Annotated in this window: 56 protein-coding genes and 1 riboswitch (1 of these 57 only partly in view); of the genes, 20 read left to right on the forward strand and 36 right to left on the reverse strand. The window is 72.4% G+C overall.

The genetic code is table 11. The annotated features are described in order from the left end of the window. Positions 1–1,043: Stk1 family PASTA domain-containing Ser/Thr kinase (locus B7P34_RS14475; RefSeq protein ID WP_146166820.1), on the forward strand; the 1,043-nt coding region annotated here is incomplete at its 5' end. Beyond that, positions 1,040–1,936 carry a deoxyribonuclease IV gene (locus tag B7P34_RS14480; protein WP_106676548.1) on the forward strand — a complete coding sequence of 299 codons (897 nt, stop codon included), beginning with the start codon at positions 1,040–1,042 and terminating at the stop codon, positions 1,934–1,936. The genes B7P34_RS14475 and B7P34_RS14480, both read left to right, overlap by 4 nt. 15 nt (positions 1,937–1,951) lie before the next feature. Here B7P34_RS14480 and B7P34_RS14485 read toward each other — a convergent pair whose 3' ends face one another. After that, on the reverse strand, positions 1,952–2,584 hold the full coding sequence (locus tag B7P34_RS14485; protein WP_106676550.1) for a sulfite oxidase-like oxidoreductase: 633 nt from the start codon (positions 2,582–2,584) through the stop codon (positions 1,952–1,954). Positions 2,585–2,739: 155 nt separating this feature from the next. On the opposite strand from B7P34_RS14485, the gene bfr reads away from it, so the two are divergent. After that, positions 2,740–3,228, forward strand: coding sequence for a bacterioferritin (gene bfr, locus B7P34_RS14490; protein ID WP_030364678.1), 489 nt, complete (start codon positions 2,740–2,742; stop codon positions 3,226–3,228). Positions 3,229–3,243: 15 nt separating this feature from the next. On the opposite strand, the gene B7P34_RS14495 is transcribed toward bfr, so the two are convergent. Together B7P34_RS14495 and B7P34_RS14500 are read right to left on the reverse strand one after the other, a co-directional pair. Next, positions 3,244–3,498, reverse strand: a complete 255-nt coding sequence (locus tag B7P34_RS14495) for a (2Fe-2S)-binding protein (protein ID WP_106676551.1) — start codon at positions 3,496–3,498, stop codon at positions 3,244–3,246. Between the two features lie 122 nt (positions 3,499–3,620). Then, positions 3,621–4,970, reverse strand: coding sequence for a class II 3-deoxy-7-phosphoheptulonate synthase (locus B7P34_RS14500; RefSeq protein WP_030364676.1), 1,350 nt, complete (start codon positions 4,968–4,970; stop codon positions 3,621–3,623). Positions 4,971–5,182: 212 nt separating this feature from the next. Between B7P34_RS14500 and B7P34_RS39715 the strand changes: the two genes are divergently transcribed. Then, positions 5,183–5,239: a trp operon leader peptide gene (locus tag B7P34_RS39715; RefSeq protein ID WP_223267853.1), complete on the forward strand. Its 57-nt coding sequence runs from the start codon at positions 5,183–5,185 to the stop codon at positions 5,237–5,239. 91 nt (positions 5,240–5,330) lie between these two features. Then, positions 5,331–7,298, forward strand: a complete 1,968-nt coding sequence (locus B7P34_RS39395) for an anthranilate synthase family protein (RefSeq protein ID WP_106676554.1) — start codon at positions 5,331–5,333, stop codon at positions 7,296–7,298. A 51-nt stretch (positions 7,299–7,349) separates the two neighbouring features. Here the strand turns inward: B7P34_RS39395 and B7P34_RS14515 are convergent, their stop codons facing one another. From B7P34_RS14515 to B7P34_RS14530, 4 genes are read right to left on the reverse strand one after another with little or no spacing between them, the layout of a single operon-like run. Then, positions 7,350–8,381 (reverse strand): 6-phosphofructokinase, encoded by a 1,032-nt coding sequence (locus B7P34_RS14515; protein ID WP_106676556.1) that lies wholly within the window; start codon positions 8,379–8,381, stop codon positions 7,350–7,352. Positions 8,382–8,428: 47 nt separating this feature from the next. After that, positions 8,429–9,121: a response regulator gene (locus tag B7P34_RS14520; RefSeq protein WP_106676557.1), complete on the reverse strand. Its 693-nt coding sequence runs from the start codon at positions 9,119–9,121 to the stop codon at positions 8,429–8,431. After that, a complete protein-coding gene (macS, locus tag B7P34_RS14525) occupies positions 9,118–10,344 on the reverse strand; it encodes a MacS family sensor histidine kinase (RefSeq protein ID WP_223267848.1) in 1,227 nt (408 codons plus the stop codon). Before macS ends, B7P34_RS14520 begins: the two co-directional genes overlap by 4 nt. A gap of 48 nt (positions 10,345–10,392) precedes the next feature. After that, positions 10,393–11,169: a lysophospholipid acyltransferase family protein gene (locus B7P34_RS14530; protein WP_106676560.1), complete on the reverse strand. Its 777-nt coding sequence runs from the start codon at positions 11,167–11,169 to the stop codon at positions 10,393–10,395. Positions 11,170–11,295: 126 nt separating this feature from the next. On the opposite strand from B7P34_RS14530, the gene B7P34_RS14535 reads away from it, so the two are divergent. Beyond that, positions 11,296–12,075, forward strand: a complete 780-nt coding sequence (locus B7P34_RS14535) for an alpha/beta hydrolase (RefSeq protein WP_106676562.1) — start codon at positions 11,296–11,298, stop codon at positions 12,073–12,075. Then, positions 12,068–12,631 carry a hypothetical protein gene (locus B7P34_RS14540; protein ID WP_106676563.1) on the forward strand — a complete coding sequence of 188 codons (564 nt, stop codon included), beginning with the start codon at positions 12,068–12,070 and terminating at the stop codon, positions 12,629–12,631. Before B7P34_RS14535 ends, B7P34_RS14540 begins: the two co-directional genes overlap by 8 nt. Before the next feature lie 117 nt (positions 12,632–12,748). On the opposite strand, the gene B7P34_RS14545 is transcribed toward B7P34_RS14540, so the two are convergent. From B7P34_RS14545 to B7P34_RS14570, 6 genes are all read right to left on the reverse strand, one after another. Then, positions 12,749–13,525 (reverse strand): endonuclease/exonuclease/phosphatase family protein, encoded by a 777-nt coding sequence (locus B7P34_RS14545; RefSeq protein WP_106676565.1) that lies wholly within the window; start codon positions 13,523–13,525, stop codon positions 12,749–12,751. A 175-nt stretch (positions 13,526–13,700) separates the two neighbouring features. Beyond that, positions 13,701–14,642, reverse strand: coding sequence for an ROK family glucokinase (locus B7P34_RS14550; RefSeq protein WP_106676566.1), 942 nt, complete (start codon positions 14,640–14,642; stop codon positions 13,701–13,703). Positions 14,643–14,699: 57 nt separating this feature from the next. Continuing rightward, complete coding sequence (locus tag B7P34_RS14555; RefSeq protein WP_106676568.1) at positions 14,700–15,161, reverse strand: DUF5304 domain-containing protein; 462 nt, start codon at positions 15,159–15,161, stop codon at positions 14,700–14,702. A gap of 79 nt (positions 15,162–15,240) precedes the next feature. Further along, the gene (locus B7P34_RS14560; RefSeq protein ID WP_106676570.1) at positions 15,241–16,575 is read right to left on the reverse strand and encodes an ArsA family ATPase; all 1,335 of its coding nucleotides are present in this window, start codon (positions 16,573–16,575) and stop codon (positions 15,241–15,243) included. Between the two features lie 55 nt (positions 16,576–16,630). After that, a complete protein-coding gene (locus tag B7P34_RS14565; RefSeq protein WP_106676572.1) occupies positions 16,631–17,080 on the reverse strand; it encodes an SRPBCC family protein in 450 nt (149 codons plus the stop codon). 67 nt (positions 17,081–17,147) lie between these two features. Further along, the gene (locus B7P34_RS14570; protein ID WP_189382779.1) at positions 17,148–17,909 is read right to left on the reverse strand and encodes a metallophosphoesterase family protein; all 762 of its coding nucleotides are present in this window, start codon (positions 17,907–17,909) and stop codon (positions 17,148–17,150) included. Positions 17,910–18,200: 291 nt separating this feature from the next. Between B7P34_RS14570 and B7P34_RS14575 the strand changes: the two genes are divergently transcribed. Next, positions 18,201–19,997, forward strand: coding sequence for an AMP-dependent synthetase/ligase (locus tag B7P34_RS14575; RefSeq protein WP_106676576.1), 1,797 nt, complete (start codon positions 18,201–18,203; stop codon positions 19,995–19,997). Between the two features lie 77 nt (positions 19,998–20,074). Here B7P34_RS14575 and B7P34_RS14580 read toward each other — a convergent pair whose 3' ends face one another. Then, a complete protein-coding gene (locus tag B7P34_RS14580; protein ID WP_106676578.1) occupies positions 20,075–21,217 on the reverse strand; it encodes a glycosyltransferase family 4 protein in 1,143 nt (380 codons plus the stop codon). A gap of 147 nt (positions 21,218–21,364) precedes the next feature. On the opposite strand from B7P34_RS14580, the gene B7P34_RS14585 reads away from it, so the two are divergent. Next, the gene (locus B7P34_RS14585; RefSeq protein WP_106676580.1) at positions 21,365–22,603 is read left to right on the forward strand and encodes a glycosyltransferase 87 family protein; all 1,239 of its coding nucleotides are present in this window, start codon (positions 21,365–21,367) and stop codon (positions 22,601–22,603) included. A 258-nt stretch (positions 22,604–22,861) separates the two neighbouring features. Here B7P34_RS14585 and B7P34_RS14590 read toward each other — a convergent pair whose 3' ends face one another. The 5 genes from B7P34_RS14590 to B7P34_RS14610 form a co-directional block, all read right to left on the reverse strand. Then, positions 22,862–24,085: a hypothetical protein gene (locus tag B7P34_RS14590; protein WP_223267849.1), complete on the reverse strand. Its 1,224-nt coding sequence runs from the start codon at positions 24,083–24,085 to the stop codon at positions 22,862–22,864. Positions 24,086–24,219: 134 nt separating this feature from the next. Beyond that, a complete protein-coding gene (locus tag B7P34_RS14595; RefSeq protein WP_106676641.1) occupies positions 24,220–25,290 on the reverse strand; it encodes an NlpC/P60 family protein in 1,071 nt (356 codons plus the stop codon). A 244-nt stretch (positions 25,291–25,534) separates the two neighbouring features. Next, on the reverse strand, positions 25,535–26,596 hold the full coding sequence (locus B7P34_RS14600) for a C40 family peptidase (RefSeq protein WP_106676584.1): 1,062 nt from the start codon (positions 26,594–26,596) through the stop codon (positions 25,535–25,537). 217 nt (positions 26,597–26,813) lie between these two features. After that, positions 26,814–28,196 carry an NYN domain-containing protein gene (locus B7P34_RS14605; RefSeq protein ID WP_106676586.1) on the reverse strand — a complete coding sequence of 461 codons (1,383 nt, stop codon included), beginning with the start codon at positions 28,194–28,196 and terminating at the stop codon, positions 26,814–26,816. Positions 28,197–28,208: 12 nt separating this feature from the next. Then, positions 28,209–28,448 (reverse strand): hypothetical protein, encoded by a 240-nt coding sequence (locus B7P34_RS14610; RefSeq protein ID WP_106676643.1) that lies wholly within the window; start codon positions 28,446–28,448, stop codon positions 28,209–28,211. Positions 28,449–28,600: 152 nt separating this feature from the next. On the opposite strand from B7P34_RS14610, the gene B7P34_RS14615 reads away from it, so the two are divergent. Together B7P34_RS14615 and B7P34_RS14620 are read left to right on the forward strand one after the other, a co-directional pair. Beyond that, positions 28,601–29,317, forward strand: coding sequence for a rhomboid family intramembrane serine protease (locus B7P34_RS14615; RefSeq protein ID WP_106676588.1), 717 nt, complete (start codon positions 28,601–28,603; stop codon positions 29,315–29,317). Further along, complete coding sequence (locus B7P34_RS14620; RefSeq protein ID WP_106676590.1) at positions 29,314–29,595, forward strand: Lrp/AsnC family transcriptional regulator; 282 nt, start codon at positions 29,314–29,316, stop codon at positions 29,593–29,595. The genes B7P34_RS14615 and B7P34_RS14620 overlap by 4 nt, the downstream gene beginning before the upstream one ends. Positions 29,596–29,710: 115 nt before the next feature. On the opposite strand, the gene B7P34_RS14625 is transcribed toward B7P34_RS14620, so the two are convergent. From B7P34_RS14625 to ctaE, 6 genes are all read right to left on the reverse strand, one after another. Next, a complete protein-coding gene (locus B7P34_RS14625; RefSeq protein WP_223267851.1) occupies positions 29,711–30,976 on the reverse strand; it encodes an aminotransferase class V-fold PLP-dependent enzyme in 1,266 nt (421 codons plus the stop codon). A 245-nt stretch (positions 30,977–31,221) separates the two neighbouring features. After that, positions 31,222–31,338, reverse strand: a riboswitch (SAM riboswitch). 61 nt (positions 31,339–31,399) lie between these two features. After that, on the reverse strand, positions 31,400–32,464 hold the full coding sequence (gene trpD, locus B7P34_RS14630) for an anthranilate phosphoribosyltransferase (RefSeq protein WP_106676594.1): 1,065 nt from the start codon (positions 32,462–32,464) through the stop codon (positions 31,400–31,402). 164 nt (positions 32,465–32,628) lie between these two features. Continuing rightward, the gene (gene qcrB / locus B7P34_RS14635) at positions 32,629–34,278 is read right to left on the reverse strand and encodes a cytochrome bc1 complex cytochrome b subunit (RefSeq protein WP_106676596.1); all 1,650 of its coding nucleotides are present in this window, start codon (positions 34,276–34,278) and stop codon (positions 32,629–32,631) included. Beyond that, positions 34,275–35,330: a cytochrome bc1 complex Rieske iron-sulfur subunit gene (qcrA, locus tag B7P34_RS14640; RefSeq protein ID WP_106676598.1), complete on the reverse strand. Its 1,056-nt coding sequence runs from the start codon at positions 35,328–35,330 to the stop codon at positions 34,275–34,277. The genes qcrB and qcrA overlap by 4 nt, the downstream gene beginning before the upstream one ends. Then, on the reverse strand, positions 35,327–36,136 hold the full coding sequence (gene qcrC / locus B7P34_RS14645) for a cytochrome bc1 complex diheme cytochrome c subunit (RefSeq protein WP_106676600.1): 810 nt from the start codon (positions 36,134–36,136) through the stop codon (positions 35,327–35,329). Before qcrC ends, qcrA begins: the two co-directional genes overlap by 4 nt. Before the next feature lie 67 nt (positions 36,137–36,203). Continuing rightward, positions 36,204–36,824, reverse strand: a complete 621-nt coding sequence (gene ctaE / locus B7P34_RS14650; RefSeq protein ID WP_030364647.1) for an aa3-type cytochrome oxidase subunit III — start codon at positions 36,822–36,824, stop codon at positions 36,204–36,206. A gap of 237 nt (positions 36,825–37,061) precedes the next feature. Between ctaE and B7P34_RS14655 the strand changes: the two genes are divergently transcribed. Further along, complete coding sequence (locus tag B7P34_RS14655) at positions 37,062–37,463, forward strand: response regulator transcription factor (protein WP_106676602.1); 402 nt, start codon at positions 37,062–37,064, stop codon at positions 37,461–37,463. Between the two features lie 31 nt (positions 37,464–37,494). Here B7P34_RS14655 and B7P34_RS14660 read toward each other — a convergent pair whose 3' ends face one another. The 4 genes from B7P34_RS14660 to ctaC form a co-directional block, all read right to left on the reverse strand. Beyond that, positions 37,495–38,742, reverse strand: coding sequence for a L,D-transpeptidase (locus tag B7P34_RS14660; RefSeq protein WP_106676604.1), 1,248 nt, complete (start codon positions 38,740–38,742; stop codon positions 37,495–37,497). 147 nt (positions 38,743–38,889) lie between these two features. Continuing rightward, positions 38,890–39,288, reverse strand: a complete 399-nt coding sequence (locus B7P34_RS14665) for a cytochrome c oxidase subunit 4 (protein WP_030364644.1) — start codon at positions 39,286–39,288, stop codon at positions 38,890–38,892. Beyond that, complete coding sequence (gene ctaD, locus B7P34_RS14670) at positions 39,285–41,012, reverse strand: aa3-type cytochrome oxidase subunit I (protein WP_106676606.1); 1,728 nt, start codon at positions 41,010–41,012, stop codon at positions 39,285–39,287. The genes B7P34_RS14665 and ctaD overlap by 4 nt, the downstream gene beginning before the upstream one ends. Then, on the reverse strand, positions 41,009–41,980 hold the full coding sequence (gene ctaC / locus B7P34_RS14675) for an aa3-type cytochrome oxidase subunit II (protein WP_106676608.1): 972 nt from the start codon (positions 41,978–41,980) through the stop codon (positions 41,009–41,011). Before ctaC ends, ctaD begins: the two co-directional genes overlap by 4 nt. Before the next feature lie 279 nt (positions 41,981–42,259). On the opposite strand from ctaC, the gene B7P34_RS14680 reads away from it, so the two are divergent. After that, positions 42,260–43,648 carry a cysteine desulfurase/sulfurtransferase TusA family protein gene (locus B7P34_RS14680; protein WP_106676610.1) on the forward strand — a complete coding sequence of 463 codons (1,389 nt, stop codon included), beginning with the start codon at positions 42,260–42,262 and terminating at the stop codon, positions 43,646–43,648. Positions 43,649–43,714: 66 nt separating this feature from the next. Here the strand turns inward: B7P34_RS14680 and B7P34_RS14685 are convergent, their stop codons facing one another. Further along, complete coding sequence (locus B7P34_RS14685; RefSeq protein WP_106676612.1) at positions 43,715–44,689, reverse strand: carbohydrate kinase family protein; 975 nt, start codon at positions 44,687–44,689, stop codon at positions 43,715–43,717. 163 nt (positions 44,690–44,852) lie between these two features. On the opposite strand from B7P34_RS14685, the gene B7P34_RS14690 reads away from it, so the two are divergent. Together B7P34_RS14690 and B7P34_RS14695 are read left to right on the forward strand one after the other, a co-directional pair. Continuing rightward, entirely contained in the window at positions 44,853–45,068 is a 216-nt protein-coding gene (locus tag B7P34_RS14690) for a hypothetical protein (RefSeq protein WP_106676614.1), read from the forward strand. Between the two features lie 123 nt (positions 45,069–45,191). Then, positions 45,192–46,718, forward strand: a complete 1,527-nt coding sequence (locus tag B7P34_RS14695) for a hypothetical protein (protein ID WP_106676616.1) — start codon at positions 45,192–45,194, stop codon at positions 46,716–46,718. A gap of 78 nt (positions 46,719–46,796) precedes the next feature. On the opposite strand, the gene erpA is transcribed toward B7P34_RS14695, so the two are convergent. Further along, on the reverse strand, positions 46,797–47,153 hold the full coding sequence (erpA, locus tag B7P34_RS14700) for an iron-sulfur cluster insertion protein ErpA (RefSeq protein ID WP_004946545.1): 357 nt from the start codon (positions 47,151–47,153) through the stop codon (positions 46,797–46,799). 247 nt (positions 47,154–47,400) lie between these two features. Here erpA and nadA point away from each other — a divergent pair, with 247 nt between their 5' ends. Further along, positions 47,401–48,588, forward strand: a complete 1,188-nt coding sequence (gene nadA, locus B7P34_RS14705) for a quinolinate synthase NadA (protein WP_106676618.1) — start codon at positions 47,401–47,403, stop codon at positions 48,586–48,588. 64 nt (positions 48,589–48,652) lie between these two features. Here the strand turns inward: nadA and B7P34_RS14710 are convergent, their stop codons facing one another. Then, a complete protein-coding gene (locus B7P34_RS14710; RefSeq protein ID WP_106676620.1) occupies positions 48,653–49,363 on the reverse strand; it encodes a response regulator in 711 nt (236 codons plus the stop codon). Positions 49,364–49,385: 22 nt separating this feature from the next. Then, positions 49,386–50,603, reverse strand: coding sequence for a bifunctional adenosylcobinamide kinase/adenosylcobinamide-phosphate guanylyltransferase (locus B7P34_RS14715; protein ID WP_189382781.1), 1,218 nt, complete (start codon positions 50,601–50,603; stop codon positions 49,386–49,388). 127 nt (positions 50,604–50,730) lie between these two features. Here B7P34_RS14715 and B7P34_RS14720 point away from each other — a divergent pair, with 127 nt between their 5' ends. After that, positions 50,731–50,940, forward strand: coding sequence for a hypothetical protein (locus B7P34_RS14720; RefSeq protein ID WP_106676622.1), 210 nt, complete (start codon positions 50,731–50,733; stop codon positions 50,938–50,940). Positions 50,941–50,988: 48 nt separating this feature from the next. On the opposite strand, the gene B7P34_RS14725 is transcribed toward B7P34_RS14720, so the two are convergent. The 3 genes from B7P34_RS14725 to B7P34_RS14735 all read right to left on the reverse strand — a co-directional run bounded on the left by B7P34_RS14725 (position 50,989) and on the right by B7P34_RS14735 (position 53,809). Beyond that, positions 50,989–52,059 (reverse strand): S1C family serine protease, encoded by a 1,071-nt coding sequence (locus B7P34_RS14725; RefSeq protein WP_106676623.1) that lies wholly within the window; start codon positions 52,057–52,059, stop codon positions 50,989–50,991. A gap of 335 nt (positions 52,060–52,394) precedes the next feature. Continuing rightward, positions 52,395–53,099 carry a class I SAM-dependent methyltransferase gene (locus tag B7P34_RS14730; RefSeq protein WP_106676625.1) on the reverse strand — a complete coding sequence of 235 codons (705 nt, stop codon included), beginning with the start codon at positions 53,097–53,099 and terminating at the stop codon, positions 52,395–52,397. Positions 53,100–53,185: 86 nt separating this feature from the next. Continuing rightward, positions 53,186–53,809, reverse strand: a complete 624-nt coding sequence (locus B7P34_RS14735; protein ID WP_106676647.1) for a DUF3043 domain-containing protein — start codon at positions 53,807–53,809, stop codon at positions 53,186–53,188. 278 nt (positions 53,810–54,087) lie between these two features. Between B7P34_RS14735 and B7P34_RS14740 the strand changes: the two genes are divergently transcribed. The 3 genes from B7P34_RS14740 to B7P34_RS14750 form a co-directional block, all read left to right on the forward strand. Continuing rightward, a complete protein-coding gene (locus B7P34_RS14740) occupies positions 54,088–54,891 on the forward strand; it encodes a PspA/IM30 family protein (protein ID WP_106676627.1) in 804 nt (267 codons plus the stop codon). Between the two features lie 65 nt (positions 54,892–54,956). Continuing rightward, a complete protein-coding gene (gene pspAA / locus B7P34_RS14745) occupies positions 54,957–55,235 on the forward strand; it encodes a PspA-associated protein PspAA (protein WP_106676629.1) in 279 nt (92 codons plus the stop codon). Between the two features lie 98 nt (positions 55,236–55,333). Continuing rightward, positions 55,334–55,656: the 5' end (the start) of a sensor histidine kinase gene (locus tag B7P34_RS14750; protein WP_106676631.1), read on the forward strand. 889 nt of this gene lie beyond the right edge of the window; the window shows 323 of its 1,212 coding nt (coding positions 1–323); it begins with the start codon at positions 55,334–55,336; the stop codon falls past the right edge of the window.

Genomic DNA, 55,656 nt, shown 5'->3' on the forward strand with positions numbered 1-55,656 from the left:
AGGACCGGACGAGCGTGCTGCCCCGGCCCGCCGTGCAGCCGCTGCCCGCGGAGGACGGCGAGCAGCAGCTGAACCGGACGACGCGCCTTCCGCAGCCGCCCGCGCCCCCGGTGCCGCCGGCTCCCCCGGCGGGCCCGGGCGGCCGGTTCCGGCAGGTGCCGCGGCGCGGGGTCATCGCCGTGGTGGCGGCCCTGCTGGCCGTGCTGATCGGCACCGGCGTCTGGTACATCAACGCGGGCCAGTTCACGACCGTCCCCGCCGTCCTGGACATGACCCGGGAGAAGGCGGAGAAGACGCTGGACGACGCGGGGCTCGGGGTGCGCGCGAAGGAGGACTTCAGCGACACCGTCGAGCGCGGCCACGTCATCGCCGCCGACCCGGCGCCCGGCAAGCGCATCCGCAACACCGGCAAGGTGACGATCACCCTGTCGCGCGGGCCCGCGCGGGCCGAGGTGCCCAACGTCGTCGGCATGCCCTTCGACGAGGCGAAGAAGAAGATCGAGGGCGCGGGCCTGACCGTGGGCGAGGTCGGCAAGCAGTTCAGCACGGAGACCCCGCTGGGCTCCGTGCTGGCCACCGACCCGAAGCCGGGCGAGCAGCGCCGGCCGGAGGCGCCGGTGGCGCTGACCGTCAGCAAGGGCGCCCCGCTGGACGTGCCGGACGTACGGGGCATGACCGTCGACGCCGCGACGGCCGCCCTGCGCGACAAGGGCTTCGACGCCAAGGTGTCGGACGCCCAGGTGTTCTCCGACCGCGCCAAGGGCTCCGTGGCCGAGCAGTCCCCCGGCACGGGCGACAAGGCCGCCAAGGGCGACACCGTGACCCTCACCGTCTCCAAGGGCAAGGAGATGGTGCCGGTCCCGGACGTCACCGGCAAGAGCGAGGCCGACGCCAAGCGGCTGCTGACCGGCGCGGGCTTCCAGGTGAAGGTCGACAAGCCGTTCTTCTTCCCGCAGGACTCCGTGGAGAGCCAGTCGGTCAAGGGCGGCGAGCAGGCCGCCAAGGGCGACACGATCACCATCAAGCTCAAGGGCGGTCTGTGACGGTGGCGGCGGAGGAACCGACCCCCGGGCGGCTGCGCAACCCCGTGGGCGGCCACGTGCCGGTGGCGGGCGGGCTGGCCAAGGTGGGCCTCGCCTACGCGCGCGAGATGGGCGCGGAGACCCTGCAGGTCTTCGTCGCCAACCCGCGCGGCTGGGCGACCCCGGCGGGCAACCCGCGCCAGGACGAGGAGTTCCGCGCCGCGTGCGCGGAGGAGTCCCTGCCGGTGTGGGTGCACGCCCCCTACCTGATCAACTTCGGCTCGCACACCGGCGCGACGGTCGAGCTGTCCGCGGAGTCGATGCGGCACTCGCTGCGCCGCGGGCGGGCCATCGGCGCGCGGGGCGTGGTCGTGCACACGGGCTCGGCGACGGGCGGGCGGCCGCGCCGCGCGGCCCTGGAGCAGGTCCACGAGCGGCTGCTGCCGCTGCTGGACGAGCTGACCCACGACGACGACCCGTGGCTGCTGCTGGAGCCCACGGCCGGCCAGGGCGCCTCGCTGTGCTCGCTGGTTGCGGACCTCGGCCCGTACTTCGAGGCGCTGGAGCACCACCCGAAGCTCGGGGTGTGCCTGGACACCTGTCACGTCTTCGCGGCGGGCCACGACCTCGCCGAGCCGGGCGGCATGAAGCGCACGCTCGACGAGCTGGTCTCCGTGACCGGCGAGGGGCGGCTGAAACTGATCCACGCCAACGACTCGAAGGCCGCCGTGGGCGCGCACCTGGACCGGCACGAGAACATCGGGGCCGGCCACATCGGCGCCGACCCGTTCGGGGAGCTCTTCCGCCACCCGGCGACGGCCGGCGTGCCGCTGACGATCGAGACGCCGGGCGGCCCCGCGGGCCACGCCGCGGACGTGGCCCGGCTGAAGGAACTGCGCGACGGCGTGCTCTAGCGGGCCGCGGGGGGCCTACAGCTCGGGGCCCTCGCCGGGCTGTTCCTGGTAGGAGTAGCGCTGTTCGCGCCAGGGGTCACCGATGTTGTGGTAGCCCCGCTCCTCCCAGAAGCCGCGCCGGTCGGCGGTCATGTACTCCACGCCGCGCACCCATTTGGGCCCCTTCCACGCGTACAGGTGCGGCACGACGAGGCGGACGGGGAAGCCGTGCTCGGCGGTGAGCTGCTCGCCGTCCTTGTGCGTGGCGAACATCGTCTGCCCGGCGGCGAAGTCGGCCAGCCGCAGGTTCGAGCTGAAGCCGTACTCGGCCCACACCATCACATGGGTGACCCCCGGTGCGGGCGGCGCGAGTTCGAGCACCGTGCGGGCCGAGACGCCGCCCCATTCGGCGCCGAGCACGCTGTACTTCGTGACGCAGTGCAGGTCGGCCACCACCGTCGTGTACGGCAGGGCGGTGAACTCGTCGTGCGTCCAGCAGTGCTTGTCGCCGTCGGCGGTCGAGCCGAAGACGCGGAACTCCCAGCGGTCCGGCTTGAACCTCGGCACCGGGCCGTAGTGCGTCACCGGCCAGCCGCGCTGAAGTCGCTGCCCCGGCGGCAGCTGGGGGAGCTCCCCTTTGCGGCTTTCGGTGTTTTTCGAGGGCCCCATGCCCCCATGGTGTCAGACCTTTCGCGCCACCGTTGACCAGGGGTTCCCCTATACGGACAACTCCCACTAAGTGTGCACTTACTGGACGGTCCCGAAGGGCGGTGCGAGGATGCGCGCAACCTGCCAGTCACCCCTGCTTGGAAGGAGCCTCTGCGATGCAGGGCGACCCCGAGGTCATCGAGTTCCTGAATGAACAGCTGACTGCCGAGCTGACCGCCATCAACCAGTACTTCCTGCACGCGAAGCTGCAGGAGCACCATGGGTGGACGAAGATCGCGTCTCATACGCGCGCCGAGTCGTTCGACGAGATGCGGCACGCGGAGACCCTCACCGACAGGATCATCTTCCTGGAGGGCCTGCCCAACTACCAGCGGCTGTTCCACGTCCGGATCGGCCAGACGATCACCGAGATGTTCCAGGCCGACCGGCAGGTGGAGGTCGAGGCCATCGACCGCCTGCGGCGCGGGGTGGAGGTCATGCGGGCCAAGGGCGACATCACCTCGGCCAACATCTTCGAGTCGATCCTCGCGGACGAGGAGGACCACATCGACTACCTGGACACCCAGCTGGAGCTGATCGAGAAGCTCGGCGAGGCGCTGTACATCGCGCAGTTCATCGAGCAGGAGAACGGCGGGGCGGACTGAGCCCCGCGAAAGCCGCTAGGCCGCCTGCGGCTGCGGCAGAGCGGCTATCCCGGCGCTGAGCACGCCGGGCTCCCCCTGGTCGGCCGGCTCGCGGCGCGGGCACGCGCCGCGGCCGAGCAGTGCCTGGATGCGGCGCACGCAGCCGCCGCAGTCGGTGCCCGCCTTGCAGGCGGAGGCTATCTGCCGGGGCGTGCACGCGCCCTTGCCCGCGTGCTCACGCACCTGCTGCTCCGTGATGCCGAAGCACGAGCAGACGTACACGCGGTTCACCGCCCAGCCGGATTGATCAATAAGGTAACCCTAACCTTACCCGGCCCGGTGGCCGGAAAACAACGCAGTGGGGCGCGGATCACTCGATCCGCGCCCCACCGGCCGTTCCGTGTCACCGACTCCTACTGGTCGCGGTACATCTCCGCGACGAGGAAGGCCAGGTCCAGCGACTGGCTGCGGTTGAGGCGGGGGTCGCACGCCGTCTCGTACCGCTGGTGCAGGTCGTCGACGAAGATCTCGTCGCCGCCGCCCACGCACTCGGTGACGTCGTCACCGGTGAGCTCGACGTGGATGCCGCCCGGGTGGGTGCCGAGGCTCTTGTGGACCTCGAAGAAGCCCTTGACCTCGTCCAGCACGTCGTCGAAGCGGCGGGTCTTGTGGCCCGAGGCCGCCTCGAAGGTGTTGCCGTGCATCGGGTCGCAGATCCACGCCACCTGGGCGCCGGAGGCGGTGACCTTCTCCACCAGCTCGGGGAGGTGGTCACGGATCTTGCCCGCGCCCATGCGGGTGATGAACGTGAGCCGGCCCGGCTCGCGCTCCGGGTCGAGCCGCTCGATCAGGGTGAGGGCGTCCTCGGCCGTCGTGGTCGGGCCGAGCTTCACCCCGATGGGGTTGCGGATCCGGGAGGCGAACTCGATGTGCGCGCCGTCCAGCTGGCGGGTGCGCTCACCGATCCAGACCATGTGGCCGGAGACGTCGTACAGGTTCCCGGTGCGGGAGTCCGTACGGGTCAGGGCCGACTCGTAGTCGAGGATCAGGGCCTCGTGCGAGGAGTAGAACTCGACCGTCTTGAACTCCTCCGGGTCCGTCCCGCAGGCGTTCATGAAGTTCAGCGCGCGGTCGATCTCGCGTGCCAGGGCCTCGTAGCGCTGCCCGGACGGGGAGGACTTCACGAAGTCCTGGTTCCAGGCGTGCACCTGCCGCAGGTCGGCGTAGCCACCGGTGGTGAAGGCACGCACCAGGTTCAGCGTGGCCGAGGAGGCGTGGTACATCCGCTTCAGCCGCTGCGGGTCCGGCGTGCGGGCCTCGGCGGTGAAGGCGAAGCCGTTGACGGAGTCGCCGCGGTAGGTCGGCAGGGTCACGCCGTCGCGGGTCTCGGTCGGCTTCGAGCGCGGCTTGCTGTACTGACCGGCGATCCGGCCGACCTTGACGACGGGCACCTGGCCGGCGTAGGTCAGCACGGCGCCCATCTGGAGCAGCGTCTTGAGCTTGTTGCGGATCTGGTCGGCGCCGACGGCGTCGAAGGCCTCGGCGCAGTCGCCGCCCTGGAGCAGGAACGCCTCTCCACGGGCGACCGCTCCCAGGCGCTGGCGCAGCTGGTCGCACTCGCCCGCGAAGACGAGCGGCGGATAGGACTCGAGCTCGGCGATCACATCGCGCAGAGCCTCTTGGTCCGGCCATTCGGGCTGCTGCGCCGCGGGAAGGGAGCGCCAGGTGTTGCCACCGGCGTGGATTTCAGCGTTCACGGTCACGCTCCAACCCTACGGGGTCGCGGCAGCTGTCCGGCCGCCGGACCGCACTTTGAGACACGCGCCGAGACGGGCCGGGACGGGCCCGGACGGGCGGGGCGGCACACCGCGGGGTGCCGGGCGCCCACCGCGCGCCCCCGGAAGCTCCTGTTCCGGCAGGCCGGTGGAGTCCCTTACCCGTCGGTAGCGGGGGTGGTTCGGGTAGGGTGCCCAGCATGTTCGCGCAGCAGACCCGTACCTGGTGGTGGACCGCTCAACCGGCGGCCCACTGATCGCGCGTACACGAAACGCATCGCGAAGGCCGCCCGAGGGGCGGCCTTCCGCGTTTCCCGGGCCGTTCCTCCCTCACCGGAAGGAACCCCCATGACCAGCGTCACCGCACCGGCCGCCGGCACCGCCGCCCTGCTCACCCGGCTGACCGGCCCCGGCTGCCCGCCCTTCGCCCTCCTCCACCGCCGCACGCCCGGCCTCCCCCGCGGCGCCGGCGACACGGGGGAGGCCGGCGGCACCGTCGAGCTGCTCCTCGGCCCCGTCGAGGAGCACGACCGCCTCGCCGACATCCCCCTGCCCGCCGGCCCGCCCGGCGAGGGCCGCCCCGTCCACGACGCCCTCGCGCTCGTGCCCTTCCGGCAGATCCGCGAGCGCGGCTTCGACGTCCGCGACGACGGCACGCCCCTGGTCGTCCTGCGCCCGGAAGAGAGCCACGAGCTGCCGCTCGACGAGGTGGCCGCCGCGCTGCCGGCCCACGCCGTACGGGTCGAGGGCGGCGCGTTCGACGTGAGCGACGACGCCTACGCGGACATCGTCCGGCGCGTCATCGACGACGAGATCGGCACCGGCGAAGGCGCCAACTTCGTCATCCGGCGCACCTTCGAGGGCGAGATCCACGGCTTCGCGCCCGCCGACGCCCTGGCCCTGTTCCGGCGGCTGCTGGCCGGCGAGCGCGGCGCGTACTGGACGTACGTCGTGCACACCGGCGAGCGCACCCTCGTCGGCGCCAGCCCCGAGGTGCACGTGCGCATGTCCGGCGGGACCGTCGTCATGAACCCCATCAGCGGCACCTACCGCTACCCCGCCTCCGGCCCCGCCAAGGACGGCCTGCTGGCCTTCCTCCACGACCGCAAGGAGGTCGAGGAGCTGTCCATGGTCGTGGACGAGGAGCTGAAGATGATGTGCACCGTCGGCGACATGGGCGGCGTCGTCGTCGGACCGCGGCTCAAGGAGATGGCCCACCTCGCCCACACCGAGTACGAGCTGCGCGGGCGCTCCTCCCTCGACGTGCGCGACGTGCTGCGCGAGACCATGTTCGCCGCCACCGTCACCGGCTCGCCCGTGCAGAACGCCTGCCGCGTCATCGAGCGCCACGAGCCCGGCGGGCGCGGCTACTACTCGGGCGCCCTCGCCCTCATCGGCCGCGACGCCGGCGGCGCCCGCACCCTGGACTCGCCCATCCTCATCCGCACCGCCGACATCGACCGCCGCGGCCGGCTCCGCGTCGGGGTCGGCGCCACGCTCGTGCGCCGCTCCGACCCGTACGCCGAGGTCGCCGAGACCCACGCCAAGGCGGCCGGCGTCCTCGCCGCCCTCGGCGTCTCCGCCCCGCGGGCGCCCCGGCCCGCGGGACCGCCCGCCCGGCTCGCCGACGACCCGCAGGTGCGCGCCGCGCTCGACGCCCGCCGCGCGGACCTCGCCCCGTTCTGGCTGCGCATGCGGTCCGCGGAGAGCGCCTCCGCCGCACGGCTCACCGGGCACGCCCTGGTGATCGACGGCGAGGACACGTTCACGGCCATGCTGGCCCACCTGCTGCGCACGTCCGGCCTGCGGGTGACCGTGCGGCGCTACGACGAGCCCGGCCTCCGCGAGGCCGCCCTGACGCACGAGGGGCCCGTCGTCCTGGGCCCCGGCCCCGGCAACCCCGCGGACGCGGCCGACCCCAAGATGCGGCTGCTCCGCGGCCTGGCGGCGGAGCTCCTGCGCGGCCACCGGTACGGCCTGCTGGGGGTGTGCCTGGGGCACGAGCTGCTCGCGGCCGAGCTGGGGCTTGCGATCGTCCGCAAGGACGTGCCGTTCCAGGGCGCGCAGGAGCGGATCGACTTCTTCGGGAGGCCCGAGACGGTGGGCTTCTACAACACGTTCACGGCACGGTGCACCGCTGCCGCGGAGGCGGAGCTGGCGATGCACCGGGTGGAGCTGAGCCGGGACGCCGGCTCCGGCGACGTCCACGCGCTCCGCGGCCCGGGGTTCGCGGGGGTGCAATTCCACCCGGAGTCCGTCCTGACGTTGGACGGGTCCGCCATCGTGGCGGAACTGCTCGCGAGCGTTCTGGTCTGACGCCCCCGGGTGGTGCCTGGAAGCGTCATGACGCTTCCAGGCACCCTGTTCTCAGCCGAAGAAGACCTTCACCTCCTCGTACCGTTCGACCGGCACCGTCTTCAAACGGGCCGTCGCCTCGGCCAGAGGCACCCGCACGATGTCCGTCCCCCGCAGGGCCACCATCCGCCCGAACTCCCTCCCCCGCACCGCGTCGATCGCGTGCAGCCCGAACCGCGTCGCGAGCCAGCGGTCGAACGCGCTGGGCGTGCCGCCCCGCTGCACGTGGCCCAGGACCGTGGTGCGGGCCTCCTTGCCCGTGCGCCGTTCGATCTCCTTCGCGAGCCACTCCCCCACGCCGGACAGCCGTACGTGCCCGAAGGCGTCGTGCGACGTGCCGTCCTTGAGGACGAGATCGCCGTCCTTGGGCACGGCGCCCTCGGCGACGACGACGATCGGGGCGTAGCTCGCGCGGAAGCGGGAGGTGACCCAGCCGCAGACCTCGTCGAGGTCGAACCGCTGCTCGGGGATGAGGATGACGTTGGCGCCGCCGGCGAGGCCGGAGTGCAGGGCGATCCAGCCGGCGTGCCGGCCCATGACCTCGACGACGAGGACGCGCATGTGGGACTCGGCGGTGGTGTGCAGCCGGTCGATGGCCTCGGTGGCGATGCCGACCGCCGTGTCGAAGCCGAAGGTGTAGTCGGTGGCGGAGAGGTCGTTGTCGATGGTCTTGGGGACGCCGACGCACGGGATGCCGTGCTCGCTCCAGAGCAGGGCGGCGACGCCGAGGGTGTCCTCGCCGCCGATGGCGATGAGGGCGTCGACCTCGTCCTCGGCGAGGTTCTCGCGGATCCGCCGGACGCCGCCGGGCTCCTTGAAGGGGTTGGTGCGCGAGGAGCCGAGCACGGTGCCGCCGCGCGGGAGGATGCCGCGCACGGCGGGGATGTCGAGCCGGGAGACGGCGCCGTGGAGGAGGCCGCGCCAGCCGTCCCGGTAGCCGATGAATTCGTAGGAATGGTCCTGGACGCCCTTGCGGACGACGGCGCGGATGACCGCGTTGAGGCCGGGGCAGTCACCGCCGCCGGTCAGCACTCCGATCCGCATGACACTCTCCTTCAGCCGGAGGACGCCGCCGCGGCCGGAGTGCGCGGTCAGGCGTCGTCGAGACCTCGCTCTATCGCGTAGCGCACGAGCTCCACGCGGTTGTGCAACTGGAGCTTGCCCAAGGTGTTCTGCACATGGTTCTGCACCGTGCGGTGGGAAATAACCAGCCGCTCGGCGATCTGCTTGTACGACAGCCCCTTGGCGACGAGGCGCAGCACCTCGGTCTCGCGGTCGGTGAGCCGGGGGGCCTTGGGCTCGTCGGGGGCGGCCGGGGCGGGGTCGGCGGCCAGCCGCCGGTACTCGCCGAGGACGAGGCCGGCGAGGCCGGGGGTGAAGACGGGGTCGCCGGCGGCGGTGCGGCGGACGGCGTCGACGAGCTCCTCCGTGCTGGCCGACTTCAGCAGATAGCCGGTGGCGCCGGACTTCACGGCCTCCAGGACGTCGGCGTGCTCGCCGCTGGCGGAGAGGACGAGGACGCGCAGGGCGGGGTTCTCGCCGACCAGTTCCTTGCAGACGGCCACGCCGGGCAGGCCGGGCAGGTTGAGGTCGAGGACGAGGACGTCGGGGCGGGCGGCCTTGGCGCGGCGGACGGCCTCGGGGCCGTCGCCGGCGGTCGCCACGACGTCGTGGCCGGCGGCGGCCAGGTCGCGGGCCACGGCGTCGCGCCACATGGGGTGGTCGTCGACGACCATGACCCTGACCGGGTGCTGTGCTGCGGTTTCGGCTGTGGTCTCGCTCATCGCTGTTCTCTTCCGTTCCCCCGTGGGACCTTCAGTTCGACTTCGGTGCCCTGGCCCGGGACGGACACCAGCTCGGCGCTGCCGCCCAGGTCGCGCAGGCGCCCGCGGATCGACAGGGCGACGCCCATGCGGCCCTCGCGCTCGGCGTCCGCGAGGCGGCCCTCGGGGATGCCGGGGCCGTCGTCGCGCACGCTGACGATCACCGCGTCGGGCTCGTCCTCCAGCAGGATCCAGGCCCGCGCCCCGTCGCCCGCGTGTTTGCGCACGTTGTCCAGGGCGGCGCCGACGGCGGCGGCGAGCTCGGCGGCGGCGGCAGCCTCCAGCAGGACGGGGGTGCCCGGCCCGGCGAAGGAGACGTCGGCGCCCGCGTGCGGCGCGAGCAGGGCCCCCACGTCGATGGGGCCGGCGGGGATGCGCGGGGCGTCCTGCGCGGAGCCGGCCGGCTCCGCGTCCCCGTCCTGCTCCCCGGCCGAGCGCTGCGGAGGCAGCAGGCCCCCGGCGACCAGGGTGCGCAGCGCGATCTCCTGCTCGCCGGCCATCCGGCCGAGCTCGGCCGCCTCGCCGCCCAGCGCGGCGCCGCGCCGCTGCACCATGGCCAGCACCTGCAGGACGCCGTCGTGGATGTCGCGGGCGAGCCGCTCGCGCTCGCGGGTGGCGGCCTCGATCCGCAGCGCGCGGGCGAGGGTGCGCTCACTGGCGCGGGCGACCTCGACGATGTAGCCGATGGCGATGCTGGAGACCCACACCAGGAGCACGTTGTGGACGGTGTCCCGGGCGGGGCTGCCGCGCTCGGCGAGGTTGGCGACGGCCACCAGGGTGGAGCCGACGGCCGCCCAGCGCCAGCCGCCCTTGATGGCCAGGCCCAGTACGGCGCCGCCGGTCCAGATGGACGGCAGGGTGGCCGCACCGCCGTCGATCCGCGCCGGGGTGTCGACGGCGGCGGTGACCAGGATTCCGGCGAGTGCGACGGCCAGGTCGGCCGTGAGGAACCGCTTGGTGCAGCGCTCGGGCGCCGAGGTCCGGTTCCACGTGAGCGCCATCCACCCGGTGAGTACGCCCATGTAGACGGCGCCGGCGAGCGGATGTGCGTACTCGTGGTAGTTGACGGCGAAGATGGTCAGGGCGTAGCAGAGCGTCAGCACGCGGTAGCCGGTGAGCGCGCGCCACAGCGGCAGCTCCACCGACATCCGTACGACGCGCGGCTTCCTGCTGCGCGGTGTCATCGACCAACCTCCGAGCCGGGCGCCCCGCGCACCGGCTGCCGCTTCCCCTTACTCGCCGCCCTGATCGGCCTTGTCGGCCTTGTCCGCCTTGTCGAGTCCGGCGGCCTTGGCCGCCTTCTCCTCCTCGGCCTTCCGCTTCGCCTCTTCCGCGATCTGCCGCTTGGCGGCGGTCGCGTAGATGTCCACGTACTCCTGGCCCGACAGCTCCATGATCTTGTACATGACCTCGTCGGTCACCGAGCGCAGGATGAAGCGGTCGCCGTCCATGCCGTGGTAGCGGCTGAAGTCCAGCGGCTCGCCGATCCGGATGCCCGGGCGCACCATCTTGGGCAGCACCTTGCCCGGGGGCTGCACCTTCTCGGTGTCGATCATGGCGACGGGGATCACCGGCGCCCCGGACAGCAGGGCCACCCGGGCGAGACCGCCCGGCTTGCCCCGGTAGAGGCGGCCGTCGGGGGAACGCGTGCCCTCCGGGTAGATGCCGAAGAGCTCACCGCGCTCCAGCACCTCCAGCGCGCTCTTGACCGCGGCCTCGCCCGCGCCGCGGGCACCCGAACGGTCCACGGGCAGCTGGCCGACGCCCTTGAAGAACGCCGCCGTCAGCTTCCCCTTGACTCCGGGGGAGGTGAAGTACTCCTGCTTCGCGATGAACGTGACCTTGCGGTCCAGCACCGCCGGGAGGAAGAAGGAGTCCGAGAACGACAGGTGGTTGCTCGCGAGGATCGCGGGCCCGTCGGCCGGGATGTTCTCCAGGCCCTCCACCCACGGCCGGAAGGCAAGCTTCAGCGACCCGCCGATGGACACCTTCATAGCGCCGTAGAACAACCGAGAACCTCCTGTGTGTGACGAGGAGACCTTAACCTGCCTACCCGCCGTGCGGCGCTCCGCGTACGCTGAGGGCCGGACCCCCCGTGTCCTCCCTTACCCCCGCATCACCGATCGGAGATCCCGGTGCCGCTCCTCCCCGGAGCCGAGCCGTTCCGCCACGAAGGCGGAGAGGTAGGCGTCCTCGTGTGTCACGGCTTCACCGGTTCCCCGCAGTCCGTGCGGCCCTGGGCGGACCATCTGGCGGAGCGCGGCCTGAGCGTCTCGCTGCCGCTGCTGCCCGGCCACGGCACCCGCTGGCAGGACATGCAGCTCACCGGCTGGCAGGACTGGTACGCGGAGGTCGACCACGCGCTGCGGGAGCTGCGGGAGCGCTGCTCGCAAGTGTTCGTGTGCGGCCTGTCGATGGGCGGGGCCCTGGCCCTGCGGCTCGCGGCCCGCCACGGGGACGCCGTCAGCGGCGTCGTGCTCGTCAACCCGGGCAACAAGGTCCACGGCGTCGCCGCGAAGGCGCTGCCCGTCGTGCGCCACTTCGTGCGCTCCACCAAGGGCATCGCCAGCGACATCGCCAAGCCCGGCTCCGAGGAGACCGGCTACGACCGGGTGCCGCTGCACGCCGCCCACTCGCTGCGCCGCTTCTTCCAGCTCGTCGACGCCGAACTTCCGCAGGTCACCCAGCCGTTGCTGCTCATGCACAGCCCCGAGGACCACATCGTGCCGCCCGCCGACTCGGCCCGCATCCTGGCCCGGGTCTCCTCGCGGGACGTCACCGAGCGGCTGCTGGAGAACAGCTACCACGTGGCCACGCTCGACCACGACGCGGAGCGGATCTTCGCGGACACCTACGCGTTCATCGGCCGGCTCTCCGGCGTCGGCTCCGAGGAGGGGACGGCCGCCCGTGGCTGAGCGTGACGCGGGCCGCGACGAGAGCCGCGACCCGCTCGACGAGGACGCGGCCTGGGCGGAGCTCGTCGCCGCGTACGGGGAGCAGCCCGATCCGGAGAAGGGGCGCTGGCCCGCCACGGGCGGCGACGCCGAGGCCGGTGCCGCTGCCGCTGAGGGCGAGGCGGAGAAGGACGCCCCCGCCGGGCCGGCACCCTCGCGGGAGGAACCGCCCGGCAGCTTCATCGTCTACGCGCCCGGCGTCGGTCCCCGCGACTGGAGCACGCCGGAGACCCCCGAGGACGACGCGGCCGAGGGAGACGGGGCCGACGAGGGCCACTTCGTCCCGCCCGAGCCGCCGCCCCTGCCCACCGGAGACGTCACGGCCCGCTTCGCCTGGATCGCCGTGCTGGGCGGCCCGCTGCTGCTCCTGGTCATGGTCCTGCTGCAGCAGCCGCTCACGTGGTGGCTGACCACCATCGGCATCGGCGGCTTCCTGGGCGGCTTCGCGACGCTCGTCCTGCGGATGAAGGACGGCGACGAGGAGGACGACGACCCGGGGCGCGGAGCGGTGGTGTGAGCGCTCAGGAAAATCCGAGCGCCCAAGAAAATCAGAGCCGTCCCGGGAAAAGTGCCGTCCCGGGAAAAATAGAGCCGTCCGGCGATTGAGGACCGGGGTCCGGGGCGGAGCCCCGTGCTACGAGGCGGGCACCCGCAAGGCGGCCAGCACCGGCAGGTGATCCGTGGCGGCCCGGAGATCACCTTCGGTGATGCCGGGCAGCCCCATGGGAACCCCGCACCCCAGCACCTCCACCCCCTCCGTCGCGAAGACCGCGTCGATCCGCTGCAGCGGATCGCCCAGCCGGGTGGTGTGCTCCCGCCCCCACGGCTTCGTCGCCCAGCCGTCCTGCAGGGCGCCCGCGAGCAGGCCGAACGTGCGGCCGTCGGGCCGGTCGTTGAGGTCGCCCGCGGCGACGGCGTGCGGCACGTCCAGGGCGGCGAGCCGGTCGAGGAGCAGCCGGCCCTGCTCGTGGCGCTCCCAGTCCTTGATGCTCAGATGGCAGCTGAGGACCCCGAGCCGGGCCTCGCCGAAGCGGAGCACGGCGGTCGCGAAACCGCGCTGGTGGAGGCCGGGGGTACGGGGCAGCAGGACGTCCTCGGTGCGCTCCACGTGCGCGCGGAGCGAGGAGAGGATCATGGGGCCGGAGGCGGTGGCGCCGCCCGAGACGTACACGAGCCCGGAGGTCCGGGCGAGGCGGGCGGCGGCCTTGCGCCAGCGGAAGAACCGCGGCGCCTCCTGAACGCAGACGACGTCGGGCCGGCAGGCCCGGATCACCCGGGCGAGGGCCGCGACGTCGTCGCGCATGGAGCGGATGTTGTAACTGAGCACGCGGATGACGACGGAGCCGTCGGGCTCCGTCCGGGACTCCGGAAGATCCGGCAGCGCCGCGCCCGTTCCGGTTTCTGAACCCATTCCGCTCCGTCACCTCTCTCCGCCGCGACGGCGGGACGCGAGACGGCGGTGTCCGGCGGTGCCGCACCGGCCTGGGGCCGGCTCGGCACCGCCGGACTCCACCATCGTGGTCGATGTCCGCTGCGGCGGAGAAGATCGCCTGACGGCGGACGGAAACGGGGCCCCCGAAGCGGGGTTACCCCTGACGGGCCAGGTCGGCCGCGCCGACGAGCCCCGCCTTGCCGCCCAGCTGCGCGGCGAGCACCTGCGCGTGGGGGCGCCACTGGCCGCCGATCAGCCAGCGCTTGAAGGACTTGCGGATGGGGTCGAGCACGAGGTCGCCCTCGTCCGAGACGCCGCCGCCGACGATGAACGCGGAGGGGTCGAAGAGCGAGGCCAGGTCGGCCAGGCCCGCGCCCGCCCAGCGGGCCAGCTCGCGGAAGGAGTCGATGGCGACCGGGTCGCCCTGCCGGGCGGCGGCGCTGATGTGCTTGCCCTCGATGCCCTCGACCGTGCCGTCGCCGAGGCCCAGCAGGATCGCGGCGTTCTCGGGGGTCGCGTTGGCGCGCTGCTTGGCGTAGCGGACGAGCGCGCGCCCGGAGGCGTACTGCTCCCAGCAGCCCTGGCTGCCGCAGCCGCAGAGCAGGCCGTCCGGCACGACCCGGATGTGGCCGAACTCGGCGGCCACGCCGAAGCGCCCGCGCCGCAGCTTGTTGCCGATGATGATGCCGCCGCCGAGGCCGGTGCCCAGGGTGATGCAGATGACGTCGTCGTGACCCTGGCCGGCGCCGAAGCGGTACTCGCCCCAGGCGGCGGCGTTGGCGTCGTTCTCGACGACGACGGGGAGGCCGACGCGCTGCTCGACCTTGTCCTTGAGCGCCTCGTGGCGCCAGTTGATGTTCGGGGCGAAGAGGACGGTGGCCCGCTTGTCGTCCACGTATCCGGCGGCGCCGATGCCGACGGCCTCGACCTGGAAGCCCTCGCTGACCGTGCGCACCGCGTCCGCGATGGCGTCGATGACCCCCTCCGGGGTCGGCGGGGTCGGCACCTTGCACGTCGCGAGGATGCTGCCCGCTTCGTCGACCACACCGGCCGCGATCTTCGTGCCGCCGATGTCGACGCCGATGGTGAGTCCCATGTGTCCCTCAGTTTTTCGCTCGAACCCCGCCGGGCCCCACCGTACCGGAGCCGGGGATCAGTCGAGGTCGATGCGTTCGCTCCCGCCCTTGCCCCCGTCGTCGTCGCGGGGGCCGGTGGGCCGTCCGGGGCCGGGGGCGGGCTCGTCGCGGGTCCAGCGGGCCTCCTGGCCCTGGACGGCGGCGCGGTAGGCGGCCAGCAGTTCGGAGCCGGCGGAGGCGAGGTGGTCGAAGACGTCGGGGTTGCGCTCGATGACGGGCTCCACGACGGCCTTGGCCTGGGCGATGACCTGCTGAACGACGCCCTGTGCGGTGCCGCCGCCGGGCAGCTGGATGCCGGAGACCTTGTCGGCGACGGCGTCGACGAGCTTGCGCAGCTCCTCGGCGGCGGTGCCGGGCTGCGGGCCCTGCTGGGCACGGCGGCGGGCGCGCTCCGCCGCGAGGTCCTCGGCGCAGGCCTGCTCCCAGGCGTCGGGGTCGGGCGCCGCCTCGGGTGCGGGGCGCTCGGTGTGATCGCTCATGGCGGCGGCTCCTGGCTCCTGCAACAGGGGTTTTCTTCGACGTTACCCGAAGGGTGGGGTGCCGTTCAGGCAGCGCCGTTCAGGAGGGTCTCGGCCACAGGTCGGGGTCGGGGGTGAAGCGCACGCACAGCGCGCCGTCCCGCAGGCCGGCGCCCGAGACGGTGCAGCGGCGCAGCGCGGAGGGCAGGGGCAGGACGCGGCGGAACGGGCCGACGCCGACGATGAGTTCGTCGCCGCGCCGCAGGAGGTCGATCTCGTCGCGGGCGGCGCCGGGCAGGGGGAGGCGCCACAGCAGCACGCCGTCAGTGGCGAGGCGGTCCTCGACGGTGCGGTCGCCGGCGGCGCTGCCGGTGCCCTGCCAGCCGTCGAGCTCGTCGGTGAGGCCGCGGCCGGGTATGACGCCGACGGCCGAACCGCTGCCCCCCTCTCTCGTGCCGGCGGCCACGCCGATGGTGGTCGAGCGGGCGCGTACGGCGAGCTCGGCGAGGTCCTGCGGGCCGCGCGGGCCGCGCCCGAGGTGCGGCAGTTCGCAGACGGTGACGCCGTCGACGAGGAACTCCTCGTGCAGGGTCTTGTGGGCGGTGCGCTGCTCGGCGGCGAGGCCGGCGAGCCAGGGGTCGGCGGGGGCGGCGTCGCCGGTGGCGCCGGGCAGCAGCCGGTTGGCGACGAGGGCGTCGACGCGGCAGCCCTGGAGGGCGAGCGCGGCGCGGGCCAGGCGCAGTTCGCCGAGGGCGAGGGGGCCGGGTTCGGCGACGAGCCGCACGGTCGTGCCGTCCGCTTCGAGGACGTCCTGGACGGCGGCGAGCTCGGCCTCCCAGCGCTCGGCGGTCTCGTACAGCCGCTGGGTGGGCATGGGCACGCCGGCGAGCTGGGCGAGCATCGGGCGCAGGGCGCGGGCGGCCTGCCGCTCGGCGGGCAGCAGCCGGCGCAGGTAGCGGCGCAGCTGTTCGGGGAGGCCGAGGAGCCGCACGGTGGTGTGCAGGGGCGGCAGGTCGGCGACGAGCAGGTCCCAGGCGCGTTCCTCGTGGGCGGCGCGCAGGGCGGTGAGCAGTGCGAGGGGTTCGGCGCCGGGGAGTTCGGTGAGCTCCTCGGGGTCGAGGGGGCTCGCGCCGAGCAGGTCGAAGAGGGAGGCGCCGCGCTCCTGGAGGTCGCGGGCGCGGTCCTGGAAGTGCTCGCCGGTGGCGATGCGGGCGGCGTGCAGCCCGGGCGCCGCCTCGGCCGGCGGGCCCCAGAGCGCGCCGCCGCCCGGCCCGGGTGCGGGCAGGGCGGTGCCGAGCACGGCTTCGGGTGCGGGGCCGCGGTCGGCGGTGAGGAGCAGGACGCGCCGCCCCTCGCGCGCCGCGGCGAGGGCCGTGGCCGCCGCGGCGGTGGTGCGGCCCGCGCCGCCGGGACCGGTGACGAGGACCGTGCGCAAGGGGGGAGCCTCCAGCGGTGACGTGCGTGGACGGGAGCGGTCGGCGCGCCCGGGGTCAGGAAGCGGTGCCGCTCTCGACGCGCTTCTTGAGGCCGTCGAGGGCCCGGTCGATGATGACCTTCTCCGCCTTGCGCTTGATCATCCCGAGCATGGGGATCTTGACGTCGACGGTGAGCTGGTAGGTGACCTCGGTGTGCTTGCCGCCCGCGACGGGGGCGAGGCTGTAGGAGCCGTCGATCTGGCGCAGCATCTGCGACTTGACCAGCGACCACTTCACCACGCCCGGCTCGGGCCAGCTGTAGGCCAGCACGTGGTCGTCCTTGATGGCGCCCGCGTCCAGCACGAGGCGCACCTGCGTGGCGCGGCCCTGCTCGTCCTTCTCCAGGACCTCGGCCTGCTTGACCTCGCCGGTCCACTCCGCGTAGCGGCCGAAGTCGGCGATCACGGCCATCACCTCGGCAGGGGTCGCCTCGATCGTGATGCTCGAGCTCGTGTGTTCCGCCATCTCCGTGGCTCCTCCGTACCGGTCCGCCGCCTGGTGTCTGCCGCTGAAGGCTACATCGCGCTGCCCGTCACCACTCCAGCACCCAGGGTGTGCCCGTGGAGGCGAAGTGGCCGACGTTGACGCATTCCGTCGCCCCGATCCGCATCCTGCGGGCGAGCGGCTGGTGGACGTGGCCGAAGAGGGCGTAGCGGGGCGAGGTGGCGCGGATGGCGTCGAGGAGGGCTGCGCTGCCGCGCTCGAAGCGCCGGGCGACGGTGTCGTAGCAGAGTTCGGGCACGTCGGGCGGGATGTGCGAGCAGAGCACGTCGACGTGGCCGAGGGCCGCGACCTTGGCCGCGTACTCCTCCTCGGAGATCTCGTGGGGGGTGCGCATGGGCGAGGGGAGGCCGCCGCCGACGAAGCCGAAGACGAGACCGCCGATCTCGGCGCGCTCGCCGTCGAGGACGGTCGTGCCCTCTTGCGCGAATTCCGGCCAGAGCCGGGGGATGTCGACATTTCCGTATGTGGCGTACGTGGGCGCGGGGAAAGCGGCGAAGAGCTCGGCGTACTGCTTGCGGACGGCGCCTTCGATCGCGGCGTCCCGGTCCATGCCGTGCCACAGGCTGCGGGCCAGCTCGCGGGCCTCGGCGAAGCGGCGGGCGGTGCGCAGCTCGACGATCCGGTCGGCCTTCTCCACACCGAAGAGCTCGGGGAAGATGCCGCGCGAGTGGTCCGCGTAGTCGAGGAAGAGGACCAGGTCGCCCAGGCAGACCAGGGCGTCGGCGCCGTCGCCCGCCCGTGCGAGAGCCGTGCTGTTGCCGTGCACGTCGCTGACCACGTGAACCCTCATAGCGCCTCCATACCGATCACCCTAGGCGCTGCGGCCGGGCCTCCGGAAGGGCTGCGACCTGCGGTTACTCCCGTGGTTACTTCCGGGTCACCAAACGGAGGGGCTAGGGTGCGGGAAGCAGTACCGGGGCATGTGACGCAGAGAACATCTGGGCGCAGCCCCCTATTCGAAAGCCGTACTGGTGGGTAACGTCCGGGCAGTCCACTACCCCCCTTGCCTGATCATGGACCGCAGCCGAGCAGCGCCCCTCGAAGACGCGGCGGCGCCGGCGCCCGACGAGGAGCAGCAGTCTTGCGCGAGTTCAGCCTTCCGGCCCTCTATGAGGTCCCTGCGGACGGAAACCTGACGGATCTGATCCGCCGCAACGCCGCGCAGCGCCCCGACGTCGTCGTCATAGGCCGCAAGGCCGGAAACCGCTGGGAGGACGTCACCGCCGCCGCCTTCCTCGCCGAGGTCCGGACGGCCGCCAAGGGCCTGATCGCCTCCGGTGTGCGGCCGGGCGACCGGGTCGCGCTGATGTCCCGCACCCGCTACGAGTGGACGCTGCTGGACTTCGCGATCTGGAGCGCCGGCGGCGTCACCGTTCCGGTGTACGAGACCAGCTCGGCCGAGCAGATCCAGTGGATCCTCAGCGACTCCGGTGCGGTCGGCTGCATCGTCGAGACCGCGGACCACGAGGCGGCCGTCGAGTCCATCAAGGACCGGCTGCCCGAGCTCGCCCACGTCTGGCAGATCGAGGCCGGCGCGGTCGAGCGGCTGCGCGAGGCCGGTGCCGACGTCACGGACGAGGAGGTCGACGAGCGCAGCGCCCTGGCGAACGCCGACTCGCCCGCGACCATCGTCTACACCTCCGGCACCACGGGCCGCCCCAAGGGCTGCGTCCTCACCCACCGCGCGTTCTTCGCCGAGTGCGGCAACGCCGTGGAGCGGCTCAAGCCGCTGTTCAACACGGGCGACTCGTCCGTCCTGCTCTTCCTCCCCACCGCCCACGTCTTCGGGCGCCTGGTGGAGATCTGCGCGATGCTCGCGCCGATCCGCCTGGGCTGCGTGCCCGACATCCGCAACCTGACGGACGAGCTCGCCTCCTTCCGCCCGACCCTGATCCTCGGCGTGCCCCGCGTCTTCGAGAAGGTCTACAACGGCGCCCGCGCCAAGGCCCAGGCCGACGGCAAGGGCAAGATCTTCGACAAGGCCGCGGACACCGCCATCGCCTACAGCCGCGCCCTGGACGCCCCGTCCGGGCCCGGCCTCGGCCTGCGCATCAAGCACGCCGTCTTCGACAAGCTCGTCTACGGCAAGCTGCGGGCCGTCCTCGGCGGCCGGGCGACCCACGCCATCTCCGGCGGCGGGCCGCTGGGCGAGCGCCTGGGCCACTTCTACCGCGGCATCGGCTTCACGGTCCTGGAGGGCTACGGCCTGACCGAGTCCTGCGCCGCGACCACGTTCAACCCCTGGGACCGGCCGAAGATCGGCACGGTCGGGCAGCCGCTGCCCGGCTCGGTCGTGCGCATCGCCGACGACGGCGAGGTGCTGCTGCACGGCGAGCACCTCTTCCAGGGCTACTGGAACAACGAGACGGCCACCGAGGAGGCCATGTCGGACGCCTGGTTCCACACCGGCGACCTCGGCACCCTCGACGAGGACGGGTACCTCACGATCACCGGCCGCAAGAAGGAGATCATCGTCACCGCGGGCGGCAAGAACGTCGCCCCGGCCGTGATCGAGGACCGCATCCGGGCGCACGCCCTGATCGCCGAGTGCATGGTCGTCGGCGACGCCCGCCCCTTCGTCGGCGCGCTCGTCACCCTCGACGAGGACTTCCTGCCGCGCTGGCTCGCCGACCACGGCAAGCCGGCCGGGATGACGCCGGCCGAGCTGGCCGAGGATCCGGAGCTGCTGGCGGACGTGCAGAAGGCCGTCGACGACGGCAACGCCGCCGTGTCGAAGGCGGAGTCGGTGCGCAAGTTCCGCATCCTGCCCGCGCAGTTCACGGAGGCGTCGGGGCACGTGACGCCGTCGCTGAAGCTCAAGCGGAACGTCGTGGCGAAGGACTTCGCCGACGAGATCGAGGCCATCTACCGCCCGTAGCGGCCCGTCGCTCCCCGGTCTCAGCAGAACGGGCCGGATTCTTCCGAATCCGGCCCGTTCCGCGTTGAAGGGGATGCCTAGAGCAGCTCCTTGAGGCGCTCGGCCAGCAGGTCCCAGCGCCACTTCTCCTCCACCCACTGCCGGCCCCGCGCCCCCATGCGCGCGCGCAGCTCCGGGTCCCGCAGCAGCGTCACGATGCGGTCCGCGGCCTGGGCCGGCGAACCGCCCTTCACCACGTACCCCGTCTCGCCCTCCAGGACGGCGTCCGGCGCCCCGCCCGAGTCCCCCGCGACGACCGGCAGGCCCGTCGCCGACGCCTCCAGGTAGACGATGCCGAGCCCTTCGACGTCGAGGCCGCCGCGGCGCGTGCGGCAGGGCATGGCGAAGACGTCACCCGCCCCGTAGTGCGCGGGCAGTTCCTCCCACGGCACGGCGCCCGTGAAGCGGACGGCGCCGGCGACGCCCGTCTCCGCGGCCAGCTTCCGCAGGTCGTCCTCGTAGGGGCCGCCGCCGACGATCAGCAGCACCGCGTCCGGAACGGCCGCCAGGATCCGGGGCATGGCGAGGATCAGCGTGTCCTGGCCCTTGCGCGGCACCAGCCGCGAGACGCACACCACCACGGGCCGGTCCGCGAGGCCGAGCCGGGCGCGGACCTCGTCGCCGCCGGAGCCGGGGTGGAAGGTCTTCTCGTCCACGCCGGGCGGCAGTTGCACCATGCGGGCCGCCGCCTCGTCCGTCAGCGCGGACGCGATCCGCGAGCGGGTGTACTCCCCCAGGTAGGTGAGGGTGTCGGTGCCCTCGCCGATCCGCCGCAGCAGTTGCCGCGACGCGGGCAGCTGCGCCCAGCCCGCCTCGTGCCCGTGCGTCGTGCCGACCAGCCTGCGGGCGCCCGCCCGGCGCAGCGCCGGGGCCATGAGCCCGAGCGGGGCCGCGGCCCCGAACCACACCGAGGTGCAGCCGTGTTCGCGCAGCAGGTCCGCCGCCCGCCGGGTCACCCGCGGCGTCGGCAGCAGCATCGTGGTGCGGTCGCGGACGACCGGGAACGGCTGCTCGGCGTCGAAGCGCGCGGTGGCCTCCGCGCCCTCCTGGCCGCGCTTCCACGTGGAGGCGTAGACGACGATGCCCGACGGGTCCAGGCGCAGCGCCATGTTGTGCAGGAACGCCTGGATGCCGCCGGGGCGGGGCGGGAAGTCGTTGGTGACGACGAGAGTCTTGTCCATCGCCGTCCGACAGTACCGGGTGCGATCGGGGGCAGTCGGGGCCCCGTCCCGCCACGTCACGGCGTATGGACCGGCCGGGGCGGCATCATGCCTTGCAGTAGCGGCGCGCGTACAGCGTGTAGTGACCGTGAAGGGCGAGGTGGATGAATGGCGGGCAGGGGTTTGCGGCTCTCGGTCGCGGTGTGGGCCGTCACCCGGGCCGTGCTGCTGATGTGCGTGCTGCGGGTGTGGGTGATGCCGGGGTCGGACGTCTCCGTCGACATCGAGGTGATCTACCAGGGCTGGTACGGGGTGCTGCGCACCGGCACCTTCCCCTACGACGACGTCACCTGGCAGTACCCGCCCGCCGCCGCCCTCGCCGTGCTCGCCCCCGGCCTGCTGCCGTTCCTCGACTACGCCCCCGCCTTCTTCGTCGTCTGCTTCCTCGCCGACGCGGCGGTCTACGCGCTGCTGCTGTACGCGGTGCGGGACGGGCGGCGCCCGGCCGCCGGAGTGTGGGCGTGGGTGGCCGGCGTCCCGCTGCTCGGCCCCATCGTCTACGCCCGCTACGACGTGATGGTGACGGCCGTCGCGGTCGCCGCCCTGCTGGCGGCCCGGCGCCGGGCCCGGCTCTCCGGCGCCCTCACGGCCTTCGGCGCGCTGCTGAAGGTGTGGCCGGTGCTGCTGCTGGTCGGCACGCCCCGGGGGACCCGCACACGGGCGGCGTGGGGCACGGCCGCGGCGACGGCAGCGGTGCTCGGGCTGCTGTTCGCGGCCGCGATGCCGGGGGCGCTGGCCTTCCTGACCTTCCAGCGGGACCGGGGCACGGAGGTCGAGTCCCTCGGCTCGCTCGTCTTCCACCTCGGACGGCACGCCGGCTGGCACGGACACGCGCGGCTGCACTACGGCTCCGTGGAGTTCCTCGGCCCGTACGTCCACACCATGAGCCGGCTCGCGCTCGTGCTGAGCGTGCTGGCGTTCGCCTGGCTGCTGCTGTGGCGCGTGCGGGCGCGGCGGTTCACGGCGTGCACGCCGTACGAGGCCGCGTTCGCGGCGGTGCTGCTGTTCACCACGACCAGCCGCGTGATCAGCCCCCAGTACGTGGTCTGGCTGCTCGGGCTCGCGGCCGTGTGCCTGACGATGGGCACGACGCGGCAGCGGCTGCCGATCGCCCTCGTCCTGCTGGCCGCGCCGCTGACCCAGCTGGAGTTCCCCATCTGGTTCTCCCACGTGGTCGCCAGCGACAAGCTGGGCGTGGCCACACTGACGCTGCGGAACGGATTGCTGGTCGTCGCGACGCTGATCTCGTGCGCGCGTCTGTGGCGCGAGACGGTGTCCCTGCCGGGGGCGCCGGACACTCCGGACGACCCGCCGGCGGAGAAGGAACCGGCTCTCCTGGCCGGCTAGGGACCGAGGCCGGTCCGGCACCGGTGCCACTCCGTGGGGTGAGCGGAGTCCGGCACCGCCGGACACCGCCGCGGTGGCTGATCGCCGTCGCGGCGGAGTTGAGAGGCGGAGCCTCTCGACCACGCGCTGCGAGGCGACGGGCCCCGTCCCCCAGGCCCCTTGCCGCAGGCAAGAAATACCCGCCGCGACGGCGCGCAACCCCCACCGGAGGTGACCGGCGGTGCCGAAATCGGCTGAACCCCCGCGGAGCGGCACCGCTCAGCCCGTACCGAGCTGCCCCTCAACATACGCTCGCCACCGCTCCGTGAACTCCGCCGGCGAGACGCCCAGGACATTGCGGAGGGCCGTCTCCACGGCCCCGTCCCGGCGGCCGTGGTCCCCCACCGCCCGGTAGAACGCGACGAGTTTCTCCTCGCTCCACTGCTCAGCGATGAGGCGGCAGGCCAGCCACCCCTCCTCGTAGGCGCGGGCGAGCTTCCCCGCTTCTCCGGCGAAGCCGAAGTCGGGGTCGCCGGGGAGTTCCCGGGGGAGCCGGCCCGCCGCGGCGGCGCGGGCGAGCTCGGGCGCGGCCTGCCGCGCGGTGCGCCCCGTGCCGCGGTAGGCGGCCCAGTCGGCGAACCCCTCGGAGAGCCACAGCGGCGTGGCCTTCGTCGTCTTGGCGCGGGTGGCGACGTGCGCGGTCTCGTGGGTGAGGACGATGCGCCGCCCGAACTCGCCGAGCACGCCGTACGCCTCGGGGTTGACGATGATGCGGTCCGCGGGCGCGGCGGCGCCCGTGCCGCCGGCCTCGCCGGTGGTCACGGCGGCGATCCCGCGGTAGTTGGAGACGGGCGAGTCGAGCAGGGCGGCCATCCGCTCCAGGGAGGCCGGCATCTCGACGACGACCCGCCCGGGCCACTCCCGCGGCTTGGCGCGCCAGGCCGCGCCCACGGCGGGCACGGCCTTGTCGGCGAGGGCGGCGAGGGCGCGAAGCCGCTCGCGGTCCTGGCCGACGCCGAGGACGAGGCTGCGCTCGCCGCGGACGACGGTGACGGGGCCCTGCTGCCACAGCTGCCGGCCGCCCTGCGGGGCGGCCTCCGCGGCCACGTACCACCGTCCGCCGCGCTCGACGAGGGTGAGCCGGGTGCGGGTGGTGACGGGGACGCCGTCGTAGCCGGCCAGCCGGTACCGCAGCTCGGCCTCGGCGGCGACGCGCCGCCCGCCGCCCTCGCCCCGCTCGGGGGCGAAGCCGCCGGTGCGCACGAGCCGGTAGTCCCAGGAGGCGAAGGGCACGGCGGCGAGGTTGGCGAAGACGCGGCGCTGCTCGGCCCGGTAGGCCCCGGCCTCCGGGTCGACGGCGGCCAGGAAGGCGTTCTCGTCGTGGTCGCGGACGCCCGCGGCCCACCGGTCCAGGGTGCCCTGCAGGGCCCGGTCGCGGGCGCCCGTGCCGTCGGAGAGGGCGGAGCAGCCGGTGAGGCTCACGAGGAGGGCCTGGAGGGCCATCAGGAGGCATGCCGCCCGGCGGGCCGGCCCCCGGCCGCCCGCGCGCGTGCCCCCGCGTCCGCTCCTCCAGCACCGGCCCGTCACGTCCCGCATCGTACGAGCCGCGCGCCCCCCGGCGTGCGCTCAGGGCGCGCTCACGGCCGGGTCACGGACGAAATCGGCATCATGTTGGCCGGGTCGTAGCGCACGCGGGCGCCGGGGTAGGGCGCGTGGATGACCTGCCCGTTGCCCACGTACATGCCGACGTGGCTGGCGTCGTCGCGGTAGATGACGAGGTCGCCGGGGCGGGCCTCGGACAGCGGGACGTGCCGGCCGGCGTAGCGCTGGGCCTGGGAGGTGCGCGGCAGGCCGACCCCGGCCCGCCCGTAGGCCCACTGCATGAGGCCGGAGCAGTCGAAGGCGCCCGGCCCGTTCGCGCCCCAGGCGTAGGGCGAGCCGACGGCGGAGCGGGCGGCCATGGCGGCCGCGGCGCCGCGGCCGGAGGCGGCGGTGAGGTCCTGCAGCCCGCCGAGGACGCCGCCGCCCGCGTGGTCGAGCGTCCGGGTGCCGCCGGAGCGCGAGGCCCGCGCGTACGCCCGGCGGTCGGCCTCGGGCAGGGCGTTCAGCAGCCGGCGGGCGGTGGCGAGCTTGCTCTCGACCTCGCGCTTGTGGTGTTCGACGGCCTTGCGGGTCTGCTCCAGCTCGCCCAGCATGCGGGCGGCCTCGGTGCGCTCCTGGCGGAGGGCGCGCTGGGCGCCGAGGAGGGCCTTGAGCTGTTCGCCCTGGCGGTCGGAGACGCGGTCGAGGGTGGCGGCGCGCTCCAGGTAGCCGTCGGGGTCGGAGGAGAGGAGCAGCTGGAGCGCGGGGTCGACGGCGCCGCTGCGGTACTGCGCGGCGGCGATCATGCCGAGGGCGGTGCGCATGTGGTTGACGCGTTCCTGGCCGCGGGCCACGCGGTCGGTGGCCTCGGCGACCTTGCGGCGGAGTGCCCCGGCGCGCTCGCCCGCTTCGTTGAACTTCTCGGTGGCCCGTTCGGCCTGCTCGTAGAGCCGGTCGACCTGTGACTTGACGGTGCCGCCGGACCGGTCGTCGCGGGCGGTGTCGCCGGGCCGGGCCACGGCCGGGGGCGCCATGGCGGCCGCCGCTGTGGCCACGGCGGCGGACAGGACGGTGACCCGGACGGTCTGGGTGAGACCGGACTGCGAAGAACGGCGATGGGACGCCACGGGCTGCTGCACTCCCTTCGTTGCTGCTCTGTGGGCGCGGTCCGGGACGTGTCGTACCGCACGCCGGACAGTAGCGGCGTGCTCACCCCGCGTTCAAAGACCGCCGGGGGTGGGAATGGGACGGGAATGCGGACGCCCCGCCGGAGACGCAGGTCACCGGCGGGGCGTGGAGTCAGCGCGGGCCACCGCGATTCGCCCGAACGGGCGGCGCGTCAGCCGTTCGGCCCAGTGGCGGGCCGGTCCGTCAGCCTATGCGGACGCCGAACTGGAAGGGCATGTTGCCCATCGACTCGTAGCGGACGTTCGCGCCCGGCTTGGGGGCGTGCAGGGTCATGCCGTTGCCCGCGTAGAGGCCGATGTGGTGCAGGTCGCCGTAGAAGAGCACCAGGTCACCGGGCTTGAGCTGGCTCTGGTCGTAGATGCGGGTGCCGGCGTTGGCCTGGTCCTGGGAGATGCGCGGGAGGGTGACGCCGGCCTGGGCGTAGGCCCAGCCGGTCAGCCCGGAGCAGTCGAAGGAGCCCGGGCCGGTCGCGCCCCACACGTACGGGGAGCCGATCTTGCCCTGGGCGGCGGCGAGGGCCGCGGCGGCGCGGCCGGAGGTGGGCACGTCCTTGCCGAGGTCCGGCCGGGAGCTGTCGCGGCCCGCGCGGGCACCGTCGCCGCTCTTGCCGCCGTCGGCCTTCTCCTTCTCGCCCATGACCTCGGCGCGCTCGGCGGCGGTGAGGGTGTTGAGCTGCTCCTTGGCCGCGGCGAGCTTCTCCTGGACGGCCTCCTTCTGCTCGCCGAGCACCTTGCGGGTCTCCGCGAGGTCCTTGAGCTTGCCGGTGGCCTCCTGGCGCTGCTGCTTGAGCACGCGCTGCTTCTCGGAGATCTGCTTGAGGGTGCTGGCCTGCTTGGCGCTCACCTGGTTGAGCGTCGAGGCCTTGTCGAGGTAGCCGTCCGGGTCGGAGGAGAGGAGCAGCTGCAGCGAGGGGTCGACGGCGCCGCTGCGGTACTGCGCGGTGGCCAGCGAACCGAGGCCGTTGCGCAGCTTGTTGATCTCCTCCTGGCCGCGGGCGACCTTGTCCTGGAGATCGGTGACCTGCTGGTCGAGCTTGTCCTGCTTCTCCTTGGCCCCGTTGTACTTCTCCGTGGCCTGCTCGGCCTCTTCGTAGTACTTGTCGACCTTCTCCTTGACCTCGGCCTTGGAGGCCTTCGGATCGGCGTGCGCGGCCTGGGAGGTGAGGGCGACGGCTGCGGCTGCGGTCGCCGTCAGGACGGTCACCCGGGCGCGGCCCGGCTGCTTGGGTCGACGGTGGGACGCCACGGAGACGAGCTCCTTCTTCCTCGGCCGCCACCGCACGCCGGAAGCGGCGGTTCGGCGGGACCTTCACCGTCACCCCTATTGGATGATCAACCGGGCGAAGGTTCGAGGCCCGACCTTAGTGACCCCGGAGCGATCCGTTCAAATCCTCATCAGAAAAATCTCCTGCCCCAAGCGAAGCTTTACCAACGTGACACAGCCGGTGATGGCGGCTTGACGGTCAGGTACGGGCAAGTCGCTTGAGGAGCAGGGCCGATGCCACCGGGCGGGCGCCCGCCTTCGCGACGCCGTCCGCGACCTCGCGGTCGGTGGAGACCACCACGACCGGCCGGCCCGGCGGCTCGGCCCGCACCAGCTGGCGGATCAGCTCGTCCGCGGTGACCCCGGGCTTGCTGAAGAGGACCCGCACCCCGCGCGGCGGCGCGAGCAGGACGGGCGCGGCCAGCTCGGCGCCGTCGAAGACGCACGTGACCTCGGCGCCCGTCTGCGCGGCCAGCATCGCGAGGCCGCCCAGCAGCCGCAGCCGCTGCTTGTCCAGCGGCATCGTCGGATAGCCGGTCTTGGTGACGTTGTAGCCGTCGACCACGAGGTGTGCCTGAGGCAGCGCCAGCAGCTGGTCCAGGAGGGCCGGGTCGGTTTCGGACAGGGCGCGCGTGGCGATGTCCTTCGGGGTCATCCGGCCGGGCTCCACGGCGTCCACCGTGTCCGCCGGATGCACGGAGACGGGCGGCAGCGCCAGCTCGCGCCGCAGCCCCTGGGCCGCGTCCAGCACGGTGTCGAGCAGCAGGCGCAGGCGCATGTCCTCCACGCTGCGGCCCTCGCGCACCGCCCGGCGGCTCGCCTCCAGCGCGGCCTCGGCCTCCGACAGCCGCGTCTTGAGCCGCCGGGACTCCCCCAGCGCCGCCGCCTTCTCGGCCGCGCCCGCCGCCCGTACGGACTCCAGCTCGGCCTCCGCCTTGCGCACGGCGGCCTCGCCGCGGCGCACGTCGGCCACGGCGCTGCGCAGCTTGCGCTGCAGCGAATCGGCCTCCTTGCGGGCGGCCTCCAGCTCGGCGCGGATCCGCTCGGTCTCGGCGCGGGACTCGGCCCGCGCCTGCGCCAGTTCCTCGCGCAGCCGCCGCAGTTCGCGCTGGGCCTCCTCGCCGGCGCGCTCCGCGGTCACCCGCAGCGCCTCCTCGCCGGCCGCCGTGACGAGCTTGACCCAGCCGGCGGGCCGCAGCACGTAGGCCATGGCCGCCACGTCCTCCGGATCGGCGGCCGCCGGCGGCGAACCGGAGTCCAGGGCCTCGGCGAGCTCCGAGCCCGTCTCGCGCAGCCGGGCCGAGATGCGCTGGCGGAACGCGGCGTCGTTCTCCACCGCGGCCGCCATCGCGTTGCCCGCGAACTTGGCCCGCCGGCTCGGCGTGAAGCGGGCGTACTGCCGCAGCGCCGCCGGGAGTTCGGCCACGGTCAGCCCGCCGAACGCCTCCGCCACCAGCCCGATGACCCGGCGCCGCACGCCCTCCGGCAACGGTCGGTCGAGCACCTCGGCAGCGCCGTCGGTCCCACCGGTGTCACCAGGCCCACCGGCCGTCTCCGCGCCACCCGTGTGCTCCACCACCATCGCTCCCGTTCTTCAGGCCTTCGCGCCCGGCCGGTCCACCAGCTCGACCTGGTCGACCGCGTTGCACCAGCGGCAACGCACGGACTCGATGGTCTCACTGACCACCTCGCGTTCTTCCACGCTCGGCTCGCCGGAGAGGTCGAGGTGCACGAATTCCACGGCTTTGGTCGTACGGGTCACATCGAACCGGGTCAGATTGCCGCACAGCGCGCAGCGCCACCGGGTCCCGGCTGTCGGCTGGGGAACGCCCATCGTGTCGTCCGTCCTCGTCAAGTCCATCGAACTGCGGGTGTGCTTCCCGTAACCCTACGGCCTGATGGTCATGCGGCGCGGTGCGCGGGCCCGCTTCGGCGGACCGGCGAGGCACTCTGTGCGCTTTACTGCCGGTACGTCATGATCTGCTCATGTTCGGAAAGCCGGGACAGGCTCCCCTCGTCACCTACGGCCTCATCGGCTCCTGCTGCGTGGTGTTCCTGCTCGGCCCCGCGTCGGGCCTCACCGCCCCCCTCTCCGGCGACCCCGGCAGCGGCAGCAGCCTCCTCGCCGCGCAGGCCGCCTACTTCGAGCGCTGGGGCGTGGTGCCGGAGGAGCTCTGGCACGGGCCCGCGGCGGAGCTGATCACCCCGCTCACCGCGCTCTTCGTGCACGGCAACTGGCTGCATCTGCTCGGCAACATGCTCTTCCTCTATGTCTTCGGCGCCATGGCCGAAAACCGTATGGGCCGGGGAGCCTTCGCCCTCTTCTACCTCGCCGCCGGAGTGCTGGCACTGCTCGGCTACGCCGTCGTGCACGCGGGCTCCGACCGGACGCTCGTCGGCGCCTCCGGGGCGATCTCCGGTGTGCTCGGAGCCTTCCTCTACCTCTTCCCCCGGGCCCGCGTCACCAGTCTCTTCCCGTTCCTCTTCTTCCTGCCCCTGCGGTTTCCGGCCTGGGCCGTGCTGCTCTTCTGGTTCGTCCTGCAGTGGCTCGCCGCCCGCTCGGCCGGCGACCGGCCCGGCGTCGCCTACCTCGCCCACGTCGTGGGCTTCGCCCTCGGCTTCCTGTACGCGTGGGCGAGGTACGGGCGTACGACTAGAGTGAAGCGGGGCTGCCCCCCGACCCCCGATAGGAGCACGCCGTGATCACTTCGATCGTCCTGATCAAGACCGACGTCGACCGGATCCCCGAGATCGCCGAGCAGATCGCGGCGATCGAGGGCGTGAGCGAGGTGTACTCGGTGACCGGGGCGCACGACCTGATCGCCATGGTGCGGGTGGCTCGCCACGACGATCTGGCGGACGTCATCCCGGGGAGGATCAGCAAGGTCCCGGGCGTCGCCTCGACCGAGACGCACATCGCGTTCCGCACGTACTCGCAGCACGATCTGGAGGCGGCGTTCGCGATCGGCCTGGAGTCGTAGGCCGACCGCCGGTCACGCCGGTGGGGGTTACTCGCCGTCGCGGCGGAGGAGAAGGCCCCGGTCCCGCCCTTTCGCCGTTTCCCCCTGCGGGGAGCCGGAGGGCTTGCCGCCGCCGTCAGGCGACCGGCACGCAGCGGCCGCCCTCCGTCCGGTAGGACCACTTCGCCCCGTCGCGGACGAGTTCGCCCACCGCCCTCACGAACCGCTCCACGTGCTCGTCCGGCGTCCCCGCCCCGAAGCTGACCCGGATCGCGTTCAGCGGCGTTCCCTCGTCGGAGGAACCGCACTCCCCCTCCGCAGAGGCACCCGCACCGACCAGCGTCCGCACGAGCGGGTGCGCGCAGAAGAGGCCGTCGCGGACGCCGATCCCGTACTCCGCGGAGAGCGCCGCCGCGAAGTGCGAGCTGTTCCAGCCGTCGACGGTGAAGGAGAGGACGCCCACGCTCGGGGCGTCCGGCCCGAACAGCGACAGCACCCGCACCCCCGGCACCGCCGCGAGCCCCTCCCGCACCCGGGCGATCAGCTCCCGCTCCCGCTCCGCGAGCCGGTCGAAGCCCGCTTCGGTGAGCGCCTTGCAGGCGGAGGCGATGGCGTAGGCGCCGATGACGTTGGGCGAGCCGGCCTCGTGCCGGGCGACTCCCTCGTGCCAGTCGACCTCCACCTCGCCGGAGGCGCCCCGTGCGACGCGCCGGCTGGCGCCCCCGCCCGCGAGGTAGGGCTTCGCGTCGCGGAGCCAGTCCGCGCGCCCGGCGAGGACGCCCGCGCCGAAGGGGGCGTACAGCTTGTGGCCGGAGAAGGCGACCCAGTCCGCGTCGAGTTCGGCGATGTCCACCCGCTGGTGCGGGACGAGCTGGGCCGCGTCCACCACGATCCGCGCGCCGTGCGCGTGCGCGGCCGCGGCGAGTTCCCGTACGGGCCACAGCTCGCCGGTCACATTGGACGCGCCGGTCACGCACACGAGCGCGGGGCCGTACGGTTCGCGGGCCGCGAGCGCCCGCTCCAGGGTCTCGACCGCCTGCACGGGGGTGCGGGGCGCGTCGAGGTAGGTCACAGCGGTGTCCGCGCGCCGCTCCCAGGGCAGGAGCGCCGCGTGGTGCTCGGTCTCGAAGACGAACACCCGGGTCCCGGTGGGGAGTGCGGCGGCGAGCAGGTTGAGGGAGTCGGTGGTCGAGCGGGTGAAGAGGACCTGGTCCCCGTCCCGGCAGCCGAGGAACGCGGCGACGTCGGCCCGGCTGTTCTCGAAGAGCTCGGTCGACAGCTGCGAGAGGTATCCCGCGCCGCGGTGCACGCTGCCGTAGTAGGGCGCGTACGCCGCCACGTCGTCCCACACCCGCTGCAGGGCGGGCGCGCTGGCCGCGTAGTCCAGAGCCGCGTACGTCACCTCTCCTCCGGTGACCAGCGGGACGCGGACATCACACCCAAGAACGGGCAGAGGGGTGCAAATGGCCTGATCGGAGGCAAGGGTGGAGACGGACATGGCGAACTCCCGTAAGAAGGCAGGCGAATTCCACCGCGCGACGGGCGCGGGAAGGGAAGAAGGGTGCGCGGAAAAGGGGCTCTTCGAGCCCTAACGCATTCGCTGAACCACGGAAGGAACTCCCTCGACAACCAGGATCCCTGGCGAGGGATCCGCGCTTGCCGCAGACCTCGCTGCCTGCGGCCTGGTCATCACCCGGGGCACCCCGCCACGGACGGAGGGTTGCCGGACAGCAAGCCGGGGCCTGATCGCTGTCACTCGTGACCTTGCCGAGGAGTATGGCACACGTGATCGCCCCGCGGAACCGTCGTTCCGCGGGGCGAGACGTCAGGCGTTGCTGGCGATCACCCAGCGGTCGAGCGCCCGCCGCGCCGCACCGGAGTCGATCGACTCCGCCGCGCGCGCCAGCCCGGCGCGGATCTGCTCCGGCAGCGGCGCCTCCGTGGGCGCCTGGGCGACCAGCGCCGCCGCGGAGTTCAGCAGCACCGCGTCCCGTACGGGTCCGGTCTCGCCCGCCAGCACGCGCCGCGCCACGTCCGCGTTGTACGACGCGTCGGCTCCCCGCAGCGCCTCCACCGGCACGAGGTCCAGCCCCACGTCCCGCGGGTCGAAGGCCTCCTCGCGGACCCGGCCGCCGGAGACCACCCACACCCGCGAGGTCGCGGTCGTCGTGAGCTCGTCGAGGCCGTCGTCGCCGCGGAAGACCAGCGCCGTGGAGCCGCGCTCAGCGAGCACTCCGGCGAGGATCGGCGCCATGCGGGGGTCCGCGACGCCGGTGGCCTGGGCCCGCACCTTGGCGGGGTTGGTCAGCGGGCCCAGCACGTTGAAGACGGTCCGGATGCCCAGCTCGCGCCGCGCCCCGGCCACGTGCCGCAGGGACGGGTGGAACTTCACGGCGAAGCAGAAGGTGATGCCGGCCTCCTCGGCCACCTCCACGACCCGCTTCGGCGTGAGGTCGAGGTTGACGCCCAGCTTCTCCAGGACGTCCGAGGCGCCGCTGGCCGAGGACGCCGCCCGGTTGCCGTGCTTGACGACCTTCGCGCCGGTGCCGGCCACGACGATCGAGGACATGGTGGAGATGTTGACGGTCTTGGCGCCGTCGCCGCCGGTGCCCACGATGTCCACGCTCGGGCCCGGCACCTCGATGAGCCGGGCGTGCGCGTACATCGTGCGGACCAGGCCGGAGATCTCGGCGACCGTCTCGCCCTTGGCGCGCAGGGCGACCAGGAAGCCCGCGATCTGGGCGTCGGAGGCCTCGCCGCGCATGATCCGGTCCATGGCCCAGGCGGTGTCGTCGGCGGTGAGGTCACGGCCGGTGAGCAGGGCGTCCAGGAGGCCGGGCCAGGAGGGGGCCGCCACGCTGTCGCCGCCTGCCGGGGTCACAACGTTCATGGTCCACGCTCCTGGTGGTCGGTCCGGAGAGCCGGGTGCGTCCCGGGGCTCTGCCCGACCAGCCTATCCACCCCCGGGAAGCGCGAAGAGCCCCGTCCAGGCGATGGACGGGGCTCTCGCTGTGGCGATCAGCGATCAGTGTGGATCAGGCAGTGACCCGGAGATCAGTGGTGGCCGTGGCCGCTCGTGATCTCCTCGTACTCCTCGCGCGTGGCCTTCGGGATCTGGGTCCCGTCGCCGTAGAAGCCCTTGGAGAGCTTCACGCGCAGGCGCTGGCCGGCGCCGGCCTTGCGGGCCACGCCGTTCTCGTCGAACTCCGGCTCCAGCTCGAGCGGCTTGGGCTGCTCGTGCGCCGTGAGGGTGTGCAGCTGCTCCTGCGAGAGCGGCTCGTGGACCTCGACGAACTCACCGTGCGGCAGGCGCTTGATGATGCCGGACTCTCGTCCGTGCAGCACCTTGTCGCGGTCGCGGCGCTGGAGGCCCATGCACACCCGGCGGGTGGCGATGAACGTCAGGACCGGGATCACGAAGAAGCCGATGCGGACGAACCAGGTGATGGCGTTGATCGACAGGTGGAAGTGGGTGGCCCACAGGTCGTTTCCACCACCGACCAGCATCACGAAGTACGCGGCGATCCAGGCGGCGCCGAAGGCGGTGCGGGTCGGAGCGTTGCGCGGGCGGTCCAGCAGGTGGTGCTCGCGCTTGTCACCGGTGACCCAGGACTCGATGAACGGCCAGACCGCGATCGCGCCGAGCACCAGCGGGAAGATGACCAGCGGGATGAACACGCCCAGGACGAGCGTGTGGCCCCACAGGTTGATCTCCCAGCCCGGCATGACGCGGATCAGACCCTCGGCGAAGCCCATGTACCAGTCGGGCTGGGCGCCGGTGGACACCTGGTCCGGGCGGTACGGGCCGATGGCCCAGATCGGGTTGATCGAGGCGATCGCCGCGATGGCCGCGATGATGCCGAAGACCAGGAAGAAGAAGCCACCGGCCTTGGCCATGTAGACCGGCATCAGCGGGAGGCCGACGACGTTCTTGTTGGTCCGGCCCGGGCCGGGGAACTGCGTGTGCTTGTGGTAGATCACGAGGATCAGGTGCGCCACGAGCAGACCGAGCATGATGCCCGGCAGCAGCAGGACGTGGATGGAGAAGAACCGCGGCACGAAGTCCGAGCCGGGGAACTCGCCACCGAAGAGGAACATCGAGATGTACGTGCCGATGATCGGCACGGACAGGATCGCGCCCTCCATGAAGCGGACACCGGTGCCGGAGAGCAGGTCGTCCGGGAGCGAGTAACCGGTGAAGCCGGTGAACATGCCCAGGACGAACAGCAGGAAGCCGAACAGCCAGTTGACCTCACGCGGCTTGCGGAACGCGCCGGTGAAGAACACGCGCATCATGTGCACGAACATGCCCGCGAGGAAGATCAGGGCAGCCCAGTGGTGGATCTGCCGGATGAGCAGACCGCCGCGCACGTCGAAGCTGATGTTCAGGGTGGAGGCGAAGGCCTCCGACATCCGCATGCCCTGCATCGGGACGTACGGACCGTGGTAGACGACCTCTTCCATGCTGGGGTGGAAGAACAGCGTCAGGTACACACCCGTGAGGATGATGATGACGAAGCTGTAGAGGCAGACCTCGCCCAGCATGAAGGACCAGTGGTCCGGGAAGATCTTCCGCATGTTGGCCTTGGCCAGGGAGTAGATCCCGAGGCGGCCGTCGGCCCAGTCGGCTACCCGCTCGCCCGCGGGCGCCTTGCGGCGGCCCGGCGCGCCGGCGCCGGATTCGTTCGTGGTCGTAGTGCTCATCCGCGCTCCCAGAAGGCAGGACCGACGGGCTCGGCGAAGTCGCCCATGGCCTCGAGGTAGCCCTTGTCATTGACCTTGATCCGCAGCTGCGGAAGGGCGTGACCGGCCGGGCCGAAGATCACGCGTCCGCCGTCGGAGAGGTCGAAGGTGGACTGGTGGCAGGGGCACAGCACGTGGTGCGTCTGCTGCTCGTAGAGGCTGATCGGGCAGCCGACGTGGGTGCAGATCTTGGAGAACGCGACGATGCCGTCGGCCGACCAGTCGAGCTCGCGCTTGTCCTTGATGTTCTCCGGACGGAGCCGGACGATCATCAGGGCGGCCTTCGCGATCTCCTTCTGGAAGTCGTGGTCCTCCTCCTTCATGCCCTCGGGCATGGCGAAGGTGAGGGAGCCGACCTGGATGTCCTCCGGACGCAGCGGCTGCAGCGTGTTCTGGTTGATCAGCATCTTGCCCTCGGACCAGGCGGTCTTCCGGAGCTTGGTGCCCGGGAGCGGTCCGAGGTCGCGCAGCAGCATCACGCCGGAGAGCGGCACCAGGGCCAGCGCGCCGAACATGGTGTTGCGGATCAGCTTGCGGCGGCCGAAGGCCGACTCCTCCGCGCCCTGCTTGAAGTCCGCCAGGACCTTGGCCTTGACGTCCGGCTCGGCGGAGATGGCGTGCCGCTCGTCGGCGACCTCCACGTCCGACATCAGGGTGCGGGCCCAGTGGACCGCGCCCGCGCCGATGCAGAACAGCGCCACCGCCAGGGTGAGCCCCAGCGAGAAGTTCAGGGCGCTGATGTGGCCGATCGGGAAGACGTAGATGCTCTTGTCGACCGGCACGCTCACGTAGGAGGCGATGAAGCCGACGGTGGCCAGCATCGAGAGCAGGAACAGGAAGGCGACCACGCGCTCGGAGCGCTGGGCGGCCCGCTCGTCGATGTCCTGGATGCGGGGCTCGTGCGGCGGCAGGCCGGGGTCGGCGAACGGGTCGCCGGCCGTCTTCGTCACGGCACCGCCGTGCGCGTCCTGCGTGTGCGGCAGGTTCTCTTCTGGAATGTCTTGGCTACTCATGACTTCTTGGCCTTAGCGGTGTGGGCCGCGACCCAGATGGCTACTGCGATCAGCGCGCCCAGGCCGAAGATCCACGCGAACAGACCCTCGCTGACCGGGCCGAGCCCGCCCAGCTCGAGGCCGCCCGGGCTCTCCGACTTGCTGCTGTTGACCGTGTCGAGGTACGCGATGATGTCCTTCTTGTTCTTCTCCGACATCGTCGTGTCGGGGAAGGAAGGCATGTTCTGCGGGCCGGTCTGCATGGCCTCGTAGATGTGCTTCGGGTTGACGTCCGTCAGGTCCGGAGCGTACTTGCCGTTGGAGAGCGCGCCGCCCTTACCGGTGAAGTTGTGGCACTGGGCGCAGTTGGTGCGGAAGAGCTCCCCGCCCTTGGCGATGTCCGCGCCGTCCGGGCTGTACTGATCCTTGGTCGGGACCGAGGGGCCGGCGCCCAGCGAGGCGATGTACGCGGCGAGCTGGTCGATCTCGGCCTGCGAGTAGATCGCCTTCTTGCGGGGGGCCTGGGCACCCTGCTGCTGGAGCGGCATGCGGCCGGTGGCGACCTGGAAGTCGACGGCCGCGGCGCCCACGCCGACGAGGCTCGGGCCGTCGGTGGTGCCCTGACCGCCGGTGCCGTGGCAGCTTGCGCAGCCCACGGAATAGAGCTTCTTGCCCTCCTCGATGGCGAGGGACTGGGCGGTTTCATCGGCCTTGGCCGTGTCCGCCGGCGCGAACGCGGCGTACAGCCCCCCAGTGACCGCCAGCGCGAAGAGTAGGACGACGACCGCCGCCAGCGGATGGCGTCGTCGTGCGGAGAGCTTTTTCACGGATTACCCCGGTGTCAGGATCTTCTGCGTCGATCTGGACTGTTGGTCCGGTGCGGGACGGGACCGATTACTTGATCAAGTAGATCGTGGCGAAGAGGCCGATCCACACCACGTCGACGAAGTGCCAGTAGTAGGACACGACGATGGCCGCCGTCGCCTGGTGGTGGGTGAACCTCTTGGCCGCGTACGTCCTGCCCAGAACCAGCAGGAAGGCGATCAGACCGCCCGTCACGTGCAGGCCGTGGAAGCCGGTCGTCAGATAGAACACCGAGCCGTACGGGTCGGAGGAGAGCGAGAGGCCGTCCTCCTTCACGAGGTCGGTGTACTCGAAGACCTGGCCGCCGATGAAGATGGCACCCATCACGAACGTGATCGTGAACCAGGTGCGCAGCTTCTTCACGTCACCGCGCTCGGCGGCGAAGACGCCGAGCTGGCAGGTGAGGGAGGAGAGCACCAGGATCGTGGTGTTCGTCGCCGAGAACGGAAGGTTCAGCGAGGACGCCATTTCCTTCCAGTGGTCGGCACCCGTCACCGATCGCAGGGTGAAGTACATCGCGAAGAGGGCCGCGAAGAACATCAGCTCGGAACTCAACCAGATGATGGTTCCGACGCTGGTGAGGTTCGGTCGATTGACCGACGGGTGTGCGTGCCCGGTATCTGTTGCTGTTGCAGTCGCCACGACCGACATTATGTCGGTCGCTTATCTCGTGCTCACTCCGGGGGGTGCCGTTCGGTGTGTCAAGAGCATGTGCGCTGCTCGTACGGCCCAGTGCCGGGGTCCCCCAAAGGGGGGAACCGGACGTTCCGGGGCACCTCGCGGGCCTGACGGACCCTCCTCCGGAAGGGTGTTCGCGGAGTAGAGTCCGGCCATCGATCAGCTCCACGTCAGATCCACAGCTGTGCCGAACACAAGCCTGGAGGAACGATGCAGCCGACGGCCACCGTGCTGGTCTACAGCGACAACGCGGACACCCGCGAGCAGGTCCGGCTGGCCGCGGGGCGCAGGCCGGCCCCGGACGTGCCGCCGGTCGCGTACGTGGAGTGCGCGACGCTCCCGGGCGTCCTGGCGGCCCTGGAGGAGCACCACGTGGACGTGTGCGTCCTGGACGGCGAGACGGCGCCCGCGGGCGGCATGGGGGTGTGCCGGCAGCTGAAGGACGAGGTGTTCCGCTGCCCGCCGGTGCTGCTGCTGATGGGCCGCCCGCAGGACGCCTGGCTGGCCACCTGGAGCCGCGCGGACGCGGCCGTGACGCACCCGCTGGACCCGGCGGCGTTCGCCGAGGCGCTGGCGGGCCTGCTGCGCAGCCGGAAGGCCGTGGACGCCTGACGGAGCGGGGCCCGCGGGCCCCGCGGGGCGGCTAGAGCTCGGGGCGCAGGCGGGCCGCTTCGGCGGGGCCGGGCCCCTGCTTCTTGCCCCCGACGAGGGCACTGCCCTTGCGCCATTCGTCCCAGTCCACGTTCCAGTCGCCGAAGCCGTTGTCGAAGGGCGTCATGGTGTCGCCCGCGCTGCCCACGACCTTGACGAGGTCGCCGACGTGGACGGTGTCGAAGAACCACTTGGCGTTGGCGGTGCTCATGCCGGTGCAGCCGTGGCTGACGTTCTCCCAGCCCTGGGAGCCCTCGGACCAGGGGGCGGCGTGCACGTACTCGCCGCTCCAGGTGACCCGGGTGGCCCAGTAGACGGGCAGGTCGTAGGAGTCGGCGCTGCCCTCGGCGATGCCGATGCTGGTGCCGCGCATCCGTACGAAGGATTCCCGGCCCAGGATCACCTTGACCCCGTTGCGGGTGGCGTAGCCGGGTTTGCCGGTGGTCACCGGGATGGACCGGATCTCCTTGCCGTTGCGCAGCACGGTCATGCTGTGGGCGCCGGCGTCGGTGACGGCCTCGATGCGGTCGCCCGTGGTCAGCCTGATGGGCTTGGAGGGGCCTCCGTAGAGGCCGCCGCCGACCTTGATGCCGTCGAGGGTGGCGTGCACGTCGACGGTGGAGTTGGCGGGCCAGTACTCCTTGGGCCGGTAGTGCAGGGTGCGGTTGTCCACCCAGTGCCAGGCGCCCTCCACGGCGGGCTGCGACTCGACCCTGAGGGTGCGTTCGACGACGGCGCGGGCGGCCGGGTCCTGGACGGGGGTGCTCAGCTCGGCGGTGATGGGCTGTCCCACGCCGTAGGTGCCGCTCTGCGGGCCGAAACTGACGCGCAGGAGGCGGTCGGCCGGGTTGGTGTCGAAGCCGATCGTGCGGCGCCCCTGGGACCCGTTCTCGTCCTCGGTGGTGACGCGGACGGTGTAGTGGGCTCCGGCGGCGAGGGCGCCGGTGCTGTGCCAGCGGGATCCGTCGGGGGCGAGTTCGCCCTTCACGTAGCGGCCGGCGGCGTCCGTGGCGGTGACGTCGGTGATGCGGTCGTCGCCCCTGGCGGTCACCTCCAGCGGCTTGCTGGGGTCCGCCTTCTGCCCGTCGCGGGCACTGGTGAGCTCCACCTGACCGCCGGCGTCGTAGGGCTTGTCGGCCAGCGGGTTGGACGAGCCGCCGCAGGCGGTGACCCCCACCGCCAGCGCGGTCAGCAGCACGGCGCCGCAGAGCGCCAAGCGGTGTCGAGGTGACTGGGTCATGTCTCACACCGTAGGGACGATCGAAGCGTACGGCCTGTCGGGTGACTGCAAACGGGTGGTTGTGCGCGGGCCGCACCGGCAAAAAGCACCGGGCCCCGCACACCGGTGAGGTGTGCGGGGCCCGGACGGCTCGGCCTGCGCCCGCCGTTACTGGTTCTGGTTCTCGCCGCGGTAGAACTCGAACACCCAGCCGAAGAGGCCGACCAGGATGATCGGGGCGGAGAAGTACATCAGCCACCAGCCGAAGCAGATGCTCAGGAAGGCCAGCGCGCCACCGACCGCCAGGGAGAGCGGCTGCCAGCTGTGCGGGGCGAAGAAGCCCAGCTCGCCGGCGTCGTCGGCGACGTCCGCCTCCTTGTTGTCACCGGCGCCGGTGTCCACGCGGCGTGCGGTGAACGCCAGGTAGTAGCCGACCATGACGCACAGTCCGAAGGCCATGAAGAGCGCCGTCGTACCGGCGGCCTCCTTCGACCACACGCCATAGACACACGCCATGGCGAGGATGAAGACGGAGAGCCAGATGAACATCTTGCCCTGGATCTTCACTTGCCGGCCTCCTTGCCACCCGCGAGGGCCTTCTCAGCCGCGAGGTTCTCTTCGAGCTCCAGGGCCGCGATCTCCGGGTGGTGCAGGTCGAACGCCGGGGATTCGGAGCGGATGCGCGGCAGCGTGAGGAAGTTGTGCCGCGGCGGCGGGCAGGAGGTCGCCCACTCCAGCGAGCGGCCGTAGCCCCACGGGTCGTCGACCTCGACCTTCTTGCCGTACTTGGCGGTCTTCCAGACGTTGTACATGAACGGCAGGATCGACAGGCCCAGCAGGAAGGAGCTGATGGTCGAGATGGTGTTCAGCGTGGTGAAGCCGTCGGCGGCCAGGTAGTCCGCGTAGCGGCGGGGCATGCCCTCGGCGCCGAGCCAGTGCTGCACCAGGAACGTGCCGTGGAAGCCCACGAACAGCGTCCAGAAGGTGATCTTGCCGAGCTTCTCGTCCAGCATCTTGCCCGTGAACTTCGGCCACCAGAAGTGGAAGCCGGAGAACATCGCGAACACCACGGTGCCGAAGATGACGTAGTGGAAGTGCGCGACCACGAAGTACGAGTCGGAGACGTGGAAGTCCAGCGGGGGCGAGGCCAGGATGACACCGGTCAGACCACCGAAGGTGAAGGTGATCAGGAAGCCGGTGGCCCACAGCATCGGGGTCTCGAAGGACAGCGAGCCCTTCCACATGGTGCCGATCCAGTTGAAGAACTTCACACCGGTCGGGACCGCGATCAGGAAGGTCATGAAGGAGAAGAACGGCAGCAGCACGCCGCCCGTGACGTACATGTGGTGCGCCCACACCGTCACCGACAGACCGGCGATCGAGATCGTGGCCGCGATCAGGCCCCAGTAGCCGAACATCGGCTTGCGGGAGAAGACCGGGATGACCTCGGAGATGATGCCGAAGAACGGCAGCGCGATGATGTAGACCTCGGGGTGGCCGAAGAACCAGAAGAGGTGCTGCCAGAGCAGCGCTCCGCCGTTGGCCGCGTCGAAGACGTGGGCCCCGAATTTGCGGTCCGCCTCCAGGGCGAACAGCGCGGCCGCCAGGACCGGGAAGGCCAGCAGGACCAGCACACCGGTCAGCAGGACGTTCCAGGTGAAGATCGGCATGCGGAACATCGTCATGCCGGGCGCGCGCATGCAGATGATCGTGGTGATGAAGTTGACCGAACCGAGGATCGTGCCGAAGCCGGAGAAGGCCAGACCCATGATCCACATGTCGGCGCCGACGCCCGGTGAGCGGACGGCGTCCGACAGCGGGGAGTAGGCGAACCAGCCGAAGTCGGCCGCACCCTGCGGGGTGAGGAAGCCGGCCACGGCGATGATCGAGCCGAACAGGTACAGCCAGTAGGCGAACATGTTCAGCCGCGGGAACGCCACGTCGGGCGCGCCGATCTGCAGCGGCATGATCCAGTTCGCGAAACCGGCGAACAGCGGCGTCGCGAACATCAGCAGCATGATCGTGCCGTGCATCGTGAACGCCTGGTTGAACTGCTCGTTCGACATGATCTGCGTGCCGGGACGGGCGAGTTCGGCGCGCATCAGCAGCGCCATCAGACCGCCGATGCAGAAGAACGCGAACGACGTGACCAGGTAGAGCGTGCCGATGGTCTTGTGGTCGGTGGTGGTGAGCCACTTGACCGCATTGATACCGGGCTGCTTCTGGCGGACTGGCGGTGCTGCCGTGGCTGTCGCGGCGGCGGCACCCTGGGGTTCGTTGAGGATGCTCACTTGTTCTTGGTCTCCGCGTTCTTCGCGTGATCCGTCATCGCGATGCCCGCCGGCTGGTAGCCGGTCTGGCCCTTCGCCGCCAGCTCCTTCAGGTGCTGCTTGTAGCGCTCAGGAGAGACGACCTTGACGTTGAAGAGCATCCGGGAGTGGTCCTGGCCGCAGAGCTCGGCGCACTTGCCCAGGAAGGTGCCCTCCTTGTTCGGGGTCACCGTGAAGCTGTTGGTGTGCCCCGGAATGACGTCCTGCTTCATCAGGAACGGCACCACCCAGAAGGAGTGGATGACATCCCGCGAGGTCAGCACGAACTCGACCGTCTCACCCTTGGGCAGCCACAGCGTGGGGCCGGGGTTGTTGGTCTGCTCGTTGCGCGTGCCGGGGATGCCGATGTCGTAGACACCCTCCGCACCCTTCGGCGCCTTGTTCAGGAACCGGTCCGGGATCGCGTCGAGCTCCTTGTTCTCCCGGAGCGGCTTCGCCGGGGTCGCGGCGTTGCCGTCGACGTCCTCCATGTAGTTGAAGGCCCAGCTCCACTGGAAGCCCACCACGTTCACGACGTGCTGGGGCTTCTCCGGGTTGGTCAGCAGCTTGTTCTCATCACGCGCGGTGAAGTAGAAGAGCACCGACACGATGATGATCGGAACCGCCGTGTACAGCGCCTCGATCGGCATGTTGTACCGGGTCTGCTGGGGTACCTCCACCTTCGTCCGGCTGCGCCGGTGGAAGATGACGCTCCAGATGATCAGGCCCCACACCAGGATGCCGGTCACGAGGGCGGCGGCCCAGGAGCCCTGCCACAGGGAGAGGATCCGCGGCGCCTCTTCCGTGACGGGAGTGGGCATTCCGAGGCGGGGGAAGTCCTTCGATGTGCAACCGGTGGCGGTCGCCAGGACAGCGCCCGCGGCCAGCGCCTGCAGCAGCTTCCGCCGCACCGGGCGCCGCGACGAGCGGTCGGAGCCGTTGGGACTCACGTAGCGCCTTCCCGAGAGTCTCGCCCGTGCGGCCGGCTGCGGCCGTCTCGCTGGTCGGTCGCCGGCCCGCTGCGGGCAGGGGTTTGGATGTTTATGCGGACCAAACCCTACTGGACGCTATTTGGGGCCGCGCGGGGAGGGTGCCCAACGCGCCGCGTCACTCCCCGAAGGGATGGAATCCACGGGTCCGCCCGCCGTCTGGGGGACCGTCAGACGGCTGCGCCGCAGGTCGGGAGGTACGCGCGGAGCGGCCTTGCGGCAACGCGTTAGTTTCTGGGTGTGCCCTACTTCGACGCCGCCTCCGCCGCTCCCCTGCACCCCGTCGCCCGCCAGGCGCTGCTGGCCTCCCTCGACGAGGGCTGGGCCGACCCCGCCCGGCTGTACCGCGAGGGCCGGCGGGCCCGGCTGCTGCTGGACGCCGCCCGCGAGGCCGCGGCGGAGGCCGTGGGCTGCCGCCCCGACGAGCTCGTCTTCACCCCATCGGGTACCCGCGCGGTGCACGACGGCCTTGCCGGCGCGCTGGCCGGGCGCCGCCGCACCGGCCGCCACCTGGTGGTCTCCGCCGTCGAGCACTCCTGTGTCCTCGCCTCCGCCGCGGCCCTGGAGGCGGCCGGCGGCAGCTTCACCGCGGTGCCCGTCGACCGGGCGGGCCGCGTGGCGCCCGGAGCGTACGCCGCGGCACTGCGCCCCGACACGGCGCTGGCGGCCCTGCAGTCCGCCAACCACGAGGTGGGCACCGAGCAGCCGGTGGCCGAGGTGGCCGAGGAGTGCCGGGCCGCGGGGGTGCCGCTGCTGGTGGACGCGGCGCAGTCGCTCGCATGGGGGCCGGTGGCGAGCGGCTGGTCGCTGCTCACGGCCAGCGCGCACAAGTGGGGCGGCCCGTCGGGCGTGGGGCTGCTGGCGGTCCGCAAGGGGACGCGGTTCGCGTTCCAGGGCCCGGCGGACGAGCGGGAGTCGGGCCGGGCGCCGGGCTTCCCCGACCTGCCGGCGGTCGTGGCGGCGGCCGCGTCGCTGCGGGCCGTGCGGCAGGAGGCGGCGGAGGAGGGCGCCCGGCTGCGGGCGCTGGTCGAGCGGATCCGCGAGCGGGTGCCCGCGCTCGTGCCCGACGTGGAGGTGGTGGGCGACCCGGTGCGGAGGCTGCCGCATCTGGTCACGTTCTCGTGTCTGTATGTCGACGGTGAGACGCTGCTGCACGCCCTCGACCGGGCGGGCTTCTCCGTCTCCTCCGGTTCCTCGTGCACCTCCAGCACCCTGGCCCCCAGCCATGTGCTGCAGGCGATGGGCGTGCTGTCGGAGGGCAACGTCCGGGTGTCGCTGCCTGCGGGCACGGCGGAGGAGGACGTCGAGCGCTTCCTCGACGTGCTGCCGGGTGTGGTGGCGTCCGTGCGGCAGCAGCTGGGCGCGCCTGCCTCACCCGGGCCGGCCCGCGCCGCGGCGACCGGGTCCGGGCTGGTGATCGACTCGCTGGGCAAGCGCTGCCCGATCCCGGTGATCGAGCTGGCCCGGGCCATCGGCGACGTGCCCGTGGGCGGCCTGGTGACCGTGCTGTCCGACGACGAGGCCGCGCGGCTGGACATCCCCGCCTGGTGCGACATGCGGGAGCAGGAGTACGTGGGGGAACGCCCGGCGGAGCGGGGCACGGCCTACGTGGTGCGGCGACGCGGCTAGCCGGCCCCCGTTCCCCTCCGGACGCACGTGACCCCTGCCCCCGGAGGGGAGCAGGGGCCGTGGGCGTCAGGACAGGTGCGTCTTGACCTCGGCGGCGGCCTCGTCGCCGTAGGCCTTGGTGAAGCGCTCCATGAAGTGGCCGCGGCGCAGCTCGTACTCCTGGGTGCCGAGGGTCTCGATGACCAGGGTGGCGAGCATGCAGCCCAGCTGGGCGGCGCGCTCCAGGGGCAGCTCCCAGGTCAGGCCGGCGAGGAAGCCCGCGCGGAAGGCGTCGCCGACGCCGGTCGGGTCGACCTTGGCCTCTTCCTGGGCGCAGCCGACCTCGATGACGGGCTCGCCCTTGCGCTCGATGCGCACGCCCTGCGCACCGAGGGTGGTGATGCGGGTGCCCACCTTGGCCAGGATCTCGTCCCCGGACCAGCCGGTCTTGGACTCGATGAGGGCCTTCTCGTACTCGTTGGTGAAGAGGTACGTGGCGCCCTCGACGAGGACGCGGATGTCGTCGCCGTCCATGCGGGCCAGCTGCTGGGAGGGGTCGGCGGCGAAGGGGATGCCCCGGGAGCGGCACTCCTCGGTGTGGCGGATCATCGCCTCGGGGTCGTCGGCGCCGATCAGGACCAGGTCGAGGCCGCCGACGCGGTCGGCGACGGGCTGCAGCTCGATCTGGCGGGCCTCGCTCATCGCGCCGGTGTAGAAGGACGCGATCTGGTTGTGGTCGGTGTCCGTGGTGCAGACGAAGCGGGCCGTGTGCAGCACCTCGGAGATGCGGACCGAGTCGGTGTCCACGCCGTGCCGCTCCAGCCAGGCGCGGTACTCGGCGAAGTCGGCGCCGGCGGCGCCGATCAGGATCGGGCGCAGGCCGAGCAGGCCCATGCCGAAGCAGATGTTGGGGGCGACACCGCCGCGGCGGACGTCGAGTTCGTCGACGAGGAAGGACAGCGAGACGGTGTGCAGCTGGTCCGCCACGAGCTGATCGGCGAAACGGCCGGGGAACGTCATCAGATGGTCAGTGGCGATGGAGCCGGTGACTGCGATACGCACGGCGGTTCTGCTCCTGCGGGGGCGAGGTGACGGGGATCAGGACGAGCCACACCACGCTACCGGGTCCGGAATTCGCACCTGCGTACAGTTTCGGCCATCGTCCGGACAAAATTACCAAATAGTAGCCCTTTCATCGTGCGTTGCGGGTGCATACGGTGCCGCTATGCCGAACCCTGTGAAGGACGTCACTTTTAGCGAGTACGAGCCCGAGTCGCTGGCGGAGCTGCGCGGGCTGTGCGCACGGATGTCGCCGCACTGGACGGGATCGCCGGGGCAGGGGCGGCCGGCCGTGGCCGTTCCGCCCTCGCTGATCAGGGGCGTCTCGGTGCCGGCGGGGTCTGCGCGGCTGATCGACGGGATGTCGGAGTACGGCGACTGACGCTCCCGTTCCGGCCCTGCCGCGGCCGGGTGGAACCGCTCGCTCCTGTGCTCCGTCCAAGCCGCGTCCCCTTCCCGGGGGATGCGGCGCTACGGACATTGGGCGGAGTGAAGGAGCGATGTGGTGAGCACCGAGGGCGGCAGCCCCGAAGGCAAGCAGCAGCGGAAGCGTTCACGGCTCGCGGTCGCCTCGGTGGCGGCGGCGGTGCTGCTGGCCGGTGGCGGCGGTGCGTACTGGGCCGCCACGGCGTCGGAGGGCGACGGCGGCAAGGGCGGTGGTGCGCCGGGCGGTGACGGCTCCCCGCCGCCCCTCGCGCTGGACGCCCCGGCCGGCGGCGGGCCCACCGGGCCCTCGCAGGGCATCGCGGTGGGCGAGCCGGACCCGGGCGGCGTGCGCTACCGCGCCGAGGGGAAGCTGCCCGACGGGCCGCGGACGGCGGCGGTCCGGCTGTCGCAGGGCGAGGTGGGCCGCGCGGAGGTGGCCTCCCTCGCCGCGGCCCTGCACGTGTCCGGCACCCCTCAGCTGGAGGGCGAGACCTGGCGGGTGGGCGGCCCGCCCGGGGCGGACGAACCGGTCCTGCAGGTGGCCCGCAAGGGCCCCGGCAACTGGTCCTTCGCGCGCTACGGCAACCCCGGCAAGGGGTGCGTGCACCCGCCGGGCTCGGGGCCGCGCACGGACCCCGACGCGGAGCTGTCCCCGGCCGCGCCCGCGAGCTGCCCGCAGCAGGAGGGGCCGGCCTCGGACGGGCAGCCGCCCGTGCCGGAGGAGAAGGCGAAGAGCGTCGCCGCGCCCGTCCTGAAGGCGCTCGGCCAGGACGACTCCAAGATCGACGCCTCGGGGCTCTTCGGTGCCGTGCGGACGGTCAACGCCGATCCCGTCCTGGACGGCCTGCCGGTCTTCGGCTGGCGGACGACGCTGGCGGTCGGCTCGGACGGCCAGCTCGTACGGGGCAGCGGCCAGCTGCAGGTTCCGCCGAAGGGGGCGACGTACCCGCTGGTGACGGCCGACGAGGCGCTGAAGGAGCTCAACAAGGGCGGCGGCGGACGACCCGTGATCGGCGGCTGCGCCACACCCGTCCCGCACGGCGACGCGGAGGCGAACGGGGACGGGGCGCGCGGCTTCGCGGTGCCCTGCCCGCCGAAGGCCCCGCCGCGCGAGCCCGCGACGGTGACCGGTGCCGCGCTCGGCCTCTCGGCGCAGTCGGTGGCCGGGCGGCAGGCGCTGGTGCCGTCGTGGCTGTTCCAGGTGCGTCTGCCGGGCGCGGAGAAGGGGGCGTCGATCACCGTGGCGCAGCCTGCCGTGGACCCGGAGTTCCTGGTGCGCCACTCCCCCGGCCCGGACCGTTCGGAGAGCCCGGGGAAGGGCACGCCGAAGTCGGTTCCGGTGCACGTGGAGTCGTACAGCGTGGACGGGAAGGAGCTCGTCCTGCACTTCTGGGGCGGGGTGTGCCGGAATTACGCGGTCTCCGCCGAGCAGTCGGCCGCCGCGGTGACGGTCAAGGTCACCGGGACGGAGAAGCAGCCGGGCCGGGAGTGCATCCTCATGGCGAAGAAGTTCGACGAGACGGTGACGCTGGACGAGCCGCTGGGCGACCGCAAGGTGGTGGACGCGTCGACGGGCGAGCCCGTGGCGCGGCAGCAGGAGAAGTGAGCGGAGCCGCACGGCAAATCGCGAAGGCGGTGCCCCCCGGTCGGGGGCACCGCCTTCGCGGCACAAGCAGGCGACGACTTAGCTGAAGGAGTCACCGCAGGCGCAGGAACCCGTGGCGTTCGGGTTGTCGATCGTGAAGCCCTGCTTCTCGATGGTGTCGACGAAGTCGATGGAGGCGCCGCCCAGGTACGGGGCGCTCATGCGGTCCGTGACGACCTTGACGCCGTCGAAGTCCTTGACGACGTCACCGTCGAGCGAGCGCTCGTCGAAGAAGAGCTGGTAGCGCAGGCCGGAGCAACCGCCGGGCTGGACGGCGACGCGGAGCGCGAGGTCGTCACGGCCTTCCTGCTCCAGCAGGCTCTTGACCTTGGCGGCGGCGGCGTCGGACAGGAGGATGCCGTCGCTCACAGTGGTCTTCTCGTCCTGAACGGACATCTGCTTCACTCCCGGGTTTGGTGCGGACTGCTTGCCCTCGGCTGCAACCGCCGGTCTCCCGGATTCATTCCGGGTCTGCTGCGGTGTTTTCCGCCTTTCATGCTCGCACACCCCGCGCCGGATCGGGAATGTGTCACATCGACGCGATCACCATCGTCAAACTGACGCGAAGCAGTTATGATAGATAGCGTCATTTTGACGACAAGGCCCTTCCCGGCCGTCCCGCAGAACAGAAAGGGTGCGTGACGTGACCACCGCCCAGCCCTTGGACTTCCAGGCCCCCGCTCCCTCGCCGCTCGCGCTCCTGCTGCTCGGCCGCGAGGCCGACCCGAAGAGCGAGCGGGGCGTGGAGTGCCCCGGCGACCTGCCGGCGCCCTCCGACCCGGACCTGGTGGAGCGCGCCCGAGCGGCCAAGGCGAAGCTCGGGGACAAGGTCTTCGTGCTCGGCCACCACTACCAGCGCGACGAGGTCATCGAGTTCGCGGACGTGACCGGGGACTCCTTCAAGCTCGCCCGCGACGCGGCCGCCCGCCCGGACGCCGAGTACATCGTCTTCTGCGGCGTGCACTTCATGGCCGAGTCCGCGGACATCCTCACCACCCACGACCAGCAGGTCGTCCTGCCGGACCTCGCGGCCGGCTGCTCGATGGCCGACATGGCCACCGCCGAGCAGGTCGCCGAGTGCTGGGACGTGCTGACCGAGGCGGGCGTCGCGGACGTGACCGTCCCCGTCTCGTACATGAACTCCTCGGCCGACATCAAGGCCTTCACCGGCAAGCACGGCGGCACGATCTGCACCTCCTCGAACGCCGAGCGGGCGCTGACCTGGGCCTTCGAGCAGGGCGAGAAGGTTCTCTTCCTGCCGGACCAGCACCTCGGCCGCAACACCGCCGTCCGCGACCTGGGGATGTCCCTGGAGGACTGCGTCGTCTACAACCCGCACAAGCCGAACGGCGGCCTGACCGCCGAGGAGCTGCGCGGCGCGAAGATGATCCTGTGGCGCGGGCACTGCTCCGTGCACGGCCGCTTCTCGCTCGACTCGGTCAACGACGTGCGCGAGCGCATCCCGGGCGTCAACGTCCTGGTGCACCCCGAGTGCAAGCACGAGGTCGTGGCCGCGGCCGACTACGTCGGCTCGACGGAGTACATCATCAAGACCCTGGAGGCGGCCCCCGCCGGCTCCAAGTGGGCCATCGGCACGGAGCTGAACCTGGTCCGGCGCCTGGCGAATCGATTCGCCAGTGAGGGCAAGGAGATCGTCTTCCTCGACAAGACGGTGTGCTTCTGCTCGACCATGAACCGGATCGACCTGCCGCACCTGGTGTGGGCGCTGGAGTCCCTCGCGGACGGCAAGGTCGTCAACCGGATCGAGGTCGACCCGGAGGTGGCCGCGTTCTCGAAGCTGGCGCTGGAGCGGATGCTGGCGCTGCCGTAGCGGTGACCGCCGCCGGAGCGGGCCCCGCTCCGGCGGCCGGACCTCACGGCTGGTCCACTACCCCTTAGGGCTGGTCCGCCCTCGGCCGGACCAGGCCCGACTCGTAGGCGATGACCACGAGTTGGGCCCGGTCCCGCGCCCCGAGCTTCGCCATCGCACGGTTGACGTGCGTCTTGACGGTGAGCGGGCTGACCTCCAGCCGCTCGCCGATCTCGTCGTTGGACAGCCCGCCCGCGACGTGCACGAGCACCTCCCGCTCCCGCCCCGTGAGCGCGTCCAGCCGGGCGGGCCGGCCGCCCTCCGGCCGCGCGGACTCGCCCGGCTGGGCGAGGAACCGCGCGATGAGCCCCTTCGTCGCCGCGGGCGACAGCAGCGCCTCCCCCGCCCGCGCCACCCGGATCGCTGCCAGCAGCTCCTCCGGCTCGGCGCCCTTGCCGAGGAAGCCCGAGGCGCCCGCCCGGAGCGACTGCACCACGTACTCGTCGACCTCGAAGGTCGTCAGCATCACCACGCGCACGTCCGCGAGGGCCGGGTCCGAGCAGATGGCCCGGGTCGCGGTCAGGCCGTCCGTGCCCGGCATCCGGATGTCCATCAGGACCACGTCCGGGGCGTGCCGCCGGGCCAGTTCGAGGGCCTCCGCGCCGTCGGCGGCCTCCCCCACGACGGTCATGTCCGGCTCGGAGTTCACCAGGACGCGGAACGCGCTGCGCAGGAGGGCCTGGTCGTCGGCGAGGAGGACCTTGATGACGGGGGCGGGGCGCTCGGGATCAGCCATGGGCCCCAAGGGTACGGAGCGCTCAGCGCAGCGCGAGCGCCTGCCCCGCCACCACCAGCAGCACGTGTTCGCACTCCCCCGCGACCGCCGTGTTCAGCCGGCCCAGCTCGTCCCGGAAGCGGCGGCCCGACGCCGTCGCGGGCACGACGCCCGAACCCACCTCGTTGCTCACCAGCACCACCGTGCGCGGCGTCGCCCGCACGGCCGCCACCAGCTCCGCCACGCGCACGGCCAGGGCGTCCTTGCCGCCGTCGGCCCACGACTCGTCGTCCCACGCGCCCACCGAGTCCATCGCGTCGGTCAGCCACAGCGACAGGCAGTCCAGCAGCAGCGGCGGCCCTTCGGCAGCCAGCAGGGGTACGAGGTCGGTGGTCTCCGCCGTGCGCCAGGAGCCCGGCCGGCGCTCGCGGTGCAGGGCCACCCGCGCCGCCCAGTCGGCGTCGCCCGGCCGGGTGCCGCCCGTGGCCACGTAGAGCACCTCGGGGAAGGACTCCAGCCGCCGCTCGGCCTCCACGGACTTGCCGGAGCGGGCGCCGCCCAGCACCAGGGTGCGCCGCGGCAGGTCCGGTACCGCGTGGTAGTCGCCGACGACGAGCGTGGTGCCGTCGGGCACGGTCCGGGCGCCCGCCGCGGCGAGCTGCCGGTGCAGTTCGCGGCCGGGCGGCACGTCGTGGTCGACGTGGACGGCGATCACGTCCGTCGTGGCCGTGATGGCGCCCGCCGCGCGCAGCCGGGCGAGGGCGTCCGGCCGGCCGATCACGTCGAGCAGCACCATGTCGTAGCGGACGCCCGGGGCGGACCCGTGGCCCGGGCCGTTGTTCAGGCCTGCGGGAGCCGCGCCCGGCGGCAGGTAGAGCAGGCGCTCGCCGTCCGCGGCGGTCACCTCGTAGCCCGTGCCGGGGGCGTCCAGGGCGACCGCGCGGATCCGGTGGCCGCTGATCACGGCCAGCTCGCGGCCGTCCGGCACCCGGCCGGGCGCGGGCAGGCCCGCCGGGAACTCGACGGCGGGCCCGTCGTGCGGGTGGGAGAGCAGGACCTGCCGGACGCCGGCGATGGACCGGCCCGCGCGGGCGGCGGCGAACGCCGGCCCGGGGGTGAGGTCCAGCAGCAGCGCCCCGTCGACGAGGACCGCGGTCGCGGCCCGCGCCTCGTCGCCGACGGCGGTGGCACAGGACGCGCAGGGGCAGTCGGGGCGCGGCAGCCCGTCGGGGGCTCCGGTGCCGAGCAGTGTCAGTTCCACGCACTGATCGTCTCGCGTCCGCGGGCCGCGGGCGCGCGGGGCTCACCCTTTCTCGCCGAGGGCGGCCCGTTAGGCTGCGCTGCGCAGGACGTATCCAGGACGTGACACACGACTGACGGAGGCGGACATGGCGTGGGTGTGGCGGTTCGAGAAGGCCGACGGCACGGCGGTGGAGCCCGCGGTGGAGCCGGAGGAGTTCAGCACGCAGGGGGACGCCGAGTCGTGGATCGGTGAGATCTGGAAGGAGCTCCTGGACGGCGGCGCCGAGCAGGTCCGGCTCTTCGAGGACGACACGGAGATCTACACCATGAGCCTGACCGCCGCGACCGAGAGCTGAGCCGGGCCGGCATGACGCCCGGCGTCCCCGCGGGGGCGCCGGGCGGTGTCACATCTCGCCGAGGGTGACGGTCGTGCTGCGGGCGGCGCCGTTCCGGTCGTAGGACACCTCGGTTCTGTCGCCGGGCTTGAGGGCGGCGAGCGCCTCGGACAGCGACTGCATCGTGGTGATGTCGCTCTTGCCGACGCGGGTGATGACGTCCCCGGCCCGCAGCCCGGCCCGGTCGGCGGGCCCGTTCTGGTTCACGGAGACGACCTCGACGCCCGCGGGCGTGAAGTCGGGGCCGACGATGGTGCGCGCGGTGATGCCCAGCGCGGCGCGGCCGGAGTCGGTGACCCGGCCGTTCTTGACGATCTGCCCGGCGATCGTGCGGACGGTCGCGGCGGGGATCGCGAAGCCGATGCCGGGGGCCGCGCCCTGACCGAGCTGCGGGTCGGTCGCGGCGAGCGTGGGAATGCCGATGACCTGGCCCGCGAGGTTGACGAGCGCGCCGCCGCTGTTGCCCGGGTTGATCGCGGCGGACGTCTGCACCATGTTGGCGATGGTGGCGCCCGTGCCGCCGCCGCTGCGGCCCTCGCTGACCGTGCGGCCGACGGCGGACACGATGCCCTGGGTGACGCTGCTGGACAGGCCGAGCGGATTGCCCATGGCGAGCACGATCTGGCCGACCTCGACCTTCGTGGAGTCGCCGAGGGTCGCTGGCTTGAGGGTCTTGGGAACGTCGTCGAGCCGGACGACGGCGAGGTCCTGTTCGGGGTAGCTGGAGACGAGCCGGGCACCGACGGCCCCGCCGCCGGTGGCCAGGGTGACCTTGAAGGTCTGTGCGGAGCCGACGACGTGGGCGTTGGTGACGATGTCGCCCTTGTCGTCGTAGACGACGCCGGAGCCGAGGCTGTCGCCCGCGGTGATCTGGACGACGGAGGGCAGGACGTCCTTGACCACCCTCTCGTAGGCGGCCTGCAGGTCACCGGCCGAACCGGGGACGCCGGGCGCGCCCGAGGCGGCGGGCGGCTCCTTCTGCGACGGACGGGGCGAGGTGGTGGAACAGCCGGCGGTCAGTGCCGCGGCGCAGACGACGGCGGTCACGAGAAGCGCGACGCGGGCGCGTGGGCCATCCATGCTCGGAGTATCGCCCGCGCCGGGGCGGCCTGTCCCGGCGAACGGCTCCAACAAGGGGTACAGGGACCTGTGCAGTCGGGCACCGCCGGTCACCTTCGGTGGGGGTGACTCGCCGTCGCGGCGGAAGGAGCGTTGCGCGGCAGCGGTCTCGGGGCCGGCCGCCCGGGCGGCCGGGGCCCTGCGGCCTGCGCGGCACGCCCCGGACCGCCCGCGGCCCGCCCGGTCAAGGGCGCCCCGCGCCCTTGAATCCGCCGCCGCGGTGCTCAGCCCCCACCGGAGGTGACCGGCGGTGCCGGACCGGCCCGCACGCGTACGTGCCGGAACCGGAAACGGCGTCAGCCCCGGACACCGCACAGGTGCAGGAGCGCCGCCACCGCCCGGTACGGATCCGTCCGCCCCGCCCGCTCCTCCGCGAGCAGCAGCCGCTCCAGCTCCGCGCCCGCCGGAACGGGACGGCCGTCGGCCAGGTCGGTGAAGACCCGGACGCCGTACCAGCCCTGCAGCGGCGCCCCGATCCCGGCGAGCGTGCCGGTGAGCGTCTCCAGCCGGTCGGCGCGGACCTCCAGGCCGATCCGGTTGGTGTACGCGGGAGAGTCGAACGCGGCGAGCGCGGTGTCCCAGTCGCCGGCGAGGCCCGGCCGTATGGCCAGGGCGTCGGCGTTGCGCACGAGGAGGGAGAGCAGTCCGCCGGGAGCGAGCACCCGGGCGAGCCCGGCGAGCATCGGATCCGGCTCGGGCACGTACATCAGGACGCCGTGGCAGAGCACGATGTCGAAGGAGCCCGGGGTGAAGTGGACGCCGGTCTCGCGGCCGTCGCCCTCGATCAGCCGCACCCGCTCGCGGATGCCCTCCGGCTCGGCGGCCAGCGCCTCGCGGAGGACGCCGAGCATCACGGGATCGGACTCCAGGCCCGTGACCTCGTGGCCGGCGCGGGCCAGCCGCAGCGCCTGGGTGCCCTGGCCGGGGCCGACGTCGAGGACGCGCAGCCGGCGCCCGACGGGATAGCGGGCCCTTATCTGCTCGTCGAGCTGGCGGCCCACCAGCTCCTGACGGACGGTGTTCCGTAAGCCCCCGAGCCCCCGCAGCCATTCCTCCGCGCCGGCGCCGAAGCCGGGCGCGAAGGCGCTCAGGGCTTCTCCCGCGGCTTCTCCCCGCGCTTGACCTGCGGCTTGGGCAGACGCAGGCGGCGCATCTGCAGCGTGCGCATCAGGCCGTAGGCCACGGCGCCGCGGGTGTTCTCGTCCGGGAAGCGCTGCTTGAGGGCGCGCTTGAGGGAGAGACCGGTGATCAGGGAGTTGATCACGATCAGGGCGATCACGATCATCCACGCGAGCAGCACGTACGTCTGGAACGCGCCGCGGTTGACCATGCTGAGGATCAGGATGACGACGGCGAGCGGCAGGAAGAACTCGGCGACCGAGTACCGCGCGTCCACGAAGTCGCGGGCGAAGCGGCGGACGGGGCCCTTGTCGCGCACCGGCAGGTAGCGCTCGTCGCCGTTGGCGAGGGCCTCGCGCTGCTTGGCGAGGTCCACGCGGCGGGTCTCGCGGGCGCGCTTGGTCGCCTCCTTGCGGTTGGCGGGCGTCTGCGCCAGCGAGCGGCGCTGCGAATTGGCCTCGCTGCGCTTGGGGGTCGGGCGGCCCTTGGGGGCCTGCGGGTCACGGGGCTGCTGGGACGTCTCGGGCCGGCCCGCGGTCACCTTGGCGGCGGCGGCCTGCTCGTCCTTGGAAGTGGAACGGCTTCGGAACACGAAACCCAAGGGTACGGGGTGCGGGGAGGGGGGCGCGGTCCCTCCGGGGGAACGATCCGGCAACGGCGGCCGTTCCCCTGGTTGTTCCCCGGTTCTCCCCCGGACCGTTCCCCGGTGGTGCGTCTACTCCCTGCGCCGGAGGGCGGCCGTCCCGTGATCGTCCTGGAGGAGGAGCGCATCCGCGCCCGAACAGTGCGGTAATGGAAGCAGGGCCCGTACTGTGGGGTCTGCAAGGTGTGCTGGAGCCGAAGTCCGTCAGAAGGGGGCGCGCGAGGCCCATGAGCGGTGTCATGAAGCGTATGGGGATGATTTTCCGCGCGAAGGCCAACAAGGCCCTGGACCGGGCCGAGGATCCGCGCGAGACCCTCGACTACTCGTACCAGAAGCAGCTGGAGCTGCTCCAGAAGGTCCGCCGCGGCGTCGCGGACGTGGCCACGTCCCGCAAGCGCCTGGAACTGCAGCTCAACCAGCTCCAGGGCCAGTCCTCCAAGCTGGAGGACCAGGGCCGCAAGGCCCTCGCGCTCGGCCGCGAGGACCTGGCGCGCGAGGCGCTCTCCCGCCGTGCGTCGCTCCAGCAGCAGGTCAGCGACCTGGAGACGCAGCACCAGACCCTGCAGGGCGAGGAGGAAAAGCTCACCCTCGCCGCGCAGCGCCTGCAGGCCAAGGTCGACGCCTTCCGCACCAAGAAGGAGACGATCAAGGCCACGTACACCGCCGCCCAGGCCCAGACCCGGATCGGCGAGGCCTTCTCCGGCATCTCCGAGGAGATGGGCGACGTCGGCATGGCCATCCAGCGCGCCGAGGACAAGACGGCGCAGCTGCAGGCCCGCGCCGGCGCCATCGACGAGCTGCTCGCCTCCGGCGCGCTCGACGACCCCACGGGCATGGCCAAGGACGACCTCACCGCCGAGCTGGACCGCCTCTCCGGCGGCTCGGACGTGGAGCTGGAGCTGCAGCGGATGAAGGCCGAGCTGGCCGGCGGCAGCGCCCCCAAGCAGGCCATCGAGGGCGGCAACGGCGCCGGCAGCGGGCAGGCCGCCGCGCACGCCGAGCAGGAGCGGCCCCGCTTCGACAAGCAGTAGCCCCCCAGTTCCTGTGAAGCTGTAGTCCACCGCGCATCCAGGCACCGACCGAGGGAGAGACCGTCATGATCGTACGGATCATGGGGGAAGGGCAGTGGAAGCTCGCCGACAGCCACTTCGCGGAGCTCAACAAGCTCGACGACGAGCTGCTCGAAGAGATGGAGGGCGGTGACGAGGACGGCTTCCGCCGCACGCTCGGCGCCCTGCTGGAAGCCGTGCGCCGGCTGGGCGACCCGCTGCCCGACGACGCCCTCGAACCCTCCGAGCTGATCCTGCCCGCTCCCGACGCCACGCTCGACGAGGTGCGGCAGATGCTCAGCGACGACGGCCTCATCCCCGGCTGACCGGCCGGGCCCGCTCCGCCCGGTACCGGCACTCCAGCACCCCGCCGCGCCCCTGTCCCCCGTACGGGACGGGGGCGCAGCCACGAGACGGGATCCCGATGAGCTCCCTCACCGTCCCCGGCATGGCCCGCCCGCACCGGTGGCTGCGGGCGCACCCGGTCGCCGCCGACGCGCTGCTGGCCCTCGCCGTCTACGCGATCGTCCTGATCGGCTCCTTCGCGGGCCGCGGCCGCGCCGCGCACGCGCCCGGGCCGTGGTTCCTGCTGCTCTGCGCGCTGGCCTGCGGAGCGCTGACGGCCCGGCGGCGCTATCCGCGGACCGTCCTCGGCGTGACGTCCGCGCTGACCCTGGCCGAGATCGTCGCCGACCGGGGCGGCTCGCCGCGCACGCAGATCGCCACGGCGGTGTTCGTCGCGCTCTA

The sequence above is a fragment of the Streptosporangium nondiastaticum genome, from assembly GCF_003011965.1.
GTDB lineage: Bacteria > Actinomycetota > Actinomycetes > Streptomycetales > Streptomycetaceae > Streptomyces > Streptomyces nondiastaticus.

Bases quoted from the DNA above. Each gene is read 5' to 3' on its own strand.
- B7P34_RS14485 (WP_106676550.1), bottom strand. From the start codon at position 2,584: ATGGGGCCCTCGAAAAACACCGAAAGCCGCAAAGGGGAGCTCCCCCAG.
- bfr (WP_030364678.1), top strand. From the start codon at position 2,740: ATGCAGGGCGACCCCGAGGTCATCGAGTTCCTGAATGAACAGCTGACT.
- B7P34_RS39395 (WP_106676554.1), top strand. From the start codon at position 5,331: ATGACCAGCGTCACCGCACCGGCCGCCGGCACCGCCGCCCTGCTCACC.
- B7P34_RS14515 (WP_106676556.1), bottom strand. From the start codon at position 8,381: ATGCGGATCGGAGTGCTGACCGGCGGCGGTGACTGCCCCGGCCTCAAC.
- B7P34_RS14520 (WP_106676557.1), bottom strand. From the start codon at position 9,121: ATGAGCGAGACCACAGCCGAAACCGCAGCACAGCACCCGGTCAGGGTC.
- macS (WP_223267848.1), bottom strand. From the start codon at position 10,344: ATGACACCGCGCAGCAGGAAGCCGCGCGTCGTACGGATGTCGGTGGAG.
- B7P34_RS14545 (WP_106676565.1), bottom strand. From the start codon at position 13,525: ATGGGTTCAGAAACCGGAACGGGCGCGGCGCTGCCGGATCTTCCGGAG.
- B7P34_RS14550 (WP_106676566.1), bottom strand. From the start codon at position 14,642: ATGGGACTCACCATCGGCGTCGACATCGGCGGCACGAAGATCGCGGCC.
- B7P34_RS14555 (WP_106676568.1), bottom strand. From the start codon at position 15,161: ATGAGCGATCACACCGAGCGCCCCGCACCCGAGGCGGCGCCCGACCCC.
- B7P34_RS14565 (WP_106676572.1), bottom strand. From the start codon at position 17,080: ATGGCGGAACACACGAGCTCGAGCATCACGATCGAGGCGACCCCTGCC.
- B7P34_RS14570 (WP_189382779.1), bottom strand. From the start codon at position 17,909: ATGAGGGTTCACGTGGTCAGCGACGTGCACGGCAACAGCACGGCTCTC.
- B7P34_RS14580 (WP_106676578.1), bottom strand. From the start codon at position 21,217: ATGGACAAGACTCTCGTCGTCACCAACGACTTCCCGCCCCGCCCCGGC.
- B7P34_RS14585 (WP_106676580.1), top strand. From the start codon at position 21,365: ATGGCGGGCAGGGGTTTGCGGCTCTCGGTCGCGGTGTGGGCCGTCACC.
- B7P34_RS14590 (WP_223267849.1), bottom strand. From the start codon at position 24,085: ATGGCCCTCCAGGCCCTCCTCGTGAGCCTCACCGGCTGCTCCGCCCTC.
- B7P34_RS14605 (WP_106676586.1), bottom strand. From the start codon at position 28,196: ATGGTGGTGGAGCACACGGGTGGCGCGGAGACGGCCGGTGGGCCTGGT.
- B7P34_RS14610 (WP_106676643.1), bottom strand. From the start codon at position 28,448: ATGGGCGTTCCCCAGCCGACAGCCGGGACCCGGTGGCGCTGCGCGCTG.
- B7P34_RS14615 (WP_106676588.1), top strand. From the start codon at position 28,601: ATGTTCGGAAAGCCGGGACAGGCTCCCCTCGTCACCTACGGCCTCATC.
- trpD (WP_106676594.1), bottom strand. From the start codon at position 32,464: ATGAACGTTGTGACCCCGGCAGGCGGCGACAGCGTGGCGGCCCCCTCC.
- qcrB (WP_106676596.1), bottom strand. From the start codon at position 34,278: ATGAGCACTACGACCACGAACGAATCCGGCGCCGGCGCGCCGGGCCGC.
- qcrA (WP_106676598.1), bottom strand. From the start codon at position 35,330: ATGAGTAGCCAAGACATTCCAGAAGAGAACCTGCCGCACACGCAGGAC.
- ctaE (WP_030364647.1), bottom strand. From the start codon at position 36,824: ATGTCGGTCGTGGCGACTGCAACAGCAACAGATACCGGGCACGCACAC.
- B7P34_RS14655 (WP_106676602.1), top strand. From the start codon at position 37,062: ATGCAGCCGACGGCCACCGTGCTGGTCTACAGCGACAACGCGGACACC.
- B7P34_RS14660 (WP_106676604.1), bottom strand. From the start codon at position 38,742: ATGACCCAGTCACCTCGACACCGCTTGGCGCTCTGCGGCGCCGTGCTG.
- B7P34_RS14690 (WP_106676614.1), top strand. From the start codon at position 44,853: ATGCCGAACCCTGTGAAGGACGTCACTTTTAGCGAGTACGAGCCCGAG.
- erpA (WP_004946545.1), bottom strand. From the start codon at position 47,153: ATGTCCGTTCAGGACGAGAAGACCACTGTGAGCGACGGCATCCTCCTG.
- B7P34_RS14710 (WP_106676620.1), bottom strand. From the start codon at position 49,363: ATGGCTGATCCCGAGCGCCCCGCCCCCGTCATCAAGGTCCTCCTCGCC.
- B7P34_RS14720 (WP_106676622.1), top strand. From the start codon at position 50,731: ATGGCGTGGGTGTGGCGGTTCGAGAAGGCCGACGGCACGGCGGTGGAG.
- B7P34_RS14725 (WP_106676623.1), bottom strand. From the start codon at position 52,059: ATGGATGGCCCACGCGCCCGCGTCGCGCTTCTCGTGACCGCCGTCGTC.
- B7P34_RS14740 (WP_106676627.1), top strand. From the start codon at position 54,088: ATGAGCGGTGTCATGAAGCGTATGGGGATGATTTTCCGCGCGAAGGCC.
- pspAA (WP_106676629.1), top strand. From the start codon at position 54,957: ATGATCGTACGGATCATGGGGGAAGGGCAGTGGAAGCTCGCCGACAGC.